41 protein-coding genes and 1 pseudogene (1 of these 42 cut by a window edge) are annotated in these 47,584 nt (G+C 43.9%); 32 read left to right on the forward strand and 10 right to left on the reverse strand.

What is annotated here, in order from left to right; genetic code table 11:
* Positions 1–414, reverse strand: the 5' portion of a protein-coding gene (locus HWX64_RS17050) for a GAF domain-containing protein (RefSeq protein WP_175990783.1). It extends 72 nt beyond the left edge of the window; the window shows 414 of its 486 coding nt (coding positions 1–414); the start codon lies at positions 412–414; its stop codon lies off the left edge, out of view.
* A 244-nt stretch (positions 415–658) separates the two neighbouring features.
* Here HWX64_RS17050 and refZ point away from each other — a divergent pair, with 244 nt between their 5' ends.
* On the forward strand, positions 659–1,312 hold the full coding sequence (gene refZ / locus HWX64_RS17055) for a forespore capture DNA-binding protein RefZ (RefSeq protein WP_175990672.1): 654 nt from the start codon (positions 659–661) through the stop codon (positions 1,310–1,312).
* Positions 1,313–1,364: 52 nt separating this feature from the next.
* Here refZ and hisJ read toward each other — a convergent pair whose 3' ends face one another.
* Positions 1,365–2,159, reverse strand: a complete 795-nt coding sequence (hisJ, locus tag HWX64_RS17060) for a histidinol-phosphatase HisJ (protein ID WP_175990673.1) — start codon at positions 2,157–2,159, stop codon at positions 1,365–1,367.
* Between the two features lie 219 nt (positions 2,160–2,378).
* Here hisJ and ezrA point away from each other — a divergent pair, with 219 nt between their 5' ends.
* Positions 2,379–4,073, forward strand: a complete 1,695-nt coding sequence (gene ezrA, locus HWX64_RS17065) for a septation ring formation regulator EzrA (protein ID WP_175990674.1) — start codon at positions 2,379–2,381, stop codon at positions 4,071–4,073.
* A gap of 133 nt (positions 4,074–4,206) precedes the next feature.
* Here ezrA and brnQ read toward each other — a convergent pair whose 3' ends face one another.
* Positions 4,207–5,544: a branched-chain amino acid transport system II carrier protein gene (gene brnQ, locus HWX64_RS17070; protein ID WP_175990675.1), complete on the reverse strand. Its 1,338-nt coding sequence runs from the start codon at positions 5,542–5,544 to the stop codon at positions 4,207–4,209.
* A 318-nt stretch (positions 5,545–5,862) separates the two neighbouring features.
* On the opposite strand from brnQ, the gene HWX64_RS17075 reads away from it, so the two are divergent.
* From HWX64_RS17075 to rarD, 7 genes and pseudogenes are all read left to right on the forward strand, one after another.
* Positions 5,863–7,014 (forward strand): cysteine desulfurase family protein, encoded by a 1,152-nt coding sequence (locus HWX64_RS17075; RefSeq protein ID WP_175990676.1) that lies wholly within the window; start codon positions 5,863–5,865, stop codon positions 7,012–7,014.
* Positions 7,011–8,222: a tRNA uracil 4-sulfurtransferase ThiI gene (thiI, locus tag HWX64_RS17080; RefSeq protein ID WP_175990677.1), complete on the forward strand. Its 1,212-nt coding sequence runs from the start codon at positions 7,011–7,013 to the stop codon at positions 8,220–8,222. The genes HWX64_RS17075 and thiI overlap by 4 nt, the downstream gene beginning before the upstream one ends.
* 89 nt (positions 8,223–8,311) lie before the next feature.
* Complete coding sequence (locus HWX64_RS17085) at positions 8,312–8,518, forward strand: alpha/beta-type small acid-soluble spore protein (protein ID WP_175990678.1); 207 nt, start codon at positions 8,312–8,314, stop codon at positions 8,516–8,518.
* A gap of 184 nt (positions 8,519–8,702) precedes the next feature.
* Positions 8,703–10,060: pseudogene (locus HWX64_RS17090) on the forward strand (IS3 family transposase).
* 490 nt (positions 10,061–10,550) lie between these two features.
* On the forward strand, positions 10,551–12,134 hold the full coding sequence (locus HWX64_RS17095) for an acyl-CoA synthetase MbcS (RefSeq protein ID WP_175990679.1): 1,584 nt from the start codon (positions 10,551–10,553) through the stop codon (positions 12,132–12,134).
* A gap of 413 nt (positions 12,135–12,547) precedes the next feature.
* Positions 12,548–14,140, forward strand: a complete 1,593-nt coding sequence (locus tag HWX64_RS17100) for an amidohydrolase (RefSeq protein ID WP_175990680.1) — start codon at positions 12,548–12,550, stop codon at positions 14,138–14,140.
* Between the two features lie 75 nt (positions 14,141–14,215).
* On the forward strand, positions 14,216–15,133 hold the full coding sequence (gene rarD / locus HWX64_RS17105) for an EamA family transporter RarD (protein WP_175990681.1): 918 nt from the start codon (positions 14,216–14,218) through the stop codon (positions 15,131–15,133).
* Between the two features lie 190 nt (positions 15,134–15,323).
* On the opposite strand, the gene HWX64_RS17110 is transcribed toward rarD, so the two are convergent.
* Positions 15,324–16,124, reverse strand: a complete 801-nt coding sequence (locus HWX64_RS17110; RefSeq protein ID WP_175990682.1) for an NAD kinase — start codon at positions 16,122–16,124, stop codon at positions 15,324–15,326.
* Positions 16,125–16,275: 151 nt separating this feature from the next.
* On the opposite strand from HWX64_RS17110, the gene sppA reads away from it, so the two are divergent.
* The 8 genes from sppA (at position 16,276) to HWX64_RS17150 (ending at position 23,658) form a co-directional block, all read left to right on the forward strand.
* On the forward strand, positions 16,276–17,286 hold the full coding sequence (sppA, locus tag HWX64_RS17115; RefSeq protein ID WP_175990683.1) for a signal peptide peptidase SppA: 1,011 nt from the start codon (positions 16,276–16,278) through the stop codon (positions 17,284–17,286).
* A gap of 86 nt (positions 17,287–17,372) precedes the next feature.
* On the forward strand, positions 17,373–17,867 hold the full coding sequence (locus HWX64_RS17120; RefSeq protein ID WP_175990784.1) for an RDD family protein: 495 nt from the start codon (positions 17,373–17,375) through the stop codon (positions 17,865–17,867).
* A gap of 174 nt (positions 17,868–18,041) precedes the next feature.
* Positions 18,042–18,755 (forward strand): DUF2953 domain-containing protein, encoded by a 714-nt coding sequence (locus HWX64_RS17125; protein WP_175990684.1) that lies wholly within the window; start codon positions 18,042–18,044, stop codon positions 18,753–18,755.
* A gap of 15 nt (positions 18,756–18,770) precedes the next feature.
* Entirely contained in the window at positions 18,771–19,247 is a 477-nt protein-coding gene (ytfJ, locus tag HWX64_RS17130) for a GerW family sporulation protein (protein ID WP_175990685.1), read from the forward strand.
* A gap of 325 nt (positions 19,248–19,572) precedes the next feature.
* Positions 19,573–20,073, forward strand: a complete 501-nt coding sequence (gene tpx, locus HWX64_RS17135) for a thiol peroxidase (protein WP_175990686.1) — start codon at positions 19,573–19,575, stop codon at positions 20,071–20,073.
* Between the two features lie 133 nt (positions 20,074–20,206).
* A complete protein-coding gene (locus HWX64_RS17140) occupies positions 20,207–21,190 on the forward strand; it encodes a class I SAM-dependent methyltransferase (RefSeq protein WP_175990785.1) in 984 nt (327 codons plus the stop codon).
* A gap of 272 nt (positions 21,191–21,462) precedes the next feature.
* On the forward strand, positions 21,463–22,656 hold the full coding sequence (locus HWX64_RS17145; protein ID WP_175990687.1) for an acetate kinase: 1,194 nt from the start codon (positions 21,463–21,465) through the stop codon (positions 22,654–22,656).
* A 165-nt stretch (positions 22,657–22,821) separates the two neighbouring features.
* Positions 22,822–23,658: an EcsC family protein gene (locus HWX64_RS17150; RefSeq protein ID WP_175990688.1), complete on the forward strand. Its 837-nt coding sequence runs from the start codon at positions 22,822–22,824 to the stop codon at positions 23,656–23,658.
* A gap of 60 nt (positions 23,659–23,718) precedes the next feature.
* Here HWX64_RS17150 and HWX64_RS17155 read toward each other — a convergent pair whose 3' ends face one another.
* A complete protein-coding gene (locus HWX64_RS17155; RefSeq protein WP_175990786.1) occupies positions 23,719–24,018 on the reverse strand; it encodes a hypothetical protein in 300 nt (99 codons plus the stop codon).
* A 248-nt stretch (positions 24,019–24,266) separates the two neighbouring features.
* On the opposite strand from HWX64_RS17155, the gene HWX64_RS17160 reads away from it, so the two are divergent.
* The gene (locus tag HWX64_RS17160; RefSeq protein ID WP_175990787.1) at positions 24,267–25,484 is read left to right on the forward strand and encodes an argininosuccinate synthase; all 1,218 of its coding nucleotides are present in this window, start codon (positions 24,267–24,269) and stop codon (positions 25,482–25,484) included.
* Positions 25,481–26,878 carry an argininosuccinate lyase gene (gene argH, locus HWX64_RS17165; RefSeq protein ID WP_175990689.1) on the forward strand — a complete coding sequence of 466 codons (1,398 nt, stop codon included), beginning with the start codon at positions 25,481–25,483 and terminating at the stop codon, positions 26,876–26,878. Before HWX64_RS17160 ends, argH begins: the two co-directional genes overlap by 4 nt.
* 62 nt (positions 26,879–26,940) lie before the next feature.
* On the opposite strand, the gene HWX64_RS17170 is transcribed toward argH, so the two are convergent.
* On the reverse strand, positions 26,941–27,393 hold the full coding sequence (locus HWX64_RS17170; protein WP_175990690.1) for a universal stress protein: 453 nt from the start codon (positions 27,391–27,393) through the stop codon (positions 26,941–26,943).
* A 106-nt stretch (positions 27,394–27,499) separates the two neighbouring features.
* Between HWX64_RS17170 and HWX64_RS17175 the strand changes: the two genes are divergently transcribed.
* Positions 27,500–27,658 (forward strand): hypothetical protein, encoded by a 159-nt coding sequence (locus tag HWX64_RS17175; RefSeq protein WP_175990691.1) that lies wholly within the window; start codon positions 27,500–27,502, stop codon positions 27,656–27,658.
* A gap of 43 nt (positions 27,659–27,701) precedes the next feature.
* Here the strand turns inward: HWX64_RS17175 and HWX64_RS17180 are convergent, their stop codons facing one another.
* Complete coding sequence (locus HWX64_RS17180; protein ID WP_175990692.1) at positions 27,702–29,045, reverse strand: cytosine permease; 1,344 nt, start codon at positions 29,043–29,045, stop codon at positions 27,702–27,704.
* A gap of 543 nt (positions 29,046–29,588) precedes the next feature.
* Between HWX64_RS17180 and ald the strand changes: the two genes are divergently transcribed.
* The 4 genes from ald to HWX64_RS17200 all read left to right on the forward strand — a co-directional run bounded on the left by ald (position 29,589) and on the right by HWX64_RS17200 (position 34,281).
* Positions 29,589–30,707, forward strand: a complete 1,119-nt coding sequence (ald, locus tag HWX64_RS17185) for an alanine dehydrogenase (RefSeq protein WP_175990693.1) — start codon at positions 29,589–29,591, stop codon at positions 30,705–30,707.
* Between the two features lie 793 nt (positions 30,708–31,500).
* Entirely contained in the window at positions 31,501–32,181 is a 681-nt protein-coding gene (locus HWX64_RS17190) for a metal-dependent hydrolase (RefSeq protein WP_175990694.1), read from the forward strand.
* Positions 32,182–32,304: 123 nt separating this feature from the next.
* On the forward strand, positions 32,305–32,556 hold the full coding sequence (locus HWX64_RS17195; protein ID WP_175990695.1) for a hypothetical protein: 252 nt from the start codon (positions 32,305–32,307) through the stop codon (positions 32,554–32,556).
* A gap of 408 nt (positions 32,557–32,964) precedes the next feature.
* The gene (locus HWX64_RS17200; protein ID WP_175990696.1) at positions 32,965–34,281 is read left to right on the forward strand and encodes a CBS domain-containing protein; all 1,317 of its coding nucleotides are present in this window, start codon (positions 32,965–32,967) and stop codon (positions 34,279–34,281) included.
* Positions 34,282–34,320: 39 nt separating this feature from the next.
* Here the strand turns inward: HWX64_RS17200 and HWX64_RS17205 are convergent, their stop codons facing one another.
* The gene (locus HWX64_RS17205; protein WP_175990697.1) at positions 34,321–34,626 is read right to left on the reverse strand and encodes a YtpI family protein; all 306 of its coding nucleotides are present in this window, start codon (positions 34,624–34,626) and stop codon (positions 34,321–34,323) included.
* Positions 34,627–34,719: 93 nt separating this feature from the next.
* On the opposite strand from HWX64_RS17205, the gene HWX64_RS17210 reads away from it, so the two are divergent.
* Positions 34,720–35,658 (forward strand): bifunctional oligoribonuclease/PAP phosphatase NrnA, encoded by a 939-nt coding sequence (locus HWX64_RS17210; RefSeq protein ID WP_175990698.1) that lies wholly within the window; start codon positions 34,720–34,722, stop codon positions 35,656–35,658.
* A 94-nt stretch (positions 35,659–35,752) separates the two neighbouring features.
* Here HWX64_RS17210 and ytrI read toward each other — a convergent pair whose 3' ends face one another.
* Positions 35,753–36,256 carry a sporulation membrane protein YtrI gene (gene ytrI / locus HWX64_RS17215; RefSeq protein WP_175990699.1) on the reverse strand — a complete coding sequence of 168 codons (504 nt, stop codon included), beginning with the start codon at positions 36,254–36,256 and terminating at the stop codon, positions 35,753–35,755.
* On the reverse strand, positions 36,253–36,588 hold the full coding sequence (locus tag HWX64_RS17220) for a YtrH family sporulation protein (RefSeq protein ID WP_175990700.1): 336 nt from the start codon (positions 36,586–36,588) through the stop codon (positions 36,253–36,255). Before HWX64_RS17220 ends, ytrI begins: the two co-directional genes overlap by 4 nt.
* A gap of 143 nt (positions 36,589–36,731) precedes the next feature.
* Between HWX64_RS17220 and dnaE the strand changes: the two genes are divergently transcribed.
* From dnaE to pyk, 7 genes are all read left to right on the forward strand, one after another.
* Complete coding sequence (dnaE, locus tag HWX64_RS17225) at positions 36,732–40,085, forward strand: DNA polymerase III subunit alpha (protein ID WP_175990701.1); 3,354 nt, start codon at positions 36,732–36,734, stop codon at positions 40,083–40,085.
* Positions 40,086–40,230: 145 nt separating this feature from the next.
* Positions 40,231–41,469: an NADP-dependent malic enzyme gene (locus HWX64_RS17230; RefSeq protein WP_175990702.1), complete on the forward strand. Its 1,239-nt coding sequence runs from the start codon at positions 40,231–40,233 to the stop codon at positions 41,467–41,469.
* The gene (locus HWX64_RS17235) at positions 41,466–42,134 is read left to right on the forward strand and encodes a FadR/GntR family transcriptional regulator (protein ID WP_254871186.1); all 669 of its coding nucleotides are present in this window, start codon (positions 41,466–41,468) and stop codon (positions 42,132–42,134) included. Before HWX64_RS17230 ends, HWX64_RS17235 begins: the two co-directional genes overlap by 4 nt.
* A 125-nt stretch (positions 42,135–42,259) precedes the next feature.
* Entirely contained in the window at positions 42,260–43,138 is an 879-nt protein-coding gene (accD, locus tag HWX64_RS17240; RefSeq protein WP_175990703.1) for an acetyl-CoA carboxylase, carboxyltransferase subunit beta, read from the forward strand.
* Positions 43,132–44,112: an acetyl-CoA carboxylase carboxyl transferase subunit alpha gene (accA, locus tag HWX64_RS17245; protein WP_175990704.1), complete on the forward strand. Its 981-nt coding sequence runs from the start codon at positions 43,132–43,134 to the stop codon at positions 44,110–44,112. Before accD ends, accA begins: the two co-directional genes overlap by 7 nt.
* Before the next feature lie 350 nt (positions 44,113–44,462).
* The gene (gene pfkA / locus HWX64_RS17250; RefSeq protein ID WP_175990705.1) at positions 44,463–45,422 is read left to right on the forward strand and encodes a 6-phosphofructokinase; all 960 of its coding nucleotides are present in this window, start codon (positions 44,463–44,465) and stop codon (positions 45,420–45,422) included.
* 31 nt (positions 45,423–45,453) lie between these two features.
* Positions 45,454–47,214: a pyruvate kinase gene (gene pyk / locus HWX64_RS17255; protein WP_175990706.1), complete on the forward strand. Its 1,761-nt coding sequence runs from the start codon at positions 45,454–45,456 to the stop codon at positions 47,212–47,214.
* Positions 47,215–47,584 lie beyond the last annotated feature (370 nt).

Consider the following 47,584-nt stretch of genomic DNA (forward strand, 5'->3'; position numbering starts at 1 on the left):
TTCTGGACTGTCGATATCAAGGACGCCAACAAGCTTTCCGTCTTTAACAAGAGGGATGACGATTTCAGATTGAGAGGCAGCGTCACATGCGATATGGTCAGGGAAGCTGTGAACGTCTTCAACAACAAGTGTTTTTCTTTCACTGGCGGATGTACCGCAGACGCCGCGTCCCAATGGGATGCGCACACATGCAGGAAGGCCCTGGAATGGTCCCAATACAAGCTGATTGCTTTCTTCTTCGTATAAATAAAACCCGACCCAATTGATCCGGTCCAAAAATTGATTTAACAGCGAAGAGGCATTGCTTAAGTTAGCGATTTTATTCGGTTCACCTTCAAGAAGCGCACTAAGCTGCTTCGTGACAAGACCGTAATTATCTTTTTTTGTTCCTTGATATTTTTCTGCTTGAAACATCATCATTTCCCCCAATTCTACAAAATCAGTGTGAATTCCTTGCAGTACCGCCGTAAGTAAGGAGAAACTGTCGAGAAATACTTAAAGGAATTCTTCCTGTAAAAGCGAAATCTTTGTTAAACACTATTTGAAAACTCTATTAGAACATTTTTAGCATACTTTCAATGAAGCTTCAATAGATTCGATTGTGAACCTGTCCATTACATTGTTAGGGAAAACTAAAAGAAGAGAAAAGAGGGAGAATATGAAAAAGGGACAAACCTCTACTTCGCCAAAGGAAGCCATTTTTCAAGCAGCCGTTTCATTGTTTTATGACCAAGGATATGACGGGACCTCCGTGAGGGATATCGCTGGAAAGGCGAAAGTCAATCCAGCGACCATCTCCTATTATTTCAAAGGTAAAAAAGGACTGTTGGAAGCGTGCTTTACCCATTTCTTCGAACAATATCTGCATTTCCTTCAAGAAGAAGTGGATGCACTTAAATACATCCGCGCAGATTTATGCCTGAAGCGGGCAGTATTTAAAATATTGAAATTCCAAAGTGAAAATCATCAATTATCCCGCTTCATCTGGCGGGAGGTATCCATCGACTCACAGATTGTACGGGAAATCATTTCTTCCTACCTCATGAAAGAAAGGTTTTATATGAAATGTCTGTTCGAGCAGGGGATGGTTGACCGGTCCTTTAAAAAGCAGCCGATCAGCTTCCTGGTCATTCAATTGAAATCGATGCTGACAATGCCGTTTTTGAACAGCCAGCACTTGAGGGAAGTGTGGCAGATGTTCCCGCAGGAATATTATTTTGTCGATCAGTATTATCAGAATATCGATCAATGGATCAACTTGCTGATGGCTGCAGAAGGTTCAGGGGAATTTAAGAAGGAATTGATCATTTGATTATTGAAAAAAGAGATTGCCCGATTGTAAGGGCAATCTCTTTTTTCAGTCTTTATAGCCTCATAGCATTTCTTCCTTGATCGATGCCGCTTGCTGTATGGGCGTCTGAGCCATACACGGTTTTAATACCAAGTGACCGGGCGCGCTCGACGATTTCCCAAGGAGGGTAAGACTCGCCGCAGTGGGGTTTGATGACACCTGCACCGTTATAATCGAGTTCGAGCCCTCTCGCTGCTGCAGCCTCTAGGATAGAATGAATTTCATCTGTGAATTTCTTTGAAGCAGGATAAAGCTTTTGGAATTTCTTTACGAGTGTGATATGCCCGATGCGGTTTGGCATGAAAGCTCCGAGATCGGCTTCGATGGATTTCAGCACTGTTCGGTAATAATGCGCATAGACAGCGTCAACAGAACCGTACCGGTCAATCATGCTGCTAAAAACCTCAGGACTGAAGTCAAGGCAGTCCCATTTATTTTTGTGATGTAAGAAATGTACTGAAAGGATACTGTCATCCAATCGGGAACCCCAGCCATTCAGAAAATCGGCCGTTTCTTTTTCAAATCCTTCAATATAATCGACTTCCAACCCCGTTCGAATGGTAATCTGATGTCTGTACTTCTCTTTCAGTTCCTCAATTGTATCGAAGTATGATGAAACATCTTCTTCATCCATCCCGCTGTCCTGATCAGGCGTTGTATCTATAAAGCCGGCAGGAAGGGGAGCATGCTCGGTAAACGTCAGATGAGTATATTGAAGGGAGATGGCTCTTTCAATATATTGATGGAAGGAATCAGAACTTCCATGAGGACAGAAAGGAGTATGAATATGTCCATCGACCTTTTTCATTAAAAAACACTTCCTTATTCCAAGTTCATCGACATTTTTGTATGTAAATTTCACTATTTTTAGAGAAAACAGTAAAATTTAGCTTTTTACAGTTGAAAAAATAGAATTTATTAGTCAAAAAATGTCGTTCTCATGGTATCATTATAACAATGAGAATTTATTAATGAAACTTTCAAATTGATATAGATGTCTACTGAATAGTTGAACAGGGGGCTTAAGATGCAATATGTCATCGCTGGAATCATACTAATCTTGATTTTATTCCTTATAGGAGTCTTATCCAGAAAGAAATATTATTCGGAAATTGACCGGTACGAAGCATGGAAGGTAGATATTATGAACCGCCCGATACCGGAGGAACTGTCTAAAGTCAAACAGCTTAATATGACTGGGCAGACGGAGCAGCTTTTCGAAGGCTGGAGACAGGGATGGGACGAGATCGTGGCTGTGCAGCTTCCTGATATTGAAGAATTGCTATTCGATGCAGAAGAATACACAGATAAGTTCCGTTTCAAGAAGACAAAAGAGACACTGGCTAAGATCGATGGGGTCCTTACCGACACAGAATCCAAAATCGACAACATCCTTCAGGAGCTGAACGAGCTTGTAGGCAGTGAAGAAAAGAACAGGGAAGAAATCGAACTTTTACAAGAAGAATATCGTGGCAGCAAGAAGCAGCTGCTTGCATATCGCCATACATATGGCCAGGCGGCTAAGAAGATTGAAGCCGTGCTGGACACGCTCGCAAAAGAAATCGAACAATATAATGAACTGACAGATCAGGGGAATTATCTGGATGCACGTGAAATTGTGTTGAACCTGGGTCTGGAAATGAAGTCGATTGCCTATAAGATGGAGAGCATTCCTAAGCTGACCGCAGACTGCGAAAATATTCTTCCTTCCCAGTTATCTGAGCTGGAAGCCGGTTATGCCGAAATGACAGAGCAAGGCTACATACTCAACCATGTAGAAGTGGAAAAAGAAGTGAAGGCATTGAATGAAACGCTTTCCGGGTTCACTGAACGTCTTCAGTCTTTAGAAGTAGAAGAAGTGGAACAGGGATTGCAGGAAATCAAGAGTAAGGTTGAAATGCTGTATGATTTATTGGAAAAAGAAGTACATGCCAGACATTTTGTTCTTCAATACAAGGATGAAACGACTGAAGGATTAATAAAAGCAAAAGAAGAAAATGATGATATTCAATATGAAGTGAATCTGGTACAGCAAGGATACCATTTACATGAATCCGACCTTAAGGCACCACAGGAACTTCAGAAGAAAATCATACAATTATCAAAGCGCCATGAATTGGTCATCAATAAGGTTGAAAGCAATAAGACAGCTTACTCAACGCTGAGTGAAGAACTGAAGGAAATCAGAAACGGGCTAGAAGTACTTATCGGGGAACAGGCGGAATTTGCCTTATTCCTGCAGACTTTAAGAAAAGATGAATTAACGACGCGTGAGAAAATTGCCGATCTTAAGAAAAAGACGGCAGAAGCAAGCAGGATGATCGCTAAAAGCAATGTGCCGGGTCTGCCTGCAGATTACGATGATCTTCTGAATGAAGTTCACCGAAAGATCGAACAAGTGAACGCAAGCCTGACAGAAAAACCATTGAATATGAAATTCATCCAGGAAACGCTGTTAGAAGCCGAAGATACAGTAGATCACTTCTATAACAAGACGCAGGTGCTGATTGAGAATGTTCTCCTTTCAGAGAAGATCATTCAGTACGGAAACCGCTACAGAAGCCGTTATCATTCTGTACAGGAAGGGCTGCAGGCGGCAGAAGAAGCCTTCAGGCAATATGACTACCGCAAAGCGCTTGAGGAAGCAGCCACCACGATTGAAAAAGTGGAGCCGGGAGCTCTGAAAAAGATTGAAAAAATGATTAACCTGGAAGAACAGTAATCAGGAAAGCCAGCATGCCTATTAATATGGTGTGCTGGCTTTTTTGTTGGAGTGATAAGTTGTAAAAAATTAAAAGGTCCGCTGAAGAAAGTCACCTTTCTTCAGCGGACCTGAAAACAAATACGTTACTAAATCAAGCTTCGATAATTCGTTTTGATGCACCTGCAAGGATAGCTATGACATATCCAATGACAGCTCCAGCTATTGCAGGTAAGATCCAACCGATTCCTTCAGCATAGAAAGGAAGGAAGCTCAAAGCACTGCTCACAGCACTTACATCCATTCCAGCTGTCTTAAGGCCGTCAATCAAGCTGATTAGTACTGTCGGTACTAAAGCACCAATGTAAACCATGGAATAACCATTGAACCAATTATGCATGAACGATAACAGGATCAATACAATCGCCAATGGATAAATGATGATGAGTACCGGCAAAGAAACGGCAATCAGCTGAGTCAATCCGATATTGGCAATCAACATGCTGAAGGCAGACAAAATAATGACCAGCTTTGGATACGATACAGGTGAAATCTTCGAAAAGTATTGGGCACAAGCTGAAACCAATCCAACAGATGTGGTAATGCACGCAAATGTGATGGCAAGTCCCAGAATCACTGCACCTAAAGAACCAAACAAGTGGTTTGCTGATGCAGAAAGAATCGCTCCTCCGTTAGCCTGGGCACCGATTGAATCCGTACTCGTGGCGCCGATATAGCTAAGGGACAGGTACACAAGTGCCAATCCGGCTGCAGCGATGAAGCCCGCAATGATTGTGATCCTTGTCAGGCTTGTCTTACTCGTGATGCCGCGATCCTTTATGGCGTTGATGACGACAATCCCGAATACTAACGCCGCAATTGTATCCATTGTCAGATAGCCTTCAATGAACCCTTTAAAGAGTGCACCATCCTGGTAAGCAGGATTCGGTTCGCCGAAGCTCCCCATAGGAGTTACAATGCTTTTCACTACCAATATGGTTAGAATGATGAGCAAAGACGGTGTCAGAATCTTCCCTATCCTGTCAACAAGCTTGGAAGGATTCATCGCAAGCCAAGCTGTAAGGGCAAAAAAGATAATCGAATAGATAAGAAGGGAAACCCCGTATTTTGCTGTATCTTCAGAAAGGAAAGGAATGATGCCGATTTCATACGCAACAGTGCCGGTTCTTGGTATTCCGAAAAACGGGCCGATTGCAAGATACATAATAATCGTAAAAATTAATCCGAATATCGGATGTACACGGTTTGCAAGAGTTTGAAGATCTCCGCCGGATTTGGCGATGGCGATTACCCCCATTAATGGGAGACCCACTCCTGTGATCAAAAATCCGATGATCCCTGTCCATACTTGATCGCCTGCCTGTTGACCAAGGAATGGAGGAAAAATCATATTTCCAGCTCCAAGGAAAAGAGCGAAGAGCATAAGACCAACAGTTAAAACACCACTGAATGACAGCGCTTTCTCGTTCATATATACCCCTCCGTTTGTAAACGTTATCATGAGCAAAACTATCTTATCATATCCATGTAGAAAAATGTCGAAAAACTAAATAGTCTTACAATTTAGTATATTTAAATAACTTCCTTCCTTCATCACCTAAATGATTGTCGCAAATTTCATTAGAGTTATCAATGGTTATTTTTATAAAATATTAAAAAATTTGAACGTTTTTCTTTAATAACATTATTATTTTAATAATAATCGCTGTGCATTTTTTTAATTTGATTTGGGAAAAAAAGATTTTGTGATAAGATTAATGATTGGATAGAACTAAAGAAGGTGTATAGCGTGATATATTTTGATAATGCAGCAACCACAAGGCCATATCAGGAAGCTTTGGATGCTTTTTTGAAAGTGAATGAAGTCTACTTTGCCAACCCTTCATCCATTCATTCATTTGGGGGCCGGGTGGAAAAACTGATTTCACAGTCAAGGAAACAAATTGCCGGCCTCTTAAAAATCAAAGAGAAGGAAGTATTTTTCACTTCTGGCGGCACAGAGTCGAATAATTTAGCCATCAAAGGGACGGCTTTACAATATGGATATAGAGGGAAGCATATTATTACGACCAAAATCGAACATCCTTCTGTATCTAATACAATGAAGCAATTGGAGTCAATTGGATACTCTGTTACTTATCTTGATGTCAATGAATCGGGAATAGTCGATCCTTATGAGGTCGAAAAAGCGATTCAGAATGATACGATCCTTGTATCGATCATGCACGTAAATAATGAAATAGGGTCGATTCAGCCAATCGAAGAAATCGGGTCCATATTAAAAAATCACTCCAAAATCATCTTTCATGTGGATGGTGTGCAGGCATGCGGTAAAATTCCCGTATCCCTGCCGGGTGATCAAATTGATTTATACAGTATTTCCGCACATAAGATCCATGGCCTTAAAGGGACAGGTATGCTTTTCGTAAGAGATGGTGTGAACATCTCCCCGCTTCTTTCCGGAGGCGAGCAGGAAGGAAATATAAGAAGCGGGACAGAAAACACGGGCGGCATCGTTTCTTTTGCAAAAGCGATGAGGATGTATATGGAAGAAAGCCGGGAACACTTCAGCAGGATGAAGGATATTCAAAGTTATTTAAGGAAAGAACTGATAAAAATAGCTGGAGTGAACATTCATACACCTCAAATGGAAAGTGCACATCATATCCTTAACTTCTCCATTAAAGACTTCAAGAGCGAAATAGTCGTACATGCTTTGGATCAACATGAGGTGTACGTCTCCACTACAAGTGCGTGTTCATCAAAGAAAAGCAAGCCGAGTCAGACACTTTTATCAATGGGAGTGGGAGAAGACCTTGCAGACCGGGCGATCAGAATAAGCTTGTCCTTTCATAACACAATGGAAGAAGCGGAGCGATTTGTTCAGCTGCTAAAACAAGAAACAGCCCAATTACAGAAAACAATGAGGAGATCACGATGAAATACAATCGAATTCTAGTCAGATACGGTGAGATTTCTACAAAAGGAAGAAACCGCAAAAAGTTCACATCAAAGCTTAGAGAGAATATTGTTCAGGCGTTAAAGGATATTCCAGGGATATCAGTGTCTGCAAGCCGCGACCGACTGCATATCCTATTGGGGGAGGAAAACGGGGAAGAAGTCATACCGCGTCTTCAAAAGATCTTCGGTATCCAATCATTCAGCCCTGTAGTGAAAGTTGAACGTGATATAGAAGAAATTTGCAAAGCAGGAGCGGCATTGGTGCAAAAGAGCTTTGAACCAGGTAAAACTTTTAAGGTGTCAGCCCGCCGTGCAGATAAGCATTTTCCTCTTGAGACCAACGAAATCAATTATGAAGTCGGTTCCTACATTTTAAGGAATACGGAAGGTCTGACAGTAGATGTCAAAAACCCGGATATTAAATTAAATGTAGAAGTAAGAAAGGAAGGGGTTTATCTTTCCTCAGAAATTTACCCTGGTTCGACCGGGATGCCGGTAGGGGCAAGTGGAAAGGCTATGCTGATGCTGTCAGGCGGTATCGACAGCCCGGTTGCCGGATATTTAACCATGAAGCGCGGAGTGGAAATTGAAGCGGTCCATTTTCACAGCCCTCCTTTTACAAGTGAACGGGCAAAGCAGAAAGTGATTGATCTTTCAAGAAAACTTTCAGCTTTTAGCGGCAGCATCAAATTACATGTGGTACCTTTTACAAAAATTCAGCAGACGATTCATGATCAGGTGCCTGAGAACTATACCATGACATCAACGAGACGAATGATGCTGAAGATAGCTGATAAAATCCGTCAGCAGAATGAGGGTCTTGCCTTGATCACCGGAGAAAGCCTCGGCCAGGTAGCGAGTCAGACGCTTGAGAGCATGCAGGCGATTAATGATGTTACAAATACTCCTGTCTTGAGGCCGCTGATCGCCATGGATAAATTGGAAATTATCGATATCGCCCAAAAAATCGATACTCATGATATATCGATCCTTCCTTATGAGGATTGCTGTACGATCTTTACACCGCCTGCACCGAAAACGAGACCAAAAAAAGAAAAGATCCAGTACTATGAAAGCTTTGTTGATTTTGAGCTTTTAATAAATGAAGCCGTCAAGGAAACCGAGACCATCACCATCAATGGAGCAGCAGATACTGCACTGGAAGAAAGCTTTGATGACCTCCTCTAAATAGGAACATTTACCAGTGAAATTCGTTGCATGAAGCCATGTGTTTTCGCGCAATCTATACTCAACAAGCAACGAGGAGGTGAAAACACATGGCAGACAACAGAAGTTCTAACCAACTAGTAGCTCCTGGAGCTCAACAAGCAATCGACCAAATGAAATACGAAATCGCTTCTGAATTCGGAGTTCAACTTGGTCCAGATGCAACTGCACGCGCTAACGGTTCTGTAGGTGGTGAAATCACTAAGCGTTTAGTCCAAATGGCTGAACAACAAATCGGTGGCGGATACCAAAAATAATTAAATACAATGGCTACAAGGAGCGGGGCTGACCCGCTCCTTTTAATTATGTCCCGGCATTCCAGGCCGCAGTTGATTTCCGTGGAAGACTTCGCTTTCCGCGGGTAGCCCGTGAGCCTCCTCGGCGAGCTGTGCTGCACCCCTATTGTTGGACACCCATCCAACAATAGGAGGTGCCCGTCAAATGGCTAAGTTTACCCAAGAGTTTAAACTTCATGTTGCCAAGCGTTATCTCAATGAATTGGTCAGTTATCGAGACCTAGCGAATCAAGTGGGTGTTGATGATTCGATTCTCCGCTACTGGGTGATGTTAGTTCGTCACCACGGTGATCAAGCTTTTACCTTTCCCTATACAAACTATCCTCGTGCCTTTAAACTGAGGGTAATTCAATTTATTACGGAAAAGAATTACTCCATTCGAGAGGCATCAGCCATTTTTCATATCCCAGATCCATGTATGGTTCGCAGGTGGAAGAAAAAGTGGGAGACAGCTGGAGAAGATGCCCTTGAACCTAAAGGAAAGGGGCTTTCTACAATGACTTCTAATAACAAGAATAAAAAGGCCAAAGACAACTCTTCCAACCAGTCGGTAGAAGATATGAAAAAAGAACTTGAATACCTTCGTATGGAGAACGCCTATTTAAAAAAGCTGAAAGCCTTAGTTCAGGAAGAACAATCACCAACGAAATCAAAGCGAAAGTAGTGTATGAACTAAGGAATGAATTCCCGGTGACTCGAACGATAAAAGTAGCCAAGATGCCCAAAAGTACTTACTACAACCTCATTAAAAAGTGGAGCCAACCAGACCCTGACCGTAAATGGAAAAGGAGAATACATTTCATTTACCATAGACATTCAGGTCGGTTTGGTTACCGTCGCATTACCGACGTGCTTCAGGAAAAAGGATATTCGATCAATAAAAAGAAAGTACTTCGAATTATGAGAGACCTCGGACTTAAATGCATGGTGCGAATGAAAAAGTACAAATCGTATAAAGGAGAAGTCGGAAAAGCAGCTCCAAACATTTTAAACCGTAACTTTAGTGCCAAAAAACCTAACCAAAAGTGGGTGACGGACATTACGGAATTTGCATTGTTTGGACAAAAGCTATATCTGTCTCCGATTTTAGACCTGTTTAACGGCGAAATCATCACCTACACGATTCAATCAAGGCCGACATTTGATTTGGTTGAAACGATGTTGGCACAAGGTTTAAAACATGTAAACGAAGGTGACGAGCTCTTAATTCATTCCGACCAGGGTTGGCACTATCGAATGGCCCAGTACCGAAGGGTACTGAAGGAACACAACATCACCCAAAGTATGTCTCGCAAAGGAAACTGTTATGACAACTCTGTCATGGAAAACTTTTTTGGAATCCTAAAATCAGAATTCCTTTATCTACAAGATTTTGATAGTATCGAGCACTTTAAAGACGAACTTGAACAATACATGCATTACTACAACCATTTGAGAATTAAATCAAGGTTGAAACGGAAAAGTCCAGTAGCTTATCGACTTAGTACAGAATTAGCTGCTTAACAAATAAGTGTCCAACTTTATGGGTCCAGTGCACGAGCCTGCGGGGTCTCACATTAGCAACTTTTCCCGCAGGAGTCTTCGTCTTCCACTCCAATTAAATGCTGAATCCACTTTACTCTTATATTCCGCTCCTTATTTTAATGTTAATAACTGTTTACAACCCCATTAAAAATATTAAAAATATCATTTGAGAGATGATTTTAGTAGTATGTTGAAAGCACAGAGTGGATTGGAGCGGAAGGCATTTGACTCCGGCGGGATGTGAGGAAAGGTCGAGACCCCGCAGGAGCTTTAGCGACGAGGAGGCTCGACTTCCTCCCCGCGGAAAGCAAATGCCTGCAGCGGAAAAGAACGATCTACTTCTATACCCAAAACATGCTATTAAGTCCCCTGTAATTTGATTCATATTTCAATATTGAAAATGAACAATTTAAAAAATTTAAATTATTTTGTATAATGGAGAAGTAAGTACAAACAAGGGGGAATTCGGATGAACAGACAAGAGCTTATTGCACCTGAAAAGTACAACTTGGTTGAGGAAGTGGAAAAGTTTGCAAGTGATGAAAATAAACTCGCAATCAAATGGGAGAATGAAGCGGGGGATAAGAAAGAGATCACTTACAAAAACCTGATGAAGAACGCAAATAAAATTGGAAACGTTTTCTCGGGATCCGGACTTGAAAAAGGTGACGTCATCCTGGTGATGGTTCCACGATTAGTCGAAGCATATGCAGTTTACCTAGCTGCCTTAAAATCAGGGATGATCGTCATTCCAAGTTCTGAAATGCTTCGTACGAAAGACCTTGAATATAGAATTGAACACGGGGATGTAAAAGGGATTGTCGCATACTCTCCGTTCATTGAACAATTTGAAAATGTCCGCGGAATGGACAAGCTTAAAAAGTTTGTCGTAGGAGATAAACAAGAGGGCTGGATAACAGTAGAGGAAGAAATGAAAGCTGTCTCTGGTGAAATGGCGTTTGCCGACACAGCAAGGGATGATATGGCTTTCTTATCCTATACTTCCGGTACGACAGGTAATCCTAAAGGGGTAGTACATACACATGGATGGGCATTTGCCCACCTGAGAACAGCTGCTAAAGGTTGGCTGGGGATTGAAGAAGGGGATACGGTCTGGGCAACGGCTGGCCCCGGCTGGCAAAAATGGATTTGGAGTCCGTTCATGTCCGTTCTTGGATCAGGAGCAACGGGCCTTGTTTATCAAGGGAAATTCGAACCGAATAAATATCTGCAATTACTTCAGGATAACGGTGTAAACGTCCTTTGCTGTACGCCGACAGAGTATCGGCTGATGGCCAAGGTTGAGGACCTCGGATCGTATGATCTTTCCCCATTACATAGCGCCGTCTCGGCGGGTGAACCATTGAACCGGGAAGTCATTGATGCATTCAAGAAGCACCATAACGTTGAAGTGCGCGATGGGTACGGCCAGACTGAAAACACACTGCTCGTAGGAATCATGAAAGGTATGGAACTGAAGCCAGGGTCCATGGGCAAACCGACACCGGGTAACCGGGTGGAAGTCATCAATGAAGAAGGGATCCCTTGTGAAGCGGGTGAAGTAGGAGATATTGCGGTTCATGTAGATACACCTGCATTATTCAAGAACTATTATAAAGATCCGGAAAGGACCGCTATGCAGTTCAGGGGTGACTACTATATCACCGGTGATAAAGCAAAGAAAGATGAAGACGGGTATTTCTGGTTCGAAGGAAGGGGAGATGACATCATCATCTCTTCCGGCTATACAATCGGGCCGTTCGAAGTGGAAGATGCGCTTGTGAAGCATCCATTCGTCCAGGAATGTGCAGTAGTGGGAAGCCCTGATGAAGTACGCGGACTGATCGTAAAAGCTTTCGTCGTATTGCGTGAAGGCGTGGACCAACATGATCCGGAGCTTGTACCTCAGCTTCAGGAGCACGTGAAAGAATTAACTGCACCATACAAATACCCGCGCAAAATCGAATTTGTTAAAGAACTGCCGAAAACAACTTCCGGCAAAATCAGAAGAATCGAATTGCGTCAAAAGGAAATGAGCTCGGTTAAGAACTAAAGGACGCAGAAGGGAGCCTGTGTGAGTGGGGCTCCCTTTAGTATGGAATCATGCTGTCAATTAAAATCCTTCTACTTCCCGTTCCCTCCTATAATATGGTACATTGTAAACAGAATTTTTTAGTAGAAGGCTCTGTTGAAACTAATTTTTGAAAATAACTGGTTCTAGCTGTTGATTGGAGTGGAAGACGTAGACTCCTGCGGAATATGAGACGTGGCCAGCTTCGGGGCTTAGAGGCACATGTCATAAGTCAACTCGTCCAAGAAGGCAAAAAACGTCTTCGTGGCCGATTCGCCTTATGCCACCCGCCTCTGAGCAAAGCCCCTCCGCTTTTCTAACCCGCGGAAAGCAAAGTCTTGCACGGAAATCAACAGCGGTGTTTAGCAGCGCCTAGTAGAAAGGAAGCTTCCAAGATGGGTACATTATGGACAAATGGAAAAATTTATACAATGCAGTCGGATGGCCATATGGTCGAAGCTGTATATACGGAAAATGGGTTCATCAAAGAATTGGGTTTTTCTGATGAATTACAGAAGAAGTACTCAATAGAAGAAACCGTTGATTTAAAAAATAGAGTCATGTTCCCCGGCTTTGTAGACAGCCACATGCATTTGATCGGTCATGGTGAGACCTTGCTTCGTCTTGACTTATCACAGATGACAAGTAAGGAAGAAGTGTTGAATGCCATTGCTGAAAAAGCGGAGAAACTTCCTGAAGGGCAGTGGATTTTTGGAGAAGGCTGGAATGAAAATCTATGGGCGGGTGCAGAGGTTATTACAAAGAATGAATTAGACGCAGCCGTTCCAAATCATCCTGTGCTATTAAAACGCATCTGCCGCCATGCCATGGTCGTGAATTCCCTTGCACTGAAACAGGCAAACATCGATGAAAGCACACCCGACCCTGCTGGCGGATTGATAGAAAAAGATGATGAGGGTAATCTGAATGGACTATTGAAGGATAAAGCGCAGGATCTTATGGTCGAAGCTTTGCCGCCCATTTCCCCGGCCTATTTAGAAGAAGCTCTTTCAAAAGGGATTGAAAGCTGCTGGGAGAACGGCTTGGTCGGTGGACATACGGAAGACTTAAGCTATTACGGCAACTTCAACAAAACGTATAATGCGTTCAAACAAACGATCAATAATGCTAATAAGAAATTCAGGGCGCATCTTCTCGTCCACCATGAGGTGATCAATGACTGGCATGCGGAAGGTCATCATTTCCTTGGAGGGAATGAATTTATTGAATTTGGGGCCATGAAGATTTTTGCGGATGGTGCGCTGGGTGGAAGGACTGCACTGCTCAGCTATCCTTATGCAGACGATCCAAGTACAGAAGGTGTCAGCATCCATTCTCAGGAGAGGCTCCTCAAACTTGTGGAAAAAGCGAGAAGCCTTCAGCTGCCCATTGCGGTTCACACGATAGGGGATCAGGCCTTCCAGAATGTCGTGGATGCCATCAAGGTGCACCCATCGGAGAAATCAAGGCGTGACCGCTTGATTCATGCCCAGATTCTCAGGGAAGAACTCATAGAGGAAATTAAAGGTCTGCCGTTGATTTTGGACATTCAACCGCGTTTTGTAGCTTCTGATTTCCCGTGGGTCATCGATCGGCTTGGTGAGGAGAACATGAAATATAATTATGCATGGAAGACATTACTCGATCACGGCATACCTTGTGCAGGAGGATCGGATGCACCGATTGAGCCGATTAACCCTTTATGGGGCATTCATGCCGCAGTAACAAGAACGAATCCACTGGATCCAGAGGGGGCCGTTCATATTCCAGAAGAAAAGCTGTCTATGTACGAAGCAATTTCCCTTTTTACAAAAGGGAGTGCATATGCATGTCATCATGAAAACGACCGTGGCATGATTAAAGAAGGATATACGGCCGACTTCACCGTATTGGAAAAAGATCCATTCGAATCGAATCCGGATGAACTGCTTGAGAAAATCGTTTCCATGACGGTAGTGGACGAAACAATCGTCTTTACAAAAAAATAAAAAGATTGCCCCCAAAACGTTTCCCCGATATAATGAAGTTATTTCGGAAACAGAAATAGTTTTGGGGGTGTTTTTTTGAAACAGAATGAACAGACAGGAATATTGTACACAGCATTTTCCTATTTTCTATGGGGAATACTCCCGATTTACTGGAAGTGGTTAAACCATGTGTCGGCTGACGAAATATTGGCAAACCGGATTTTTTGGTCTTTCTGGTTTATGCTATTATTTTTATTTTTTACGAAGAGATGGAAGGCATTCACTTCCTACATAAAGTCTTCTTTGACGAAGAAAAAACAGCTGCTTGCTTTATTGCTTGCTTCGTTATTGATCAGTGCCAACTGGTTCATCTATATTTGGGCAGTGAACACGGATCAAATGGTGGAAGCAAGTCTTGGCTATTATATTAACCCTCTTGTGAGTGTCCTTTTAGGGGTATTCATATTAAAAGAAAGTCTGTCAAAAGCACAGATTGTGTCCTTTATCCTGGCAGCTGCGGGTGTCATGATCCTCACGTTCTCATACGGGGAATTCCCGTGGATTGCAATGGGACTCGCATTTTCATTTGGTTTATACGGGCTGGCGAAGAAACTGATAAAAGTGGATTCAGCAATCGGGTTGACACTCGAAACGATGACGATCGCACCGGTCTCATTGATTTATATGGGGTATATGTACGCTGCAGGAACTCCTTCGTTATTCACCGTTTCATGGGGGACGGATCTTCTCTTAATGGGGGCAGGAGCGGCAACGGCCATTCCATTGCTTTTCTTCTCGAAAGGTGCACAGCAAATCCCGCTCTATATGGTAGGATTCCTGCAATATATAGCGCCGACAATCACATTGATCCTCGGTGTCATGGTATATGGTGAAACATTCTCTGCAACACATCTGATATCGTTTCTCTTCATATGGTGTGCATTGGCGATTTTCACTGCATCCCGCATACAGTTTGCGAGAAAACGCAGGCGTGAAGCGAAGTTGTCAGCATAATTCCAATGAAAAAGCTCCGGCACAGTGTCGGAGCTTTTTACTAAGCCGCCTCCGCTTTTCTTATTGTCCAGCTGCGGCGGCTAGCCCCTCGAGGTCATAAGCTAAATGGTCCAGGAAGGCAAAAAAGCGCCTTCCCGGCCCATTCATCTTATGCTTGTCGGGGCTGGGCGAGCCGCCTCCGCTTTTCTTATTATAAAAACGAACGCTTTACTTTCTCCCAGAAAGAGTTGTCCTTCAGTTTCACTGTTTTGATGATCTTATCACTTAATTTGGCTTCGACTTTCTCTACGTGCTGTATGCTGAGTGCCTCATTATCCATTCCCATCGCTGGATAATCATTGCCATCCTGGACGATTTTCAGTTCAAGTCTGCGTTTATCGCTGAGGATGAAAGACGAGCCGAGTGTACGGTAGCGGTTGTTGTTAAGCGATGCCATTTCGCTGACCTGCAGACATGGGATCATCGGATCGACGACTGCTCCGTTAACGGACTTGTTATAGGCTGTGCTCCCTGTCGGAGTGGCAATGATCATTCCGTCTCCCCTGAACGTTTCAAAGTGGATATCATCAATGAAAACATCCATTACGAAGGTCTTGATGATTCCGGAACGGATGCTGAATTCATTCAAACAGAGGAACGACGTCTGCTCGTCCACCGTCAATTCGATGGTAGGGTACTTTCTTACTTCAATTTGTTCCTTCGTCATCGCATCGATCATTTTGGATGTATCATCAATATGGAAATCACAATACATGCTGAGAGTGCCGCCTGTCGAGATTCCTGCATACAAGCAATCCTGTCTGAATCCGGTTTTGCGTACGGCCTGCAGGAATGTGCCGTCACCGCCTACACTCACGATGATATTGGCGTCTTTAGGAGATTGTACGATGTTGAAATCATATCGTTTTGCCAGATCATATAATTTTTCAAGCTTGGGCTCTATGGCTTCATCTTTTAAAACGTAAAAATAAATATTTCGACGATTGTTCATTCTATGTACCTCCCAAAATTTAGTAGGATATTTTTTCCCATTCCATCAAAAGTCTGCTAAAATAACTTTGTGAATATTCTATCATGTTTTGCCATGAGAATGATATTCATATCCTTACATAAGATAGGATAAACGAGGGAGGAATATACAGATGAATGCGAAAAGATGGATTGCACTGGCGATTGCCGCAGGTTTGTTCTTTGTCTCTGTTGTGGTGAATTTCGCCACTTCTGCTTTGACAGGGGATTTTAACAAGGCATTCGATGATGTGCTCGGCAGTACGGAGCAAGCTTTCGGGGAAGAAATCATTGAGGATGGAAATATGCAGAAGAGAATCGCCGTCCTTGAGGTGGACGGGGTCATCCAGGATACTGGTGACGCAGCCTCCATGTTCCAAAGTCCTGGATATAATCATGAACTTTTCATGGATAAGCTTGATGCCGTTCAGGAAGATGACTCTGTTAAAGGGATTGTCCTGAAAGTGAATTCCCCCGGCGGAGGAGTGGTGGAGAGTGCTCAAATCCATTCCAAGCTGGTTGAAATCATAGAGAAGTCGAAAAAGCCTGTCTATGTTTCGATGGGAAGCATGGCGGCTTCAGGAGGATATTACATATCTGCACCGGCAACAAAAATTTTTGCAAGCAAAGAAACGCTGACCGGTTCACTTGGGGTGATCATGCAGAGCATCAATTACTCCGAACTTGCTGAAAAGTATGGCGTCGACTTTGTCACAATCAAGAGCGGGCCCTATAAGGATATCATGAGCCCGACGAGAAAGATGACAGAAGAAGAAAGAAAGATTCTTCAAGCGATGATCGATAATTCCTATGAAGGGTTCGTCGATGTCATCGCAAGCGGCCGCGACATGTCAGAAGCACAAGTGAAAAAGATTGCCGATGGCAGGATTTATGACGGCCGGCAGGCTAAAGACGTCAATTTAATTGATGATTTCGGATATGTGGAAGATGTCATTGCAGCTCTGAAAAAAGATCATAAATTGAAAGGTGCCCAAGTATTTGAATATACAAGCGGCGACCCCTTCTCAGAGTTCTTTAGTATGAGTGCCAAGAAAATGATCGGCAAGGACTTTGAAGCGGAAGCTCTTGTGAAGCTTCTGTCTAAGCCGAATTCACCACGATTAATGTATCTATATTCTGAGTAAGGAAGGTGAATGAAGTGAGTGAAAATCAAGATGCCCCTCGAGAGAATGAGGAAGTAATAGAGAAACACGAGACAGATGAGAATGAAATGAACGTGCAGCACTCCGATGTTCAGCCGCCGTCTCCTTACAAAGAAACAAAAGGATTTTTTCTGGCAGGTTTCTGGTTGAGAGTGTGGGCTTATCTGATTGATTTAATCGTCATCGGCAGCATCACCCGCCTGATCATCAAGCCGGTTTTCAAAGTACTGGATATTACACTTGTGGAAGGGTCTATGTTTGCGCCGATTTCGATTCTTTCCGCCATCGTCTTTTACGGCTATTTTGTCTTGATGACGAAGTTCTTCAGTCAAACGATCGGCAAGATGGTACTGGGAATCAAAGTGATCGATTTGAAAGGCGGCCGGCCAACCTGGGGAACCGTCATTTTCAGGGAGTTGATCGGACGCTTCATATCGTCTACCATTTTTATTTTATATGTTGTGGTCGCTTTCACCACCAAAAAACAGGGAATCCATGACTTATTTGCCGATACGACAGTCGTTCAGGAAAAGAAAAAACTAGAATTTGCACCTGCCGTATAGGTATATTCGGGACCCGCTCTTCTAAAAGGGCGGGTTCTTTTTTTGTTTCCTTTCCATGCAATTCAGGCAGCATACAGCAACCTCTCTCTGGAAAATCAGAGAAATAATTTCAAGTGGTACCGTTTAATTTTCCGTCTTCCGGCCATACTGAAAAGTTGAAGGGTTGTGAAAAAAATGAGTGGTTGGGTATGGGCTTTACTCATTATTTTGGCATTTCTACTTGTCATCTTTATTCTTATATTCATAACGAAATTAACCATCACCCTTTCTTTATACCATGGTAATGATAATGATCATTTCAAGGTAAAGCTGAGGGCTTGGTTCGGGTTGTTGAGATATACAATTGATGTACCATTGGTCAAGCTCGATGACGATGGTCCCAATATTGTGGTTGAAGAGAAAAATATCCGCGGCAAGGAAAACGAACCTTCCAGTGAAAAAGAGTCTAAAAAGAAGTTCACACCAAAAGATTTCCTCAACAGTCTAAATGACACGAAAGAAATTCTTACCCATGTGATGGAATTACATAAAATAATCCGCAGATTCTTGAACAAAGTAAAAATTGATCATATCCACTGGAAAACATTATTCGGCACAGGGGACGCCGCCTCCACAGGGACGATGACAGGGGCGATCTGGGGCTTGAAGGGGAGCATCATCGGACTGGTCAGCGGTTATATGAGACTCCAATCACAGCCATCGGTTGAAGTGATTCCTTCCTTCCAGAAAGCCATCATCCAGACGCATTTTTCATGTATTATCCAGTTCCGGGTAGGGAATGCTATCCTAGTAGGTTTCAAGATACTTCGGTACTGGAGAGGCGGCAAAGCGGACTTTAAGACAAAGTCTCTTTCCCATTTCTCAGAAGAAGAACACCAATCAGTTTAATGAGGAGGACTATTCATGTCTGAACATCCTATTGAAGGTCTCATGACCACCGCTATGGAAAACTTGAAAGAAATGATCGATGTAAATACCATCATCGGAGATCCCGTTGAAACACCGGATGGAAGCGTCATCCTGACGGTATCCAAGGTAGGCTTTGGCTTTGCTGCAGGCGGAAGTGAATTCAGCATCGATGGCAAAGGCAAAAACAGTGATTCAGAAGGCGGTAAAAGCGGCAGCGACGGCGGAGGTTCATCCAAGAAGCAGCCGTTTGGCGGAGGTAGCGGTGGCGGAGTATCCATCACCCCGATCGCGTTCTTGATCGTCAGCTCAAGGGGAATCAAAATGCTTCACCTTGATGAAAGCACCCATCTATTGGACCGTCTGCTCGACCTCGCACCGGGTGCCATCGAAAAAATCCAGGGCATGATGAAAAAGAACGACCAGGGCAACAACAACCAAGGAAACGGATCAAAACAGAATATGGACTTCTAAGAACTAAGAACAAAAGTAAAAAGGGCTGACCCCTAATCAATGAGAGCGGTGTCAGCCCTTTTTACAATAAATAGATTAAACTACAGAGTGGATTGGAGCGGAAGGCACTTGACTCCGGCGGGATACAGAGGAAAGGTCGAGACCCCGCAGGAGCATAGCGACGAGGAGGCTCGACTTCCTCCCCGCGGAAAGCAAGTGCCTGAAGCGCAAAGGAACGGTCCATGATTAGAAGCACGCTAAATCATTCCGACCCTTATCATTTGCGTTGACCATCCGATTTTCTGTACTATAAAGTTGTACATAATTCATAGAGGAGGAACAAATAATGGCAAACATTACATTTAAGAACAACCCTGTAACACTGCTTGGTAATGAAGTGAAAGTTGGAGATCAAGCACCTGATTTCACGGTACTGGCAAATGATTTATCAGAAGTGACTCTGAATGACTCAAAGGGTAAGGTTCGTTTGATCAGTGTCGTTCCTTCAATTGATACTGGCGTTTGTGACGCACAAACAAGAAAATTTAACGAAGAAGCAACTAAGTTTGATAATGTTGAAGTGCTGACTGTATCTGTCGACCTCCCATTTGCACAAAAGCGCTGGTGCGGAGCGAACGGTATCGAAAATGTCCAGACACTTTCCGATCACCGGGACCTTTCATTCGGTGAAGCATACGGTGTGCATATCCAGGAACTGCGCTTGCTTGCACGTGCTGTATTCGTTGTGGACAGCAATGACGAAGTCACGTATGTTGAATATGTGAGCGAAGCAACTGACCATCCTGATTACGATGCTGCAGTAGAAGCAGTGAAGAATGCAAAATAATAGGATTAATTACTAGAACAAGAGACATGCTGACCTGCCGACTGATGTATGGTCAGCTTTGTTTTTTTACAAAGTGCCCGTCGACGGGTAAAATAAATGACAGAAAACGTTGGTAAAGGAATGAATGCATATGATGAATTCGCCAGTCGAATCTCTCTTCGGAATCATCGATGAAACATCACTGCTTCTTAAAGAAGAGCTGGCATGCAGCTATTTAGAAGCCGTGGCGGAAACGGGGGAAAATCTTTTCCAAGATGATATCCTGCAAGATGAATTGAGTGAACTGACAAAAAAACGCCTACATAAAAAATATGAAGAAATAAAGATCGGCAGCATTGAAAATGAGGATATCCGCAAAGCCTTTCAATTTGCCATTTTAAAGGGAATGAAAGAAAATGTTCAGCCAAATCATCAAATGACTCCGGATTCTCTCGGGTTATTTATCAGTTTCCTCGTCAATAAATTCACTCAGGGCAATGAGAAACTGACCGTTTTAGACCCGGCAATCGGTACAGGCAATCTTCTGACAACCGTGTTGAATCAGATGCCTCACGTCGAATCCCAATCCATCGGGGTGGAAATCGATGATGTATTGATTAAATTGGCTTACGTTGGGGCAAATCTTCAAAAACATCCGCTGCAGCTTTTCAATCAAGATGCATTGGAGCCGTTATTTATCGACCCTGTCGATATTGTCCTGAGTGATCTTCCAGTAGGATATTATCCGAATGATATCAGGGCACAGGATTATGAGTTAAAAGCTGAAGAAGGCCATTCCTACGCCCATCACTTATTCATCGAACAAAGCTTGAAACATACGAAAGAAGGCGGCTACCTGTTCTTCATCGTCCCAAATGCGCTGTTCGAATCACCTCTCAGCAGCCAGCTGCATTTATTTTTAAAAGAAAAAGTGAACATTCAAGGCTTCCTGCAGCTGCCGCTTTCTTTATTCAAAAATAAGAACTCGGCGAAAAGCATCCTGATCCTTCAAAAGAAGAAAGAAGGTCTGAAAGCACCGAAAGAAGTCCTGCTCGCGAATCTTCCAAGCCTCTCGAATCAGCGTGCATTAGAGGATATCCTTGGCAAGATCGATCAGTGGCTGGTTGATAATAAATAACCATAGTACTAAGACTGCTTACAAGTATAGAGCAGTCTTTTTTTCTTGTGCTTTATTTTGTTTAGCAGTCAGGGGATTGCGGAAATATGAAAAAGAGTTTCCTTTTCGAATTTTGCGAAAATATTTAATTTAACATGAAAACGATGTCATTTCAAGCTTTTTCTTGAAATCGATAGTGTACAGTGATTAAATGGGGAATTGAGAGATAAAAAGTGATTCAATGAACAAAATATAGATAGTGAAGATCCTATATATTAAAGGAGCGATACAACGTGGCAAACAAAATAATTGCAATCAATGCCGGAAGCTCATCTTTGAAGTTTCAGCTATTCGACATGCCTGAAGAAACAGTCATCACAAAGGGACTTATTGAGCGTATTGGCTTGGACAATGCGGTTTTTAACATATCAGTGAACGGTGAAAAGAAAGAAGAGGTAACGGATATCCCTGATCATGAGGTAGCGGTCAAAATGCTTCTTGAGAAATTGACTGGGTTCGGCATCATCGATTCCCTTGATGAAATCCAGGGGATCGGCCACCGTGTCGTTCACGGCGGGGAAGTATTTAACGAATCTGTCCTCATCACAGATGAAGTGATCGAAAAAATCGAGGAACTCTCAGATTTGGCACCGCTTCATAACCCGGCGAACTTAACAGGTATCAAGGCTTTCAGGAATGTGCTTCCGAATGTACCTGCAGTAGCGGTATTTGATACAGCTTTCCATCAATCCATGCCTGAAAGCTCATTCTTATACAGCCTGCCATATGAGTATTATGAAGATTTCGGCATCCGTAAATACGGATTCCACGGAACTTCACATAAATACGTATCTGAAAGAGCGGCTGAAATGCTTGGACGACCGAAAGAGCAAGTACGCCTGATTTCCTGCCACTTGGGTAATGGTGCAAGTATCGCTGCCATTGAAGGCGGAAAGTCAATCGACACATCCATGGGCTTCACACCGCTTGCCGGTGTAGCGATGGGTACGCGTTCAGGAAACATCGACCCTGCATTGATTCCATTCATCATGGAAAAAACAGGTTCAACGGCTGAAGAAGTACTGAATATCCTGAATAAAAAATCAGGTATGCTTGGTGTTTCCGGGTTCTCAAGCGACCTTCGAGATATCGAACAGCAGGCTTCAGAAGGAAATGAACGCGCGGAGCTGGCACTTGAAGTATTCGCAAATCGTATCCACAAATACATCGGTTCTTATGCTTCCCGCATGTACGGGGTAGATGCAATCGTCTTCACTGCCGGTATCGGTGAAAACAGCACCCTTGTCCGTGAAAAAGTACTTCAGGGCCTTGAATTCATGGGCGTATACTGGGATCCTGCACGCAACAACGTGCGTGGAGAAGAAGCATTCATCAATTATCCGCACTCCCCGGTAAAAGTCATGATCATCCCGACAAACGAAGAAGTCATGATCGCGCGCGACGTGGTCGAAAAAGGAAATATTTAATTATAACAGTTTAAACAGGATCGCCGTATCGGTGATCCTGTTTTTATGTGCGATAGTATAGAAAGTTAAATCACAGAAAATTCACGCCACATTGCTGAAGAACGGAAAGCCGGGAACGATTTATGATATACTAAGATTAATTTCGTAACTGTAAGGAGTGGGAAGATGAGCTGGTCAGATCGGGATAAACAAGTTTGGCAGACAATCAAAGTTTGGAAAGAAGACTTGTATGAATATGAAGCGAATGATTTGGAACATACATATGTTAAATGGCTGGATTACGCATTTGAATCCATTCCGCAAGATGTTCAGGAACAGTTCTTTCAGCGTCTGGACGGCTGGCTGTTTCACATGCATTCCCTCATTCAGGGGTCGCAGATGCAGAATGATGCACGGGAACGGATCCTCGTAACAGCACGTGCCTTCAACCAGGACACCCAGACGATAGAAGACCTTCAATACCTCACGATTGATCAGCTTCACTATATTGCAGAACAGCATGCAGGACGCCACCGCATCTATTCCTTATTTCAAGGCGGCATCACGGGAACAGGCGGCATCGTGGCCCTTGGTACTGACCTGCCGGCAATGGCCGTGATCAATCTTCGTTCCGTACAGCTGATCGCCATTACCTACGGATTTGACGTCCAGACCCCGTTTGAAATGATGACGGCTTTGAAAGTGTTCCATGCGTCCACCTTGCCTTCAAGGCTGCGGGCACTGGCCTGGGAGGATCTCATGGAGGATTTGAATAAGAAGGATACGAATTATTTTTACGACGGTTCAGAACAGCTGACCGATTATACATGGCTGGAAGGACCGATGAAGCATGCACTCAAAGGTCTTGCGATCACGATGTTCAAAGGAAAAAAATGGTCCGGGCTGCCGCTTGTAAGCATGGCGATTGGTGCCGGTGTGAATTATCAGCTCTCACGTAAAATCACTGATTTTGCAGAAAAGTATTATCAATATCGTTATCTGCGGTTGAAGAAGAACCAATAAACGAAGGAAAGCGAAGGACCTTTAAGGGCTCCTTCGCTTTTTTGAATCCAAGAAGAACGTCTATTGAATTTCCGGGGTGGTACGATACCATATCCACAAGTCATTAATCTGCGAGGCTCTCTCTGATATCTCGCTGTTCAGTCTGCATGATTCTTCAAAGTCCTCTTCTTGGCCAAGAGAGGACTGCAGCTCTTCAATTTCCTCTTCAATTTCCCCGATACGTTCAGGAATAGTTCCTCTCACCCTTTCCCACTCGAGGAGAATGGCTTCCTGAATGTGAGGGGGATAGCCGGACCATTCTTCCGACAAACAGGGCATATGTATTTTTAAACGCTGGTCGTAAGTGAAATATTTTTTCATAGTGCACATATAAACGTTAAGTTCTCCTTTTTCAGGTTGTATCCACACCATAAATCCTACAATATAATCCCGCTGAAATCCATTCATCCCAACACTTCCAGTGTCGCCACATAAAATATTTATACAAATTAATGAATAAGTATTGATAAACTCAAGATAAGTTGTTAATATAAATTCATTCAAAAGAATAATTATTCATTTAAACATTTTTAATCGTTTCGATTTATATAAAACAACAACTGGAGGGAATACGATTGAATAAAAAAGTGGTTTTGGCCTATTCAGGTGGACTAGATACGTCAGTGGCAGTGCAATGGTTAAAGGAAAAAGGATATGAAGTCATCGCCTGCTGCTTAGATGTCGGTGAAGGAAAGGACTTGGATTTTGTAAAAGAAAAAGCGCTGACGGTCGGTGCGTCAAAAAGCTATGTCATCGATGCAAAAGAAGAATTCGCGAAGGACTATGCACTCCTTGCTTTACAAAGCCATGCTTTATATGAAGGGAAATATCCGTTGGTTTCAGCTCTTTCAAGACCATTGATTGCCAGTAAGCTTGTCGAGGTGGCTGAAAAAGAAGGAGCATCGGCAGTGGCGCATGGCTGTACAGGGAAAGGAAATGATCAGGTTCGTTTTGAAGTTTCCATTCAGGCTTTAAATCCGGATCTTGAAGTCATTGCCCCAGTGCGTGAGTGGAAATGGTCGCGTGAGGAAGAAATAGAGTATGCAAAAGAGAAAGGCATCCCAATCCCGATCAACCTTGATTCACCGTATTCCATCGACCAGAACTTATGGGGAAGAAGCAACGAATGCGGGGTATTGGAAAACCCTTGGACGGCTCCACCAGAAGATGCATATGATCTCACATGCAGCATAGAACACGCCCCGGACACAGCAGATATGGTGGAAATCACATTTGAACATGGGGTACCGGTAGAGTTAAACGGCCAGGCATATCCGTTGGATCAATTGATTTCAGAGTTGAACATCATCGCTGGAAAACACGGGGTAGGGCGCATCGATCACGTTGAAAACCGTCTGATCGGCATCAAGTCCCGTGAAGTGTACGAGTGCCCGGGTGCAGTCACGTTGTTAAAAGCACATAAAGAACTCGAAGATCTTACGCTGGTGAAGGAACTAGCGCACTATAAACCGGTCATCGAGAAGAAAATGACAGAATTAATTTATGAAGGCTTATGGTTCTCCCCATTAAATAAAGCATTAAAAGCATTTCTTGACCAAACTCAAGTGTATGTCAATGGGGTCGTGCGCGTGAAGTTATTCAAAGGTCATGCCATTGTGGAAGGACGAAAATCTCCAAACTCCCTATATGATGAAAATCTGGCTACGTATACAAAAGCCGATGAATTCGATCATGATGCTGCGATCGGTTTCATCAAGCTTTGGGGTCTGCCGACGAAGGTATCTTCTGTCATCAATAATGAGAAAAAGGAGAAAGTGACTTTATGAGTAAGCTTTGGGGCGGAAGATTCACGAAAAAGCCTGAAGAATGGGTGGATGAGTTCAACGCATCCATCTCATTCGACCAGGAATTGGTCTTTGAAGACATCGAAGGCAGCATCGCCCATGTGACCATGCTGAAAAAATGCAGCATCCTTTCTGAAAATGAAGCCGATCAAATTCTTCAAGGTCTTCAAACGCTGTACGAAAAGGCTGTTAAGCAGGAGCTCGATTTCTCTGTGGAGTATGAAGATATCCATTTGAATCTTGAGAAGCTATTGATCGACGAAATCGGTGAAGTGGGAGGTAAGCTTCACACAGGAAGAAGCCGGAATGACCAGATTGCCACGGATATGCATTTGTTTTTAAAGCGCAGAGTAAAGGAAATCATTGAACTGATCAATGATCTGCAGGAAGGGATTGTTCTTCAATCCGGGGAAAACGTTGAAACGATCATTCCCGGTTATACCCACCTGCAGCGTGCGCAGCCAATTTCTTTTGCTCATCACCTAATGTGTTATTTCTGGATGCTGCAGCGAGATAAAGAGCGATTAACTGATTCACTCAAGCGAATCGATATTTCGCCGCTAGGGGCCGGTGCACTTGCAGGTACGACATTCCCGATCGACAGAGCGTATTCAGCGGAGCAGCTCGGTTTCGATTCCTATTACGAAAACAGTCTCGATGCCGTCAGCGACCGCGATTTCATCGTGGAGTTCTTAAGCAACAGCTCCCTCTTGATGACACACCTTTCCCGGCTGGCTGAAGAGTTCATCCTCTGGTCGACGGAAGAATTTCAATTCATCGAGCTGGATGACAGTTTTACGACTGGAAGCAGCATCATGCCCCAAAAGAAAAATCCTGACATGGCTGAACTGGTCAGGGGGAAAACGGGAAGAGTGAACGGAAATCTCGTCTCGCTGCTTACAGTGTTAAAAGGCCTCCCGCTTGCGTATAACAAAGACATGCAGGAAGACAAAGAAGGCATGTTCGACACGGTCAAAACAGTCGTCGGTTCCTTGAAGATCTTTAATGGAATGGTCCGTACGATGACGGTCAAACAGCAGAGAATGAAAGAAGCCGTTTCGAATGATTTTTCAAATGCAACCGAGCTTGCTGATTATCTGGCAGCTAAAGGGGTCCCTTTCAGACAGGCTCACGAGATTGTCGGCAAGCTGGTCCTGCATTGTATCGAGGAAGGGTACTACCTGAAGGATGTTTCACTGGCGCAGTATCAGCAATATTCAAATCTTATCGAGGAGGATATCTATTCAATCTTAACGCCTTATGCCGCGGTGGAAAGAAGAGATTCTTACGGCGGGACGGGGTTTGAACAAGTGAAAATCCAAATTGAAAAAGGCAAATCTCTTTTAAAAGCTGATGAAAAGGTAAAAAGCCAATAAAGAAAGAGAGGCAGGATCTCCCGATTCCTGCCTCTCTTCATTTTCTATGGTAATAGTACTTCTTATTCTTCTTTGTCTTCTGTCCGTACAACAAGGACATCACAGTGCGCAGCACGGGTAATGTGTTCTGATACGCTTCCGATCAGAAAGCGTTCAACGGCATTCAGGCCGGTTGCCCCGCATATGATCAGGTCTGCTTTAATGTTCTTGTTCGCTTCTCTGGGGATGATAACCTTTGGAGAACCATATTCAACATACGTTTTTACCTTTGTCACTCCTGCTTCGGCAGCTTCTGCTTTATATTCCTGCAGAAGTTCTTCAGCATAACGGATGGCTCTTTCGCCTACCGTGCGATCATAGGACTCAATCGCTGCAAAAGAACGGGTATCGATAACATGGATCAAGGAAAGTGTTGCATCATTACGCTTTGCGATGGCAATCGCTTTTTGAAAAGCCCATTCTGCTTCTTTAGATCCATCCACGGCTACTAATATGTTCTGATATTTTAAACTCATTGTTATCCCCTCCTTACCTTTATCATACTACATTTTTCCACTAATAGCTTGTGGCAGATAATCGAACAATATAGAAGAAAAAATCTCATAATAAGGGGGATGCCTCATGAAGAAAAAGAATCCGCAGGAACAGTATACGTACGACGAACAGGGAAGCGAGCAAGTAAGCCAGCAAATCATGAATTCATATACCAGTGGTGTCATCGATACAGAGAATGGACATTACAACACGTATGAAGATCACGGGGAAGAGCAGAATCAGTAATCGCTTGAAAAGGGCTGATCCATATAAATGGATCAGCCTTTTCCTATCCCAGCTTATTTTCAAGAGAAGGAGAGTGTCCATCAGCATACGAACGCTTCTTCACTATTGTATAAACAGCTGAGGTCAAAATGAAGGACAGAAAGCCGGGTGAATAGGTTTCCGGGATGAGAATATAGGTGATCATGCCGATTACAAGCACCCAGGAAGCTTCTTTGTTAAGGGTCGATGTCCCATTCAGAAGCTGAAGCAGGGAGCTCTCGGTTAATTTACCTTTTTTAACGAGCAGGTAATCAGCTGTGACAATCGCCGAAATGGGAATGATCAGAATGCCAAGGAATGATACGTAACCTTGTGCATTGACAACGAGCGATGGGATACAGCTTAATAGGATGCCTGCTGCTCCAAAGGCAGCAGCACATTGAATACGTGACAATCTTGGCAGTGCATTCAGTAAGCTGTAGCCCCCTGTATAAGCATTGCTGAGGTTGATGGAAATCATGGAAACCATCGCACATAAGATAATGATGATTAAAAGAACAGAAGAAGAGGTGAGCTCACTTGCCACGACGAATGGGTTCAGGTCTCCAAACAAGCTTGCGCTTAAACCGCCTAATAAAGCGGTCATCATGAAACCGACGACATTTCCTCCATACAGTCCCCAAAATCCGTGGGAACTGCTTTTACTGTAGCGTGTGATATCCGCAGATGCACTGACACCGGATACATACTGAACGAACACTAAACTGGAATAAAAAAAGAATGCAGCAGCCCCGGAAGCTTTTGTTCCTTGTGTTAAAGAAGACAGCGTTCCCGGTGACAGCCCTTTCGTTATAAATAAATAAAGGATGACCAACTGACCGAGTACAAGGACCGGTATGAAATATTTCGTTGCTTTTTTCACCGCTTGGAATCCGACTAAGGCGAGCAGCGTCATGATGAGCGCCAGACCTGCTGCAATGGGGATGAAAGGCAGTGACACACCCGAAACCTTTTCAACGATTGACAAAAAGACATATGTACCGCCGATCGTCTGCACACTGAACCAGTAAAGGGAGGTCAATGACCGGATCGGGGAAGCGATACGCATGGAAAGTTTTGTACCGAGAAGGGTCCTGAGTACATATTGTGCGGGCAGTCCATATCTGGAACCCGGGAGTGACAGAAAAGATACAAACAGAAATGCGGCAAGCGCCCCTAATACTGTACACGTGAATGCGGCTGCAAAAGAAAGGCCGCCTTCGAGTACAGCCAAAGCGGGTATCAGGAAGTTGCCGGCATTGACCGAAAAGGCAAGCTGAATGATGAAATACTCTTTCCATGTCGTTGTTTTTTGATCTGCTGGAACCGGCTCCAGACCAAGCCGTTCAATCACTGGTTGTTTTGTCATTTTGTTCTCCTTTGTACATTTATAGCATGAATTCTTATTGCTCTGTTAGAGTATATTGTTGTTTTAGCAGGTTCAGCTGTTGATTGGAGGGCAAGACGAAGACTCCTGCGGGAGAAATGGCCAATAAGAAAAGCGAAAGGGCTTTGTTCAGAGGCGGGTGGCATAAGACGAATCGGCCTGGAAGGCGGTCTTTGCCTACTTGGTCGGTTTGGCTTATGACATGGGCCTCTAAGCCCTGCAGCTGGACAAGTGAGACCCCGCAGGCAAAGCCGAGGAGGCACACGGGTCACCCGCGGAAAGCGAAGTCTTGCAAGGAAATCAACAGCGTTGTGTAACAAAGTATATTTTATAGAATTTTTGCAAAAAAGCGAAGAAATAAACATTAATAATTTTAGTGGAAAGTAGAGATATTTTATTATTTATTTGTTAAAATGTAAGTGCTTACAGAGAGACGAAATTCTCTTAGCTATTATATATGGAAAATGTTATATTTATGAAGTGATGCTCTGAAGGAGCAATAGTGGAATTAGGAGGTAGGCATATATGCGTATTGGTGTGCCAATGGAAATTAAGAATAATGAAAACCGTGTAGCGATGACTCCCGCTGGTGTCGTGAACCTTGTTCAATTTGGACATGAGGTTTATATCGAGTCCGGAGCAGGGATGGGATCGGGTTTTACAGATGAAGATTATACTGCAGCAGGCGGACATATTGTAAGTACTGCTTCAGAAGCATGGTCGATGGATATGGTCATGAAAGTAAAAGAACCACTTCCAAGCGAATATTCTTATTTCCGCGAAGGGCTGATTTTATTTACATATTTACACCTTGCACCAGAACCGGAACTTACAAAGGCTCTTATCGATAACAAAGTAGTAGCGATTGCTTACGAAACGGTCGAAGTGAATCGTGCGCTTCCACTGCTGACTCCGATGAGTGAAGTGGCAGGACGCATGGCGACTCAAATCGGTGCCCAATTCCTTGAAAAGATACATGGAGGTAAAGGAGTGCTTCTATCAGGAGTCCCGGGTGTGCGCCGCAGTAAAGTAACAATCATCGGCGGTGGGGGTGCCGGAACAAATGCAGCAAAAATGGCTGTAGGATTAGGGGCGAATGTAACCATCCTTGATCTGAACCCGGACCGTCTGCGTCAGCTTGACGATATTTTCGGCAGCGACGTGACTACGCTTATGTCCAACCCGTTAAATATCGAGCAGGCAGTAAAAGAAGCAGACCTGGTCATCGGTGCAGTTCTGATCCCTGGAGCCAAGGCGCCGAAACTTGTGACAGAAGACATGATTAAATCTATGACTCCTGGATCGGTTGTTGTGGATATCGCGATTGATCAAGGCGGTATCTTTGAAACGACAGACCGCATTACGACTCACGATGATCCAACGTATGAAAAACATGGTGTCGTTCACTATGCCGTTGCGAATATGCCGGGAGCTGTACCGCGTACTTCTACGATTGCATTGACGAACGTTACCGTGCCATATGCAATCCAAATCGCATCTAAAGGCTATAAGAAAGCATGTCTTGATAACGAAGGGCTTCTAAAAGGTATCAATACATTAAACGGATATGTAACATATCAAGCTGTTGCTGAAGCACACGGTCTTGATTACTCAGATACAAGAACACAATTAGAACAGCTTTAATACACCCAAGCCGGCCGCAGAAGAAATTTCTGGGCCGGTTTTTGTTTATTCGCTGTCAATCACCGCTGTTGATTTCCGTGCAAGACTTCGCTTTCCGCGGGTAACCCGTGAGCCAAGCCTGCGGGGTCTCACTTGTCCAGCTGCAGGGCTTAGAGGTACATGTCATAAGCCAAACCGACCAAGAAGGCAAAGACCGCCTTCCATTCCGATTCGTCTTATGCCACCCGCCTCTGAACAAAGCCCTTTCGCTTTTCTTATTGGCCACTTCTCCCGCAGGAGTCTTCGTCTTGCACTCCAATCAATAGCTAGAACGACTCAAAATCTTAAGCACAATCAGTGTTTTTATTAATGCTAAGTAACGCAAATTAGTGATTATATTAATCTTGTTTTATTGAATGGCTGTTTGCATTTAATACTATTCTTAAAACTTAGAGTGGATTGGAGCGGAAGGCACTTGACTCCGATGGGAAATAGAGGAAAAGTCAAGACCTTTCCAGCTCTGGGGCTAGCCCCTCGAGGTCATAATCTAAATGGTCCATGAAGGCATAAAACGCCTTCACAGCCCATTCATCTAATGCTTGTCGGGGCTGAGCGAGCCGCCTCCGCTTTTCTATCCACAGGCGGAACGCCGAGGAGGCTTGACTTCCTCCCCGCGGAAAGCAAGTGCCTGCAGCGGAAAGGAACGGTCAACGATATTCAAACAACAATCCATTTAGTAATTCAACTTTTAAAAACTAAAAAATCGGGGTATATCAAATTATATACAATAAAAGATCATGCAGGAGGAGTTATAATGAAGATTTCTTATCATGGACATTCAGTTGTGAAAATTGAAACGAGTGGGAAGACGATTTTGATCGATCCATTCATTACCGGAAATGAACTGACAGATCTAAAGGTGGAAGACGAAAAGCCGGACGTGATCATCCTGACACATGGTCATAACGATCACGTAGGAGATACGGTGGAATTGGCAAAGAAAAATGATTCACTTGTGATCGCCAACCATGAACTCGCGACTTACCTCAGCTGGCAGCTTGTCAAGACCCACCCGATGCACATTGGCGGAGCCTATGAATTTGATTTCGGTAAAGTGAAGATGACCCAGGCATTCCACGGTTCAGGACTCATGACAGATGGAAATGAAATCGTCTATATGGGCATGCCGGCAGGCCTTCTTTTATTCATCGAAGGAAAAACGATCTATCATGCAGGAGATACAGGACTGTTTTCAGATATGAAACTGATCGGTGAACGTCATCCGATCGACCTGGCATTCCTGCCGATAGGAGATAACTTTACGATGGGTCCTGAGGATGCTGCAGAAGCGGCACGCTTCCTGAAACCGAAGAAGGTCGTCCCGATTCACTATAATACCTTCCCTCCTATCAAGCAGGATCCGCATCAATTTGTCGAGATGCTGGATGGCAGTGAGGGACAGGTCATGTCGGCAGGGGACACAATCGAATATTGATGGCAGGAGAGAGTGATGTATAGCAGTTGGATGTGACCTATGCGTCACTCTCTTTTTAGTTTTCACACAATATCCTGTCCCTCTCTGCATATATATGAAACATGCTTAGAGAGGAGGAATAATGTGAAAAAACAACGTTATATTCTATGCCTGTTATTGACGGGGGCCTTACTGTATTATGCAGCTCCGCGATTATCGATCGAAGCCGGGGGGCTCGAGGGGGCGTTTGCCATCGGATGGCTTGTCCTGGCCACATTTGTAATTGCCGGCAACCTTGCAGCCCTGCTTTTCAGCCCGGCCAATGGATCTAAAGGTATTAAAGGTAAAGGAAAGGCTTTTACGGTACGAAAAAAGAAGCTGCGATCCCTTGGATGATGGTAAAACGGCTGAAAATCTTTTTCAAATTGTTCTAGCTGTTGATTGGAGTGGAAGACGAAGATTCCTGCGGGAAAAGCGAGTCTGGTGAGACTTGTCCAGCTCCGGCGGCTAGAGGCTCGAGACTTAAGCCATGCCATCCAAAAAGGCAAAAAGCGCCTTTATGGATGCCCTGTCTTATGCTTGTCGCCTCTGGGCGAGCCGCCTCCGCTTTTCTGACCCACAGGCGGAACGCCGAGGAGGCTCACCGGCCGCCCGCGGAAAGCAAAGTCTTCCACGGAAATCAACAGCGGTATTCAGGGGAGGCATAAAGGCTACAGCCATTAACCCCTGATAAAATTGAAACCCCAAGCTTTTCACATTATAATGATACTATTAAGCAGGACGTACAAAAGAAGGGTGAAAAGCTTGGCAACCAAACATGAACAAATTTTAGATTACATAGATTCCCTCCCTGTCGGAGAAAAAATATCGGTCCGCCAAATCGCAAAAGCACTGAGCGTCAGTGAAGGTACAGCCTATCGGGCGATAAAAGATGCGGAAATAAAAGGATATGTCAGTACGATCGAACGTGTCGGAACGATCAGGATCGAGCAGAAGAAAAAAGAAAATATCGAAAAACTGACGTATGCCGAAGTAGTAAATATCATAGATGGACAAGTTCTCGGCGGAAGAACGGGCCTCCACAAGATGCTCAATAAATTTGTCATCGGTGCGATGAAGCTTGAAGCGATGATGCGCTATACCGAAGCAGGCAATCTGCTTATCGTCGGAAACCGTACGAAAGCACATGAACATGCGTTAAGAGCGGGGGCTGCCGTTCTGATTACGGGCGGTTTTGACACCGAAGATGAAGTGAAGAAGCTGGCGGATGAACTGGAACTGCCAATCATTTCCACCTCCTATGATACCTTTACTGTTGCCGCCATGATCAACAGGGCGATTTATGACCAGCTGATCAAGAAAGAAATTGTCCTTGTAGAAGATATTCTGACGAAAGTGGACAACACGGCTTACTTACATGTAAACGATACCCTTGAAGATTGGTACGAAAAAAATCAATACACCTTCCACAGCAGGTTTCCGGTCGTCGATCAAAACCTGAAAGTGCATGGGATGGTGACGTCCAAGGATGTAATGGGGCAGGAGAAGCATATCGGTATTGACAAGATCATGACCAAACAGCCGATCACGGTCAGTGCGAAGACAAGTGTTGCCTCGGCAGCCCATATGATGATCTGGGAAGGCATCGAGGTCCTGCCGGTCGTCAATGAACAGAACAAGCTCCAGGGAATCATTTCACGTCAGGATGTCCTGAAAGCACTGCAAATGATCCAAAGGCAGCCGCAGGTGGGAGAAACGATCGATGATCTGATCAGCAACGGAGTGGAAGCGGGTGAGAAAAAAGGGGACAGGGAAATCTATCACTTTGCAGTCACCCCGCAAATGACGACAGGACTCGGAACCATGTCCTACGGGGTCTTCACCACCCTCATGACAGAAGCTGCAAACCGGGTATTGAAGCCTTATAAAAAAGGTGATCTCGTTGTCGAGAACATGACCATCTATTTCATCAAGCCGGTACAGATGGAAAGTATGCTTGAAATTCACCCGAAGGTCCTTGATGTCGGGAGAAAGTTCGGTAAAGTGGATGTTGAAGTCTATAGTGACGGGGTTCTTGTAGGTAAATCCCTCATGATCTGTCAGTTGATAGACAGGCACTAATAAAAAAAGACCGGGGTGCTGATCCCGGTCTTCATGGCATTAGTTGCCGTCCATTTCCTTGGCTTCACGTTCCGCATAGGGAAGCACATGCTTATAATATTTATAGCCTGTCCAGCCGCTTGCGAGTCCGATCAGGATGAACAGGGCCCCCACGATATATGTCACGGTCCCTGGAAATAATACAAGCTGATTGACACCGAATAAAGCGACAAACAAGCCGAGAGCCATACTTGCCTTTGCAGAAAGCCATTTTTTCTCCATCGGCCGATTGCTTCTGACTTGCTTAACTTTATAGAAAATATAAAAAGTAAAAGCTAATGTAATGAAAAAAGCGAGAAAATACATAATCCTTATCCTCCAGTGCTGGCTTTCTCGCTACTATTTTACAGGTAAGAGAACAGATTGCCAAATGAAAATTTCGTGAAAAAGGAGATACTTATGAAAGAACAAATCCTGGAATTAATCAAACAATATGAAACCATCATCATCCATAGACATGTCCGTCCAGATCCCGATGCATACGGTTCACAGGGCGGCCTTGCTGAGATGCTGAAAGCTTCTTTTCCTGATAAAAACATATATGCTGTCGGGCTCGAAGAAGAAACCCTTCATTATCTGAACCGTCTTGATCCGATAGAAGATGAAGTCTTTGAGGGAGCTTTGATCATTGTCTGCGACACTGCCAACGAAGAACGGATCTGCGACAGCCGGTACAAATTGGGAGAAAAGCTGGTGAAGATCGATCATCATCCAAATGAAGATGCATATGGTGATCATTTATGGATCGATACGACGGCCAGTTCGGTCAGTGAGATGATTTACGAATTCTACCAATTCGGAAAGGATAAAGGGCTTGTACTTCCTGATCATGCCGCGCGCCTTCTGTTTGCCGGCATCGTAGGCGATACGGGAAGATTCCTTTATCCGAGTACGACCCAGAAAACGTTCGATATCGCGGGAGAACTGATCCGGTTTGATTTTGACAGGAACGACCTGTTCAATAAGATGTATGAAGTTGATTCGAATGTCTTGAAGCTGCAAGGCTTTGTGCTTCAGAACTTTGAAATGGATGAAGACGGCTGCGCCCAGATGGTCATGTCCAAGGACATCCTTGAGCAGCACGATGTCGTCCCTTCAGAGGCATCTTTATTGGTGAGCTCATTAGGGAATGTGAAGGGAATCAAAGCATGGGTCTTCTTTATCGAAGAGGATGATCAGATCCGTGTCCGCCTCCGTTCAAAAGGTCCTGTCATCAACACCATCGCAAAGAAATACAACGGCGGAGGGCATCCTCTCGCAGCAGGCGCTTCCATCTATTCATGGGAAGAGAAAGAAGATGTACTGCGGGATTTGCGTGAGGCTTGCCGGAGTCATTAAGAATTTGAGATATAGGCGTAGTAAAGCTCCCAATTTCCGGGAGCTTTTTTGGATTTTTGAAGTTTTAAATTGTGTGAGTGAGAAATAAGCTTTTCTATTCTTCATACTCAAGCTCCAATGTAATCTGCGTGGTTGTCCAGAAATAAATCTCACGCACTTTAAAGGTGAACGACTTGTCATTTAACTCCACGGTTTTATTTTCGATGATCTTCTTGATTAAATCACGGGTTCCATAAGCGGTTTCAAGATCCTTATTGATCAGGCTTCTGAGATCCCCGCTCAGCCGGTCCTCGGTTTCATGGATGCTGAGCAGCTCAACTTTTGTTTTGGTAGGATTCACAATTTTGATCTTCACTTCCTGGATCGTCAACTGTTCTTCATTTTCTTCATTCAATTGTTTGTATTCTTCCTGCAGGTAGGAGAGGGTGTTTTTATACTTGCTGATTTCATTTTTCTGTTCTTCTATCAACTTGGTCTGATTCTCATGCATGACCCCGAACATGTAAATGAAGATCATCCAGCTGATGATGCCCCCCACAACCATGCCGGAGAAAAAGCGCTGCCAGGAAGGAAGTTTATAAAAAGGGGGTATCCTCATGATGAGATATGCTCCTGAGTAAGCCATGAGATGATCATGGCACCTGTATTCGCTCCTCCCAAGGCAGATAGAATCAACAGGAACTGTTTGAACAACTCTTTCGTTTCGCCATTCAAAAACCCTTTCTCAAAGCTGTATACCGTGTCGAACGTTCCCCCGATTGCCGCTATGATTGCCCAGATGCGCAAAAAAGTTGAAAGACGGAACATCTCGATGAACAGAGGCTGCCCCATTGCAAAGGAAGCGAGCCCCCCCATCAGGGATCCCCCCAATATCACACCGAAAGCAATAAAGAAACTCTTAAATAATTCAGGAAAAAAGGCTTCAGCCATTTCATCATCTCCATATGAGCAAATCTTCTCTTACGATAACTATATGGGTTTCATGGACAGGATATGAGGGAGAACATATTTTCTTTTTTTGCTTTTCTTACCTATAATATAAGTATATTGAAATGAAAAAGGGTGTGCATAATATGTCGTTTGTTCATTTGCAGGTAGCAAGCGCTTATAGTTTACTTTCAAGCACAATTTCCATAGATGGACTTGTACATAAAGCGAAAACGCTCGGATTTAAAACCTTGGCGTTGACTGATAAAAATATGATGTATGCTGCCATTCCTTTTTATAAGGCGTGTTTGAAGGAAGGGATCAAACCGATCATCGGATTGACGGCGGATGTCGCTGTCAGTGATGAGCAGTCTTTTCCTTTGGTGCTGTTAAGCAAGAATAATAGAGGATATCAGAATCTATTGAAGATATCGAGTGCGATCGGAGCCAAGTCCTCCAACGGAATCCCACTTAAATGGCTTAATTCCTACAGTGATGGCTTGATTGCCATTACCCCGGGTCCTCACGGGGAGATCGAAACCCATCTAATAAATGAGGAAGTGGAAAAGGCGAAGGAAGCCATACATACCTATCAACATATGTTTGGAGAGGGTTCTTTTTATATAAGTCTGCAAAAACACGGATTGAAAGCAGAAGAAGCACTCCTCCCGCTCCTTAAAAAGACAGCCGGGGAAACCGGGGTGAATATGGTCGCAGCAAATAACGTCCAATATCTGAACCAGGAAGATCATTTTGCACATGAGTGCATGGGAGCGATTCGGGATGGAGTCAAGCTTTCTGAAGATGAACGGGTAGTACTTGAGACCGAGGAGTACTACTTCAAGACGAGAGAGCAAATGGTTGATCTTTTCTCAGATGAGCCGGAAGTGCTTGAGAACACATTGAAGATCGCGAACGAATGCAGCGTGCGGATCCCCTTTCATCAGCAGCTCCTCCCAAAATATCCTCTGCGAGGCGGAGTGACCGCTCAGCAGGAACTGACCCATCTTTGTGAAAAAGGATTGAGTGAAAAGGTTGATGATGTAACCCAGGAATATTTAGAGCGTCTGGATTATGAACTCGAAGTCATCGGAAGGATGGGGTTCAGTGATTATTTCCTCATCGTCTGGGATTTCATGAAATTTGCGAGGGAAAGGGATATCCTGACCGGACCTGGACGGGGGTCTGCAGCCGGATCACTCGTTTCCTACGCACTTAGTATCACCGATGTCGATCCGATCAAGCATCATTTACTCTTTGAGCGTTTTCTCAATCCTGAAAGAGTGTCGATGCCGGATATCGATATTGATTTTCCGGATCACCGCCGGGATGAAGTAATTGAATATGTAGAAGCAAAATATGGTTCTCTTCATGTAGCACAGATCATTACATTCGGCACCTTTGCGGCGAAGGCTGCACTGAGGGATACAGGAAGGGTCTTCGGCTTGAACATGAAAGAACAGGAGCAGCTATCAAAACTGATCCCTAATAAACTGGGCATTACATTGAAAGAAGCCTATGGAAATTCAAAAGAATTGCGTGATTTCATAGAGAAGAATGAGTTGTATAGCAGACTATTCAAAACAGCCCTGAAGCTGGAAGGTCTTCCGCGGCATACATCGACCCATGCTGCGGGTGTTGTGATCAGCGAAGATCCTTTGGTGCAGTGGATCCCGATACAGGGAAGCGCCTCGGGGATTCATCTGACCCAGTATTCGATGGATATCCTTGAAGAAATCGGCTTGTTGAAAATGGACTTTCTAGGTCTGAGGAATCTTAGTATCCTGGAGAGAATCGTAAAGAACGTCAGGCGAGGAAGCGATAAGCGCTTTTCATTGGAAGGGATTCCGGTAAATGATCAAAAGACATTCGAACTGCTGAGTAAAGGGCAGACCAATGGAATCTTTCAGCTTGAATCAGAAGGCATGCGCAATGTATTGACCAGGCTGAAGCCGACTTCATTTGAAGATATCGTGGCGGTCAATGCACTGTACAGGCCGGGGCCGATGGAAAACATCCCGACCTATATTAATCGGAAACACGGGAAGGAAAGCGTGGAATATCCACACCCTGACTTAAAACCGATCCTTGGAATGACGTACGGAGTCATTGTCTACCAGGAGCAGATCATGCAGATCGCTTCAAAAATGGCAGGATTCTCCCTGGGGGAAGCGGATCTTTTAAGAAGAGCCGTATCGAAAAAGAAAAAAGACGTCCTTGACCAGGAAAGGGAGCATTTTGTAAAAGGATCCATTCAAAAAGGTTACACAAGAGAAGTGGCGGATGGCATCTATGACCTTATCGTCCGGTTTGCGGATTATGGATTTAACAGATCCCATGCTGTGGCGTACAGTATGATCGCTTATCAGTTGGCCTACTTAAAAGCTCATTATCCTGCTCACTTTTTATCTGCCCTTCTTACTTCAGTCGTTGGAAATGAAACGAAAGTCTCACAATATATCAGGGAGGCAAAACAATATGGCATCGAGATTCTGCCTCCGTCCGTAAACAGCAGCCAATTTGTTTTTTCTGTAGAAGGGAAAGGCAGGATCCGCTACAGTTTGGGTGCGATCAAAGGGATCGGGGCGCAGGCTTTGAAAGAAATCATCGCTGTGAGGAATGATAAACCCTTTGAGGATCTGTTCGATTTCTGTATGAGGGTCTCATCGAAAATCATTAACCGCAAGATTTTAGAGAACCTGGTTCTGTCCGGTGCCTTTGATGAATTCGATATAGACCGCGCCACGCTCCTGGCAAGCCTTGACGTGGCAATTCAGCATGCAGAGCTCGTCAATCCCGAAGATGATCATGATCTGTTTAAAGAAGAAGAAGCGTTCCTGCTTAAACCGAAATATGTTGAAGTGGAAGACATGAATGTGGAAACGAAATTAAGCTTCGAAAAACAAGTACTGGGACTGTATCTATCGAATCATCCTGTCTCTTCCTACAGACCCCTTTTCGAAGATCTTGGTGTCACCTTGATTACAGATAGCAGACAGGGATCAAGAACGGCAATAGGAGGATATATTACCTCAATCCGTTCAATACGCACTAAAAAAGGGGAAGTCATGGCTTTTCTCGAAATCAGTGATGAAACAGGAGAAATGGAAGCAGTCGTATTTCCTGCAGTCTATCGTCAAATTATGACACACTTAAAAGAAGGAAATGTGTTATGGTTTGATGGAAAAATGGAAGAACGGAACAATAAACTGCAGCTTATTATCAATAAAGTGCAGACCATCGAAGACATAAAAGAACGGGCAGAAAAGCGTGAGAAGAAATTATTTCTAAAAATCCCATCTCACAAGGATCAGGATTCAGTCATGAAGGACATCCAACAAATCATTCAGCGAAACAAAGGGATACATCCAGTGATTGTCTATATGGAAAAAGACAAAAAGAGTATAAAACTATCTGATTTCTATAGAATCGCCCCGACCCGGGAAGCGTTGAATGAATTAGAAACGTTTTTGGGAAAACCCAATGTCGTTTTAACATAACATGCTTTACTTCAACTGATATTTATATTATTGTTTAATAGAAAAAGGTGGTCTGACCACTGAATTTCTGAATGCTATAGGATGACATAACCGTTGATGAATCGAAGAACCATATAGCACGGAATATGATAAGGAGTGAATGATTTTGTCATTACGCGAAGAAGCTTTGCATATGCATCGAGTAAATAAAGGGAAATTGGAATCCAAATCAAAGGTAGAGGTAAGGAATGCTGAAGATTTAAGCCTGGCATATTCTCCGGGCGTCGCAGAACCTTGCAAAGTAATCTATGACAAACCGGAAACGGTCTATGACTACACGATGAAGGGTAATATGGTGGCAGTCGTGTCAGACGGAACGGCTGTACTTGGACTTGGAAATATCGGCCCGGAAGCCTCTCTTCCTGTCATGGAAGGGAAGGCTGTATTGTTTAAAAGCTTTGCAGGTGTTGATGCATTTCCTATCTGTTTGAATACAACCGATGTGGACAAGATTGTTGAAACGGTAAAGCTTCTTGAGCCGACATTCGGAGGTGTGAATTTAGAGGATATTGCCGCTCCGAATTGTTTTGAAATCGAGGAACGCCTCAAAAAAGAAACGAATATACCGGTTTTTCACGATGATCAGCACGGGACTGCGATTGTGACAGTGGCGGGACTTGTGAATGCATTGAAGATCGTCGGCAAGAAAATGTCAGAAATCAAAGTGGTGGCCAATGGTGCCGGAGCTGCCGGGATTGCCATCATTAAACTGCTTTATCGTTACGGTGTAAGGGATATCATTATGTGTGATTCTAAAGGGGCGATCTATGAAGGCCGCTCACAAGGAATGAACGCAATCAAAGATGAAGTGGCGAAATTCACGAATCGTGACCGCATCCAAGGAGGTCTCAGCGACGTATTGAAAGAGGCGGATGTATTCATCGGCGTTTCCGTCGCAGGGGCATTGACGGAGGAAATGGTGTCATCAATGAAAGAAGACCCGATCATTTTTGCGATGGCGAATCCCGTTCCGGAAATCATGCCAGAGCTGGCAAAAGCCGCAGGGGCAAAAGTGGTAGGAACCGGCCGCTCTGACTTCCCGAATCAAGTAAACAATGTACTCGCATTCCCTGGTATTTTCCGAGGGGCATTGGATGTGCGTGCCACTCATATCAATGAAAAAATGAAACAAGCAGCCGTTGAAGCGATTGCAGATTTGATCAGTGAAAGTGAATTGAATGCAGACTATGTCATCCCCGGACCGTTTGATAAACGTGTAGCACCTGCTGTCGCAGCTGCAGTAGCTAAAACGGCAATGGAAACAGGTGTAGCCCGATTGAAGGTGGACCCTGAGGAAATCCGTAAAAAGACGGAAGAATTAGCTGTTATCGGGAAGAGTGAATGATGACGAAAGTGAACTCTCTCCATTCTCAATCGAAAGTGTATATTGGAATTGTTCACCAACTTAGAGAAATGATATCGAAAGATGGCCTCAAGCAGGGGGATAAAATCCCTTCTGAAAGGGAGCTTTCTGAAAGGCTGAATGTCGGACGGTCTTCTGTCAGGGAAGCACTCCGGGCTCTTGAACTATTGGGATTGATTGAAACCAGAAGAGGGGAAGGAACATTCCTGCGCGATTTCCGGGATCATCACCTCATTGATCTTCTGGGGATGTTCATTCTACAGGATCAAAAAGCCCAGGAGGATGTGAAGTGTACGAAGACGATGATTGAAAAAGAAGCGCTGCGTACAATTTTCTGCAACCGGCTGGATGTATCTGAATTGATCTCCAAGGTCACAGAAGACAATGACACCCTTACCTGGAGGGAAATATTTGAAGAGATCATTCTCATAAGCAATAACTATTTGTCACATAGAATCTGGAACGTCCTGAATGATTACGAAACTTTAATCATCGGAGAAAAGAAAATAACCCCTGAGATAAAAGAAAAGCTTTTAAGCCTGCTTCAAGGATTAGAAAATCAAGATAAAGAATCGGTGCAGACTGCCTATAAACAGATCTCGGAAATCGGGGATCGCGAGCTGACAAATTCCAACATTTTTTTATGACGTCTTCAGTTAAACTGGTAGACAAGCAGTTTACAGGATCCACCTGCACCTTGCACTTATATATTTCTATCATCCAAAGAATACCAATACAAAAGCGACTGTAATTAGTTAAGGAGGTTTCAACCTTGCTTAAGGAACTTTTCAATAAATCCAATAAACCTAAAAAGAAAAAATATGCCACGATTCCTTCTGAAGCAGCCAAACAGGATGTTCCTGAAGGGATCATGACCAAGTGTCCCGAATGCAAAAAAATCATGTACACGAAGGAATTACAGAAAAACCTGAAGGTCTGCATTCATTGCGGCTACCATCATGGGATGAGCTCAACGGAGAGAGTCAACTGTTTCATCGATGAAGGGACCTTTGAAGAAATCGATGCCGGGCTCGTATCCGTCAATCCGCTTGGCTTTCCGGATTACCTTGAAAAAGTGGAAAAAGATCGAAAGAAAACCGGCTTGAACGAGGCGGTGCTTACAGGATCCGGGAAAGTGAATGGTATCGACGTAGTCGTGGCGATCATGGACTCCAGATTCCGGATGGGAAGTATGGGATCAGTGGTCGGTGAGAAAATTACGAGAGCCATTGAAGAAGCGGACAAGCGACACGTGCCGTTCATCATTTTTACTGCATCAGGCGGTGCCAGGATGCAGGAAGGTGTGCTGTCACTTATGCAAATGGCCAAAACAAGTGTCGCCCTAAAACGATTCAGCGAAAACGGAGGTCTCTTCATTTCTATCATGACTCATCCGACGACAGGGGGAGTATCTGCAAGCTTCGCTTCTGTAGGGGACTATAATTTCGCAGAGCCGGGGGCGTTGATTGGTTTTGCAGGAAGAAGGATCATTGAACAAACGATTAGGGAAGATCTTCCGGAAGACTTCCAAACAGCAGAATTCCTTCTCAAGCACGGTCAGCTTGACGGAGTCATTTCCCGTATGGAAATGAAGGAGAAGATAGGTCTAGTACTAGATATACATCAGTGGGATGGTGATCTGCCATGGTAAATGAGCTGGAGTTTGAAAAGCCTGTAGTAGAACTTAAAAAGAAAATTGCAGAGCTTAAAGAATTCACTCAGAATTCGGAAGTGGATTTATCAAAGGAAATTGAAAAATTGGAAGCTCGGTTACAGAAGCTCGAAAACGACATCTATGAAAACATGAAACCTTGGGAGAGAGTACAGGTTGCACGTCACCCGAATCGACCGACAACACTGGACTACATCCGCTATTTATTTACTGATTTCATGGAGATGCATGGTGACCGTTTATACGGTGATGATGAAGCAATCGTTTCAGGGCTTGCTAAATTCGACGGTGTGCCGGTGACCATTATCGGACACCAGCGCGGGAAAGATACAAAAGAGAATATCCGCAGAAACTTCGGTATGCCTCATCCGGAAGGGTATCGTAAAGCGTTAAGATTAATGAAACAAGCAGAAAAGTTTAAACGTCCGATTGTTTGTTTTATCGATACAAAAGGCGCCTACCCTGGGAAAGCAGCTGAAGAACGGGGACAGAGTGAAGCCATCGCCAGAAACCTGGTTGAAATGGCCGGACTGACAGTTCCTGTCGTGTGTATCGTCATCGGGGAAGGAGGAAGCGGAGGAGCGTTGGCACTAGGTGTCGGCAATCACATTCACATGCTGGAAAACTCCACTTACTCCGTGATTTCACCTGAAGGAGCTGCAGCCCTCTTATGGAAAGATTCCACTCAAGCGAAGAGAGCGGCAGAGTCCATGAAAATCACGGCTCCGGATCTTAAAGAACTCGGAATAATCGATGAAATCATTACTGAAGTGACCGGGGGAGCACACAAGAATGTCGAAGAACAGGCTCACTTCATGAAAGACGTCTTAAAACAATCACTAAAAGAACTGATCCCGATGAGTAAAGAAGAATTGATCCAGCATCGATATGAAAAATTCAAGACGATGGGTGATTATTCTGTTTTAAATGAATATATTGGGGTACAATCATAATGAAACCACTGGACTGACAAATAGGAACCTGCCTTTTGTCAGTCCTTTTGTTTAAATTACGAGATTATTAATATGAAACCCTGTCAAAGAAGTATAGCAGTAAATTTTTGAAAATTTTAACAATTAAAACGCTTTCAGTTAATAGATTATTTCGTCTATTGAATTTACACAGGGGAACTTGTTGAGAAGCTTGACTCTTCGTGTTATTTTAGAAATAATCAATAGTCTATTGGTCCATAATAAATGGGAATAAAGATATTCCATAATAATGTTAACTGATGATATGTGAAACCATTAACAATATGGTGAATTATTCCTTTACATATTAATTTCTTCATGAGGTGATGAAAGTGAAAAAGATAGGAGTACTAACAAGTGGCGGAGACTCTCCAGGCATGAATGCCGCTGTACGTGCGGTCGTTCGTAAAGCTATTTTTCATGGAGTTGAAGTGTACGGTATTTACCAGGGATATAACGGCTTGATTAATGGTAACATCAAGAAGCTGGAGCTTGGTTCTGTAGGGGATATCATCCACCGCGGCGGAACGATGCTGTATACTGCCCGATGCGAAGAGTTCAAAACAAAAGAAGGTCAGAAAAAAGGGATCGAGCAGCTTGAAAAACACGGTATCGAAGGTCTTGTTGTAATCGGCGGAGACGGATCTTATCAAGGTGCCAAAGCCTTGACTGAATGGGGATATCCTTGTGTGGGAGTACCTGGTACGATTGATAATGATATCCCGGGTACAGAGTTCACGATCGGTTTTGATACAGCACTGAACACAGTGATCGATGCGATTGACAAAATCCGTGATACTGCCACTTCTCATGAGAGAACATTCATCATTGAAGTCATGGGCCGGAATGCAGGGGATATTGCACTATGGGCAGGACTTGCAGGTGGAGCGGAGACTGTCATCATTCCTGAAGAGAAATTTGACATGGACGATATCGTCAGCCGTTTAAACAAAGGTCAGGAACGCGGTAAGAAGCACAGCGTCATCATCGTTGCAGAAGGCGTGATGTCCGGTAACGAATTTGCAAATCGCTTTACAGAAGCGACAGGCATGGATACAAGAGTTTCGGTACTCGGACATATTCAGCGCGGTGGAACTCCGACAGCTTCGGACCGTGTGTTAGCCAGCCGTCTGGGTGCACGTGCCGTTGAACTCCTGATGGCAGGAAAAGGCGGAAGAGCAGTGGGGATCGAAAAGAATGAAATGGTTGATTATGACATCATCGAAGCACTTGCAAAGCCTCACAAAATTGATTTGGATATGTACCGGCTTTCAAAAGAGCTATCTATTTAATAATTGCTGAAAGATTCAGGAGGTAAAATATATGAGAAAAGCTAAAATTGTATGTACCATTGGCCCTGCCAGTGAAAGTGTAGAAAAATTGTCTCAGCTGATCGAAGCGGGAATGAACGTTGCCCGATTGAACTTCTCTCACGGTGATCATGAAGAGCATGGACAGCGAATTAAAAACATTCGCGAAGCAGCTTCAAAAGCTGGTAAAAACGTAGGGATCCTTCTTGATACGAAAGGTCCTGAAATCCGTACAAATAATATGGAAAATGATGGGTTCGAACTGCAGCAGGGAGCGTCTGTCATTGTATCCATGAAAGAAGTATTGGGTACACCCGAGAAATTCTCCGTTACATATGAAGGATTGATCGATGACGTGCACGTCGGTTCTAAGATTCTTTTGGATGACGGTCTGGTTGGACTGGAAGTGACGGATATCGATAAGGCAAACGGTGAGATTCATACCAAGGTTGCAAATACCGGTATGCTGAAAAATAAAAAAGGTGTTAACGTGCCTGGCGTGTCTGTTAACCTGCCTGGAATCACGGATAAGGATGCGAAAGATATCATCTTCGGTATCGAACAGGAAGTGGATTTCATCGCAGCTTCATTCGTACGCCGTGCTTCTGACGTACTGGAAATCCGTCAATTGCTTGAAGAGCATAATGCATCGCACATTCAAATCATCCCTAAGATCGAAAACCAAGAGGGTGTCGATAACATCGATGAAATCCTTGAAGTGTCCGATGGATTGATGGTTGCCCGTGGAGATCTGGGTGTCGAAATCCCGGCAGAAGAAGTACCTCTTGTACAAAAACAACTGATCAAGAAATGCAACTCACAAGGGAAGCCTGTCATCACTGCTACTCAAATGCTTGATTCCATGCAGCGCAACCCAAGACCGACAAGAGCGGAAGCAAGTGACGTGGCCAACGCCATTTTTGACGGAACGGATGCCATCATGCTATCGGGTGAAACAGCTGCAGGGACGTATCCTGTAGAGGCGGTACAAACGATGCATAATATTGCTTCAAGAGCAGAAACGGCACTTGATTTCAATGAAATCCTTTCATCCCGCAGCAAAGAAAGCGATCATAACATGACGGATGCAATCGGACAGTCAGTGGCCCACACTGCAATCAACCTGGATGTCAATGCCATCGTGGCACCGACGGAAAGCGGTCATACAGCACGCATGATTTCTAAATATCGTCCAAAAGCTCCGATCGTAGCCGTGACTGGGACCGAATCTGTATCCAGAAGATTGGCACTTGTATGGGGAGTGTACCCGACAGTCGGACGCAGAGTATCGACTACAGATGAAATGCTTGATATGGCTGTGGAAGAAAGCTTGAATTCCGGAATGACAAAACACGGTGACCTGATTGTGATCACAGCAGGTGTACCAATCGGTGAATCAGGCACGACCAACCTGATGAAGATTCATGTTGTGGGTGACATCGTCGCTAAAGGACAAGGGATCGGACGTAAATCTGCTTACGGAAAAGCTGTCGTAGCTTCAAACGCAAAAGAAGCAGTGGAAAACGTTCAACCGGGTTCAGTACTTGTGACGATCGGTACAGATAAAGAAATGATGCCTGCCCTTGAGAAATGCTCAGCATTGATTGTCGAGGAAGGTGGATTGACAAGCCACGCAGCTGTAGTGGGGATCAACCTTGGTATTCCTGTGGTTGTGGGAGTGGAAAATGCCACTTCCATGTTTGAAAATGGACAGGAAATTACAGTGGATGCCACTCGCGGCGTGATCTATAACGGTCATGCTAGTGTGCTGTAATCGTATAAGAAATTGGCCGGAGCCTTTTTATGGGGCTCCGGTTTTTTATGTTCGAGGGTGTTGGTTTGGCTTAATTTCAGGGTTGCAGGCGGAATAGGTTTCATTGGAAAAGGGTTGAGTATAGAGGTTCTGCATTTTTGGTATAAAGCGGGGTAGTCTTGATGGAAATAGAGTAGATTCGTGGTTATTTTTCATGGTAATTAAGGAAAGTGTCAGATTGTTAGTTGAAAGTATTGGATCGATAGATTAAGTCCATATAATTGTGTAAAAAGAAAGAGTCATTTTATTCCTACTTGGCAACACTGTTTTCAGCGACGATAAACAATGAAAAGAGGAATAAATATGACTCACTTACAGTTTAACCTAGATT

It is taken from the genome of Bacillus sp. Marseille-Q1617, assembly GCF_903645295.1.
GTDB lineage: Bacteria > Bacillota > Bacilli > Bacillales > Bacillaceae_B > Rossellomorea.

Coding starts and splice junctions, on each gene's coding strand:
- HWX64_RS17210 (WP_175990698.1), top strand. CDS start 34,720: ATGAAAGAACAAATCCTGGAATTAATCAAACAATATGAAACCATCATC.
- HWX64_RS17190 (WP_175990694.1), top strand. CDS start 31,501: ATGAAGATTTCTTATCATGGACATTCAGTTGTGAAAATTGAAACGAGT.
- HWX64_RS17110 (WP_175990682.1), bottom strand. CDS start 16,124: ATGAACAATCGTCGAAATATTTATTTTTACGTTTTAAAAGATGAAGCC.
- pyk (WP_175990706.1), top strand. CDS start 45,454: ATGAGAAAAGCTAAAATTGTATGTACCATTGGCCCTGCCAGTGAAAGT.
- ytrI (WP_175990699.1), bottom strand. CDS start 36,256: ATGAGGATACCCCCTTTTTATAAACTTCCTTCCTGGCAGCGCTTTTTC.
- HWX64_RS17175 (WP_175990691.1), top strand. CDS start 27,500: ATGAAGAAAAAGAATCCGCAGGAACAGTATACGTACGACGAACAGGGA.
- HWX64_RS17235 (WP_254871186.1), top strand. CDS start 41,466: ATGATGACGAAAGTGAACTCTCTCCATTCTCAATCGAAAGTGTATATT.
- ytfJ (WP_175990685.1), top strand. CDS start 18,771: ATGTCTGAACATCCTATTGAAGGTCTCATGACCACCGCTATGGAAAAC.
- HWX64_RS17140 (WP_175990785.1), top strand. CDS start 20,207: ATGAATTCGCCAGTCGAATCTCTCTTCGGAATCATCGATGAAACATCA.
- brnQ (WP_175990675.1), bottom strand. CDS start 5,544: ATGAACGAGAAAGCGCTGTCATTCAGTGGTGTTTTAACTGTTGGTCTT.
- accA (WP_175990704.1), top strand. CDS start 43,132: ATGGTAAATGAGCTGGAGTTTGAAAAGCCTGTAGTAGAACTTAAAAAG.
- tpx (WP_175990686.1), top strand. CDS start 19,573: ATGGCAAACATTACATTTAAGAACAACCCTGTAACACTGCTTGGTAAT.
- HWX64_RS17120 (WP_175990784.1), top strand. CDS start 17,373: ATGAACGTGCAGCACTCCGATGTTCAGCCGCCGTCTCCTTACAAAGAA.
- argH (WP_175990689.1), top strand. CDS start 25,481: ATGAGTAAGCTTTGGGGCGGAAGATTCACGAAAAAGCCTGAAGAATGG.
- thiI (WP_175990677.1), top strand. CDS start 7,011: ATGAAATACAATCGAATTCTAGTCAGATACGGTGAGATTTCTACAAAA.
- HWX64_RS17085 (WP_175990678.1), top strand. CDS start 8,312: ATGGCAGACAACAGAAGTTCTAACCAACTAGTAGCTCCTGGAGCTCAA.
- dnaE (WP_175990701.1), top strand. CDS start 36,732: ATGTCGTTTGTTCATTTGCAGGTAGCAAGCGCTTATAGTTTACTTTCA.
- ezrA (WP_175990674.1), top strand. CDS start 2,379: ATGCAATATGTCATCGCTGGAATCATACTAATCTTGATTTTATTCCTT.
- HWX64_RS17180 (WP_175990692.1), bottom strand. CDS start 29,045: ATGACAAAACAACCAGTGATTGAACGGCTTGGTCTGGAGCCGGTTCCA.
- sppA (WP_175990683.1), top strand. CDS start 16,276: ATGAATGCGAAAAGATGGATTGCACTGGCGATTGCCGCAGGTTTGTTC.
- HWX64_RS17155 (WP_175990786.1), bottom strand. CDS start 24,018: ATGAAAAAATATTTCACTTACGACCAGCGTTTAAAAATACATATGCCC.
- HWX64_RS17125 (WP_175990684.1), top strand. CDS start 18,042: ATGAGTGGTTGGGTATGGGCTTTACTCATTATTTTGGCATTTCTACTT.
- HWX64_RS17220 (WP_175990700.1), bottom strand. CDS start 36,588: ATGGCTGAAGCCTTTTTTCCTGAATTATTTAAGAGTTTCTTTATTGCT.
- HWX64_RS17150 (WP_175990688.1), top strand. CDS start 22,822: ATGAGCTGGTCAGATCGGGATAAACAAGTTTGGCAGACAATCAAAGTT.
- HWX64_RS17095 (WP_175990679.1), top strand. CDS start 10,551: ATGAACAGACAAGAGCTTATTGCACCTGAAAAGTACAACTTGGTTGAG.
- refZ (WP_175990672.1), top strand. CDS start 659: ATGAAAAAGGGACAAACCTCTACTTCGCCAAAGGAAGCCATTTTTCAA.
- hisJ (WP_175990673.1), bottom strand. CDS start 2,159: ATGAAAAAGGTCGATGGACATATTCATACTCCTTTCTGTCCTCATGGA.
- ald (WP_175990693.1), top strand. CDS start 29,589: ATGCGTATTGGTGTGCCAATGGAAATTAAGAATAATGAAAACCGTGTA.
- HWX64_RS17100 (WP_175990680.1), top strand. CDS start 12,548: ATGGGTACATTATGGACAAATGGAAAAATTTATACAATGCAGTCGGAT.
- HWX64_RS17205 (WP_175990697.1), bottom strand. CDS start 34,626: ATGTATTTTCTCGCTTTTTTCATTACATTAGCTTTTACTTTTTATATT.
- HWX64_RS17170 (WP_175990690.1), bottom strand. CDS start 27,393: ATGAGTTTAAAATATCAGAACATATTAGTAGCCGTGGATGGATCTAAA.